At 45.3% G+C, this 57,671-nt stretch carries 54 protein-coding genes (2 of these 54 cut by a window edge); 48 read left to right on the top strand and 6 right to left on the bottom strand.

Going from position 1 to position 57,671, the window contains the following annotated elements:
* From fliF to L3V33_RS15605, 36 genes are all read left to right on the top strand, one after another.
* Window positions 1-1,392, top strand: partial view of a flagellar basal-body MS-ring/collar protein FliF gene (gene fliF, locus L3V33_RS15780; protein ID WP_146457863.1) — the 3' portion only. It extends 351 nt beyond the left edge of the window; only the last 1,392 of its 1,743 coding nucleotides appear in the window; its start codon lies off the left edge, out of view; it ends in the stop codon at window positions 1,390-1,392.
* Window positions 1,385-2,446: a flagellar motor switch protein FliG gene (fliG, locus tag L3V33_RS15775; protein ID WP_004736200.1), complete on the top strand. Its 1,062-nt coding sequence runs from the start codon at window positions 1,385-1,387 to the stop codon at window positions 2,444-2,446. The genes fliF and fliG overlap by 8 nt, the downstream gene beginning before the upstream one ends.
* 125 nt (window positions 2,447-2,571) lie before the next feature.
* The gene (gene fliH / locus L3V33_RS15770) at window positions 2,572-3,372 is read left to right on the top strand and encodes a flagellar assembly protein FliH (protein ID WP_017087928.1); all 801 of its coding nucleotides are present in this window, start codon (window positions 2,572-2,574) and stop codon (window positions 3,370-3,372) included.
* Window positions 3,372-4,691 (top strand): flagellar protein export ATPase FliI, encoded by a 1,320-nt coding sequence (gene fliI / locus L3V33_RS15765; RefSeq protein ID WP_010439337.1) that lies wholly within the window; start codon window positions 3,372-3,374, stop codon window positions 4,689-4,691. The genes fliH and fliI overlap by 1 nt, the downstream gene beginning before the upstream one ends.
* Before the next feature lie 19 nt (window positions 4,692-4,710).
* Window positions 4,711-5,148: a flagellar export protein FliJ gene (fliJ, locus tag L3V33_RS15760; RefSeq protein WP_017076818.1), complete on the top strand. Its 438-nt coding sequence runs from the start codon at window positions 4,711-4,713 to the stop codon at window positions 5,146-5,148.
* A gap of 182 nt (window positions 5,149-5,330) precedes the next feature.
* The gene (locus L3V33_RS15755) at window positions 5,331-7,460 is read left to right on the top strand and encodes a flagellar hook-length control protein FliK (RefSeq protein WP_237290784.1); all 2,130 of its coding nucleotides are present in this window, start codon (window positions 5,331-5,333) and stop codon (window positions 7,458-7,460) included.
* Window positions 7,461-7,577: 117 nt separating this feature from the next.
* The gene (fliL, locus tag L3V33_RS15750) at window positions 7,578-8,066 is read left to right on the top strand and encodes a flagellar basal body-associated protein FliL (protein ID WP_017087926.1); all 489 of its coding nucleotides are present in this window, start codon (window positions 7,578-7,580) and stop codon (window positions 8,064-8,066) included.
* 7 nt (window positions 8,067-8,073) lie between these two features.
* On the top strand, window positions 8,074-9,117 hold the full coding sequence (gene fliM / locus L3V33_RS15745) for a flagellar motor switch protein FliM (RefSeq protein WP_017087925.1): 1,044 nt from the start codon (window positions 8,074-8,076) through the stop codon (window positions 9,115-9,117).
* Window positions 9,118-9,146: 29 nt separating this feature from the next.
* The gene (fliN, locus tag L3V33_RS15740) at window positions 9,147-9,557 is read left to right on the top strand and encodes a flagellar motor switch protein FliN (protein WP_004736208.1); all 411 of its coding nucleotides are present in this window, start codon (window positions 9,147-9,149) and stop codon (window positions 9,555-9,557) included.
* On the top strand, window positions 9,557-10,015 hold the full coding sequence (fliO, locus tag L3V33_RS15735; RefSeq protein ID WP_146457857.1) for a flagellar biosynthetic protein FliO: 459 nt from the start codon (window positions 9,557-9,559) through the stop codon (window positions 10,013-10,015). Before fliN ends, fliO begins: the two co-directional genes overlap by 1 nt.
* Window positions 10,002-10,931, top strand: a complete 930-nt coding sequence (gene fliP / locus L3V33_RS15730; RefSeq protein ID WP_237290783.1) for a flagellar type III secretion system pore protein FliP — start codon at window positions 10,002-10,004, stop codon at window positions 10,929-10,931. The genes fliO and fliP overlap by 14 nt, the downstream gene beginning before the upstream one ends.
* An 11-nt stretch (window positions 10,932-10,942) precedes the next feature.
* Entirely contained in the window at window positions 10,943-11,212 is a 270-nt protein-coding gene (fliQ, locus tag L3V33_RS15725; protein WP_004736211.1) for a flagellar biosynthesis protein FliQ, read from the top strand.
* Between the two features lie 6 nt (window positions 11,213-11,218).
* Window positions 11,219-12,001 (top strand): flagellar biosynthetic protein FliR, encoded by a 783-nt coding sequence (gene fliR, locus L3V33_RS15720; protein WP_004736212.1) that lies wholly within the window; start codon window positions 11,219-11,221, stop codon window positions 11,999-12,001.
* Between the two features lie 9 nt (window positions 12,002-12,010).
* The gene (gene flhB / locus L3V33_RS15715) at window positions 12,011-13,141 is read left to right on the top strand and encodes a flagellar biosynthesis protein FlhB (protein ID WP_004736213.1); all 1,131 of its coding nucleotides are present in this window, start codon (window positions 12,011-12,013) and stop codon (window positions 13,139-13,141) included.
* A gap of 212 nt (window positions 13,142-13,353) precedes the next feature.
* Window positions 13,354-15,453 carry a flagellar biosynthesis protein FlhA gene (gene flhA / locus L3V33_RS15710; protein WP_004736214.1) on the top strand — a complete coding sequence of 700 codons (2,100 nt, stop codon included), beginning with the start codon at window positions 13,354-13,356 and terminating at the stop codon, window positions 15,451-15,453.
* Between the two features lie 27 nt (window positions 15,454-15,480).
* A complete protein-coding gene (flhF, locus tag L3V33_RS15705) occupies window positions 15,481-17,082 on the top strand; it encodes a flagellar biosynthesis protein FlhF (protein WP_237290782.1) in 1,602 nt (533 codons plus the stop codon).
* Between the two features lie 13 nt (window positions 17,083-17,095).
* Window positions 17,096-17,983, top strand: coding sequence for a MinD/ParA family protein (locus tag L3V33_RS15700; RefSeq protein ID WP_004736216.1), 888 nt, complete (start codon window positions 17,096-17,098; stop codon window positions 17,981-17,983).
* On the top strand, window positions 17,976-18,710 hold the full coding sequence (locus L3V33_RS15695) for an RNA polymerase sigma factor FliA (RefSeq protein ID WP_017076812.1): 735 nt from the start codon (window positions 17,976-17,978) through the stop codon (window positions 18,708-18,710). Before L3V33_RS15700 ends, L3V33_RS15695 begins: the two co-directional genes overlap by 8 nt.
* A gap of 42 nt (window positions 18,711-18,752) precedes the next feature.
* A complete protein-coding gene (gene cheY / locus L3V33_RS15690; RefSeq protein ID WP_016767062.1) occupies window positions 18,753-19,121 on the top strand; it encodes a chemotaxis response regulator CheY in 369 nt (122 codons plus the stop codon).
* 106 nt (window positions 19,122-19,227) lie between these two features.
* Window positions 19,228-19,959, top strand: coding sequence for a protein phosphatase CheZ (locus tag L3V33_RS15685; RefSeq protein WP_017076811.1), 732 nt, complete (start codon window positions 19,228-19,230; stop codon window positions 19,957-19,959).
* A 9-nt stretch (window positions 19,960-19,968) separates the two neighbouring features.
* A complete protein-coding gene (locus tag L3V33_RS15680) occupies window positions 19,969-22,149 on the top strand; it encodes a chemotaxis protein CheA (protein WP_065206818.1) in 2,181 nt (726 codons plus the stop codon).
* Window positions 22,150-22,162: 13 nt separating this feature from the next.
* Window positions 22,163-23,284: a chemotaxis response regulator protein-glutamate methylesterase gene (locus L3V33_RS15675; RefSeq protein WP_017076809.1), complete on the top strand. Its 1,122-nt coding sequence runs from the start codon at window positions 22,163-22,165 to the stop codon at window positions 23,282-23,284.
* 10 nt (window positions 23,285-23,294) lie between these two features.
* The gene (locus tag L3V33_RS15670) at window positions 23,295-24,077 is read left to right on the top strand and encodes a ParA family protein (protein WP_017076808.1); all 783 of its coding nucleotides are present in this window, start codon (window positions 23,295-23,297) and stop codon (window positions 24,075-24,077) included.
* Window positions 24,064-25,209 (top strand): chemotaxis protein CheW, encoded by a 1,146-nt coding sequence (locus tag L3V33_RS15665; protein WP_237290781.1) that lies wholly within the window; start codon window positions 24,064-24,066, stop codon window positions 25,207-25,209. The genes L3V33_RS15670 and L3V33_RS15665 overlap by 14 nt, the downstream gene beginning before the upstream one ends.
* A 74-nt stretch (window positions 25,210-25,283) precedes the next feature.
* Complete coding sequence (locus tag L3V33_RS15660; RefSeq protein ID WP_004736225.1) at window positions 25,284-25,778, top strand: chemotaxis protein CheW; 495 nt, start codon at window positions 25,284-25,286, stop codon at window positions 25,776-25,778.
* Window positions 25,778-26,290 (top strand): DUF2802 domain-containing protein, encoded by a 513-nt coding sequence (locus tag L3V33_RS15655; RefSeq protein ID WP_017090989.1) that lies wholly within the window; start codon window positions 25,778-25,780, stop codon window positions 26,288-26,290. The genes L3V33_RS15660 and L3V33_RS15655 overlap by 1 nt, the downstream gene beginning before the upstream one ends.
* 278 nt (window positions 26,291-26,568) lie before the next feature.
* Complete coding sequence (gene ccmA / locus L3V33_RS15650) at window positions 26,569-27,186, top strand: cytochrome c biogenesis heme-transporting ATPase CcmA (protein WP_012603450.1); 618 nt, start codon at window positions 26,569-26,571, stop codon at window positions 27,184-27,186.
* A gap of 1 nt (window position 27,187) precedes the next feature.
* A complete protein-coding gene (ccmB, locus tag L3V33_RS15645; RefSeq protein WP_004736228.1) occupies window positions 27,188-27,856 on the top strand; it encodes a heme exporter protein CcmB in 669 nt (222 codons plus the stop codon).
* A 178-nt stretch (window positions 27,857-28,034) separates the two neighbouring features.
* Complete coding sequence (locus tag L3V33_RS15640) at window positions 28,035-28,775, top strand: heme ABC transporter permease (RefSeq protein WP_004736229.1); 741 nt, start codon at window positions 28,035-28,037, stop codon at window positions 28,773-28,775.
* Window positions 28,776-28,789: 14 nt separating this feature from the next.
* Window positions 28,790-28,996 carry a heme exporter protein CcmD gene (gene ccmD / locus L3V33_RS15635; RefSeq protein WP_004736230.1) on the top strand — a complete coding sequence of 69 codons (207 nt, stop codon included), beginning with the start codon at window positions 28,790-28,792 and terminating at the stop codon, window positions 28,994-28,996.
* On the top strand, window positions 28,993-29,475 hold the full coding sequence (gene ccmE, locus L3V33_RS15630; protein WP_017076805.1) for a cytochrome c maturation protein CcmE: 483 nt from the start codon (window positions 28,993-28,995) through the stop codon (window positions 29,473-29,475). Before ccmD ends, ccmE begins: the two co-directional genes overlap by 4 nt.
* The gene (locus L3V33_RS15625; protein ID WP_237290780.1) at window positions 29,472-31,442 is read left to right on the top strand and encodes a heme lyase CcmF/NrfE family subunit; all 1,971 of its coding nucleotides are present in this window, start codon (window positions 29,472-29,474) and stop codon (window positions 31,440-31,442) included. The genes ccmE and L3V33_RS15625 overlap by 4 nt, the downstream gene beginning before the upstream one ends.
* Before the next feature lie 5 nt (window positions 31,443-31,447).
* Window positions 31,448-31,999, top strand: a complete 552-nt coding sequence (locus L3V33_RS15620) for a DsbE family thiol:disulfide interchange protein (protein ID WP_237290779.1) — start codon at window positions 31,448-31,450, stop codon at window positions 31,997-31,999.
* On the top strand, window positions 31,996-32,484 hold the full coding sequence (locus tag L3V33_RS15615; RefSeq protein ID WP_102447220.1) for a cytochrome c-type biogenesis protein: 489 nt from the start codon (window positions 31,996-31,998) through the stop codon (window positions 32,482-32,484). The genes L3V33_RS15620 and L3V33_RS15615 overlap by 4 nt, the downstream gene beginning before the upstream one ends.
* Window positions 32,484-33,704, top strand: coding sequence for a c-type cytochrome biogenesis protein CcmI (gene ccmI / locus L3V33_RS15610; RefSeq protein ID WP_146456876.1), 1,221 nt, complete (start codon window positions 32,484-32,486; stop codon window positions 33,702-33,704). Before L3V33_RS15615 ends, ccmI begins: the two co-directional genes overlap by 1 nt.
* 119 nt (window positions 33,705-33,823) lie before the next feature.
* Entirely contained in the window at window positions 33,824-34,609 is a 786-nt protein-coding gene (locus tag L3V33_RS15605; RefSeq protein ID WP_016790906.1) for an MlaA family lipoprotein, read from the top strand.
* A 94-nt stretch (window positions 34,610-34,703) separates the two neighbouring features.
* Here the strand turns inward: L3V33_RS15605 and L3V33_RS15600 are convergent, their stop codons facing one another.
* The 4 genes from L3V33_RS15600 to L3V33_RS15585 form a co-directional block, all read right to left on the bottom strand.
* Window positions 34,704-36,002: an outer membrane protein transport protein gene (locus tag L3V33_RS15600; RefSeq protein ID WP_146456874.1), complete on the bottom strand. Its 1,299-nt coding sequence runs from the start codon at window positions 36,000-36,002 to the stop codon at window positions 34,704-34,706.
* Window positions 36,003-36,297: 295 nt separating this feature from the next.
* Window positions 36,298-37,548, bottom strand: a complete 1,251-nt coding sequence (locus L3V33_RS15595) for an outer membrane protein transport protein (RefSeq protein WP_146456872.1) — start codon at window positions 37,546-37,548, stop codon at window positions 36,298-36,300.
* Between the two features lie 297 nt (window positions 37,549-37,845).
* On the bottom strand, window positions 37,846-38,574 hold the full coding sequence (locus L3V33_RS15590) for a DUF3379 domain-containing protein (protein WP_146456870.1): 729 nt from the start codon (window positions 38,572-38,574) through the stop codon (window positions 37,846-37,848).
* Entirely contained in the window at window positions 38,567-39,115 is a 549-nt protein-coding gene (locus L3V33_RS15585; protein WP_029224857.1) for a sigma-70 family RNA polymerase sigma factor, read from the bottom strand. The genes L3V33_RS15590 and L3V33_RS15585 overlap by 8 nt, the downstream gene beginning before the upstream one ends.
* A 564-nt stretch (window positions 39,116-39,679) precedes the next feature.
* Between L3V33_RS15585 and fadI the strand changes: the two genes are divergently transcribed.
* Entirely contained in the window at window positions 39,680-40,987 is a 1,308-nt protein-coding gene (gene fadI / locus L3V33_RS15580) for an acetyl-CoA C-acyltransferase FadI (RefSeq protein ID WP_146456868.1), read from the top strand.
* Window positions 40,987-43,233 carry a fatty acid oxidation complex subunit alpha FadJ gene (gene fadJ, locus L3V33_RS15575; RefSeq protein ID WP_237290778.1) on the top strand — a complete coding sequence of 749 codons (2,247 nt, stop codon included), beginning with the start codon at window positions 40,987-40,989 and terminating at the stop codon, window positions 43,231-43,233. Before fadI ends, fadJ begins: the two co-directional genes overlap by 1 nt.
* A 569-nt stretch (window positions 43,234-43,802) precedes the next feature.
* Here fadJ and L3V33_RS15570 read toward each other — a convergent pair.
* Window positions 43,803-46,580 (bottom strand): insulinase family protein, encoded by a 2,778-nt coding sequence (locus tag L3V33_RS15570; RefSeq protein WP_237290777.1) that lies wholly within the window; start codon window positions 46,578-46,580, stop codon window positions 43,803-43,805.
* A gap of 304 nt (window positions 46,581-46,884) precedes the next feature.
* Here L3V33_RS15570 and sixA point away from each other — a divergent pair, with 304 nt between their 5' ends.
* Window positions 46,885-47,349, top strand: a complete 465-nt coding sequence (gene sixA / locus L3V33_RS15565; RefSeq protein WP_054548175.1) for a phosphohistidine phosphatase SixA — start codon at window positions 46,885-46,887, stop codon at window positions 47,347-47,349.
* A gap of 110 nt (window positions 47,350-47,459) precedes the next feature.
* Here the strand turns inward: sixA and smrB are convergent, their stop codons facing one another.
* On the bottom strand, window positions 47,460-47,990 hold the full coding sequence (gene smrB / locus L3V33_RS15560) for an endonuclease SmrB (protein ID WP_076678070.1): 531 nt from the start codon (window positions 47,988-47,990) through the stop codon (window positions 47,460-47,462).
* A 62-nt stretch (window positions 47,991-48,052) separates the two neighbouring features.
* Between smrB and prmB the strand changes: the two genes are divergently transcribed.
* The 9 genes from prmB to ugpC form a co-directional block, all read left to right on the top strand.
* Window positions 48,053-48,985 (top strand): 50S ribosomal protein L3 N(5)-glutamine methyltransferase, encoded by a 933-nt coding sequence (prmB, locus tag L3V33_RS15555; protein WP_146456864.1) that lies wholly within the window; start codon window positions 48,053-48,055, stop codon window positions 48,983-48,985.
* A 240-nt stretch (window positions 48,986-49,225) separates the two neighbouring features.
* Window positions 49,226-49,867 carry a LysE family translocator gene (locus L3V33_RS15550; protein WP_146456862.1) on the top strand — a complete coding sequence of 214 codons (642 nt, stop codon included), beginning with the start codon at window positions 49,226-49,228 and terminating at the stop codon, window positions 49,865-49,867.
* A 562-nt stretch (window positions 49,868-50,429) separates the two neighbouring features.
* Window positions 50,430-51,887, top strand: a complete 1,458-nt coding sequence (locus L3V33_RS15545; RefSeq protein WP_237290776.1) for a protein adenylyltransferase SelO — start codon at window positions 50,430-50,432, stop codon at window positions 51,885-51,887.
* A gap of 157 nt (window positions 51,888-52,044) precedes the next feature.
* On the top strand, window positions 52,045-52,773 hold the full coding sequence (locus tag L3V33_RS15540; protein WP_102576057.1) for a response regulator transcription factor: 729 nt from the start codon (window positions 52,045-52,047) through the stop codon (window positions 52,771-52,773).
* Between the two features lie 72 nt (window positions 52,774-52,845).
* The gene (locus tag L3V33_RS15535; protein ID WP_237290775.1) at window positions 52,846-54,291 is read left to right on the top strand and encodes an ATP-binding protein; all 1,446 of its coding nucleotides are present in this window, start codon (window positions 52,846-52,848) and stop codon (window positions 54,289-54,291) included.
* A 110-nt stretch (window positions 54,292-54,401) separates the two neighbouring features.
* Window positions 54,402-55,649 (top strand): ABC transporter substrate-binding protein, encoded by a 1,248-nt coding sequence (locus L3V33_RS15530; RefSeq protein ID WP_017073600.1) that lies wholly within the window; start codon window positions 54,402-54,404, stop codon window positions 55,647-55,649.
* A gap of 181 nt (window positions 55,650-55,830) precedes the next feature.
* A complete protein-coding gene (locus L3V33_RS15525) occupies window positions 55,831-56,769 on the top strand; it encodes a sugar ABC transporter permease (RefSeq protein ID WP_135457972.1) in 939 nt (312 codons plus the stop codon).
* Window positions 56,766-57,623 carry a carbohydrate ABC transporter permease gene (locus tag L3V33_RS15520; RefSeq protein WP_004736059.1) on the top strand — a complete coding sequence of 286 codons (858 nt, stop codon included), beginning with the start codon at window positions 56,766-56,768 and terminating at the stop codon, window positions 57,621-57,623. The genes L3V33_RS15525 and L3V33_RS15520 overlap by 4 nt, the downstream gene beginning before the upstream one ends.
* Window positions 57,624-57,629: 6 nt before the next feature.
* Window positions 57,630-57,671: the beginning of a sn-glycerol-3-phosphate ABC transporter ATP-binding protein UgpC gene (gene ugpC, locus L3V33_RS15515; protein ID WP_237290774.1), read on the top strand. It continues 1,071 nt past the right edge of the window; only the first 42 of its 1,113 coding nucleotides appear in the window; its start codon is at window positions 57,630-57,632; its stop codon lies off the right edge, out of view.

Genomic DNA, 57,671 nt, shown 5'->3' with positions numbered 1-57,671 from the left:
AGTGAGTACAACTCATTAAAGCTTAATATGGTACGAGCGGGTTTGAATCAAGAGCGAAACGCAGGTGATGACATCCTCATGCAAGACATGGGTTTTGGTGTATCACAACGTGTCGAGCAAGAGCGCCTTAAATTAAGTCGTGAAAGACAGCTTGCGAAAGCCATTGAGCAGATGAAACAGGTACGTAAAGCTCAGGTTTTATTAGCCTTGCCAAAGCAGAGTGTCTTTGTTCGTCACAATCAAGAAGCCTCAGCTTCCGTATTCCTGACTCTGAAAACGGGCACTAACCTCAAGCAGCAAGAAGTTGACTCTGTTGTCGACATGGTGGCAAGTGCCGTTCCGGGAATGAAAACCTCGCGTATCACGGTGACCGATCAGCATGGCCGACTGTTGAACTCAGGTTCTCAAGATCCGATGTCAGCTGCGCGTCGTAAAGAACATGAGTTAGAGCGTAATCAAGAGCAAGCGCTGCGTGAAAAAATCGACTCTATCCTAATTCCTATTCTTGGGTTTGGTAACTATACCGCTCAGGTTGATATTCAGCTTGATTTTAGTGCTGTGGAACAAACGAGAAAACGTTTTGATCCGAATACGCCAGCGACTCGAAGTGAATACACGTTAGAAGATTACAACAACGGCAACACTGTGGCCGGTATTCCTGGCGCTTTGAGTAACCAGCCCCCTGCAGATGCTTCAATTCCTCAAGATGTCGCTCAGATGAAAGACGGTGCGATGACGGGGCAAGGCTCGGTTCACAAAGAAGCAACCCGAAACTTTGAGCTAGACACAACCATCAGCCATGAACGTAAACAGAGTGGCACGGTTAACCGTCAGACGGTATCGGTAGCGATCAAAGACCGTCAATCACTGAACCCTGATACGGGCGAAGTGGTTCATACGCCAATCCCTGCCAGCGAAATTAATGCGATTCGTCAGGTACTGATTGGTACTGTCGGCTTTGATGAAAGTCGTGGCGATTTACTCAATGTGTTAAGCATGCAGTTCGCACCACAAGTGACGGATGTTGTCGCTGATGTGCCAATTTGGGAGCATCCAAACTTCAATGATTGGGTACGCTGGTTTGCGAGCGCGTTGGTTATTATTGTCGTGGTATTGGTACTTGTTCGCCCTGCAATGAAGAAACTGCTTAACCCAGCAGCTGACGACGATGATCAAATGTACGGCCCTGATGGTATGCCAATTGGTGCCGACGGCGAAACCAGCTTAATTGGTGGTGATATTGAAGGTGGCGAGTTGTTTGAATTTGGTTCAAGCATCGACTTACCAAACCTTCATAAAGACGAAGACGTGCTGAAAGCAGTACGTGCACTTGTAGCGAATGAACCAGAGCTAGCAGCTCAAGTAGTTAAGAATTGGATGGTAGATGGCTAACGAAATAGTTCCACAACAAACGGAAGGCGGTGAAGTGCTTGATGTCTCTAGCGTGGATATCGATTCTATCTCAGGCGACGAACGTGCTGCGATCTTGTTGCTAAGTTTAAATGAAGAAGATGCTGCTGGTATTATTCGTCACCTAGAGCCAAAGCAGGTTCAGCGTGTGGGTAGTGCAATGGCGCGAGCGACTGATCTATCCCAAGAAAAAGTGGGAGCGGTTCACCGTGCTTTCTTAGATGATATTCAGAAGTACACCAACATTGGTATGGGCAGTGAAGACTTCATGCGTAATGCGCTGGTCGCTGCCTTGGGTGAAGACAAGGCGAATAACCTTGTTGACCAAATTCTTCTTGGTACTGGCTCGAAAGGTTTGGACTCACTGAAGTGGATGGATCCTCGTCAGGTGGCGAGTATCATCATCAACGAGCACCCTCAGATTCAAACCATTGTGTTGTCGTACCTCGATTCTGATCAGTCGGCTGAGATTCTGTCTCAATTCCCAGAAAGAGTTCGTCTGGATCTGATGATGCGTATTGCTAACCTTGAAGAAGTTCAACCTTCGGCTCTTGCTGAATTGAATGAAATCATGGAGAAACAGTTTGCGGGTCAAGCGGGTGCTCAAGCTGCCAAAATTGGTGGCCTGAAAGCCGCGGCTGAGATCATGAACTACATGGACAATAATGTGGAAGGCGTCTTGATGGATCAAATCCGTGATCAAGACGAAGATATGGCAACGCAGATTCAAGATCTTATGTTTGTCTTTGAAAACCTTATTGAAGTTGATGACCAAGGTGTTCAACGACTGCTGCGTGATGTTCCACAAGACGTTCTACAAAAAGCGCTTAAAGGTGCTGATGACGGTCTACGTGAGAAGATCTTCAAGAACATGTCTAAACGAGCTGCCGATATGATGAGAGACGACATTGAGGCGATGCCGCCGGTAAAAGTCTCCGACGTGGAAGCGGCTCAAAAAGAAATATTGGGTATTGCGAGGAAGATGGCAGACAGTGGCGAGATTATGCTGTCTGGTGGCGCCGACGAGTTCCTTTAAAACAGAAACCTCAAGAGCCCCACACTGTTGGGGCTTTTCTTTATCCAATCTCGAACCCAAGTTTAACTCCGTTCAACGGCTTGAATTTACAATGCAGCTGGACGCATTTATAGATAGGTACTGATATGTCAGGTGATAGAAAACGCGGCTTCCTTCGCCCTGAAGAAGATAATACGGTTGCCCAACCTCAGAAATGGGGGTTGCCTGACTACACCTCTGATGTGAATAAACAAGCCAAAGAAACGGCCTTTAATTACGATCCTAGTTGGATGCCGACGGTTGAAGAAGCCATTGAAGACGAAGAGCTTGTTCTGACTGAAGAGCAAATCGAACTGATTAAGCAAGGTGCTTATCAGGAAGGGCTTCATCAAGGCCAAGAGGCTGGCTTTAAACAGGGTTACGAAAAAGGTAAAGAAGAAGGGTTTGCTGCAGGCCACGAAGAAGGCAACCAAGCCGGCAAGCTTGAAGGCGTGACTGCTGGTCAAGAGTACATTCAGCAGCAAGTTGCCATCTTTATGGGACTAGCCAACCAGTTTGCTCAACCTTTAGAGCTGATGAACGCTCAGGTAGAGAAGCAATTGGTGGACATGGTACTTACCATGGTCAAAGAAGTGGTTCATGTTGAAGTGCAAACCAACCCACAAATTATATTAGATACCGTCAAAGAGTCGGTCGAGTCGTTGCCGATCTCAGGTCATGCGATCACATTGAAGCTTAATCCCGAAGACGTCGCGATTATTCGTTCTGCGTATGGCGAAACTGAATTGGATTGCCGCAATTGGACGTTAGTTGCAGAGCCGGCACTCAATCGTGGTGACGTACAAATAGAAGCGGGTGAATCGAGCGTTAACTACCGCATGGAAGACCGTGTGAAAAACGTCATTCAAAACTTCTGTGGCACAAATCGCCATCAGGGCCATGAGTAATGCTTGAATTAGCAAATCGTCTTAGCCAATACAAAGTCGAAGGGCTAAAATCGCGACCAATTGCCTCCGGTAAGTTAGTACGCGTTGTTGGCTTAACGCTTGAAGCGACCGGCTGTAAAGCACCCATCGGCAGCCTGTGTTTAGTAGAAACCATGTCTGGTCAGATGGAAGCCGAAGTCGTCGGCTTCTCTGGCGATAACTTATTTTTGATGCCGAGTGAACAAATCACAGGGATATTACCTGGCGCTCGTGTGACCCCCGTGACCACTGAAAGCGGCATCCCTGTCGGAATGGAATTGCTCGGCCGAGTGATCGACGGTGTGGGTAATCCACTTGATGGGCTAGGTCCCATCTATACCGAACAACGCGCTTCATTTAATGCCGAGCCAATCAACCCGTTAGCTCGAAAACCGATTTCTGAACCACTCGATGTCGGCTTGAAGGCCATAAACGGTTTGCTGACGGTAGGTAAAGGTCAGCGTATTGGTCTATTTGCTGGTTCCGGTGTGGGCAAGTCGGTCACGCTCGGCATGATGACTCGAGGCACAACCGCGCAAGTAGTGGTGGTAGGTCTAATCGGTGAGCGTGGACGAGAAGTTAAAGAATTTATTGAAGAGATTCTTGGCGAAGATGGACGCAAACGATCTGTGGTGGTCGCTGCTCCTGCGGATTCATCGCCACTGATGCGATTGAAAGGTTGCCAAACTGCACTGGCTGTCGCTGAGTACTTCCGCGACCAAGGTTTAGATGTTCTTTTATTAATGGATTCATTAACCCGTTTTGCTCAAGCTCAGCGTGAAATTGCTCTATCTGTGGGTGAGCCGCCAGCAACCAAAGGTTATCCGCCATCAGTATTCGCCAAGCTTCCTGCGCTGGTGGAACGTGCGGGTAACGGCAACGATGAACAAGGTTCTATCACGGCTTTCTTTACCGTTTTAACTGAAGGTGATGATTTACAAGATCCCATTGCCGATGCGTCGCGAGCGATTCTTGATGGTCACATTGTTTTATCGCGTGAGATGGCCGATGCCGGACATTATCCTGCGATTGATGTTGAGAAATCCGTCAGTCGTGTTATGCCGCAAATCACCACCGAAGAACATGTATTGATGTCGAAAGCGGTGCGCCAAGTACTGTCTATCTGTCGTAAAAACCAAGATTTGGTATCGATTGGTGCTTACAAACCGGGGACTGATCCTGCCATTGATAGTGCCTTCACCTTGAAACCGAGGTTGGACGAGTACTTACAGCAAAAAATGAAAGAAACGGTTCCCTATGACATGTGTGTCAACATGTTGAAACATGTATTGGGTGGCTAACGAGTGAATAAGGTTAGTCATGGATAACGCATTAGAATTTTTGCTCGATCAAGCCAAGGATCAAGAGAACCAAGCCGTACTCGCGCTCAACAAAGCGAATTCAGAGCTTCAAGGTTACTATGAACAGGTCGCTCAGATTGAAAAGTACCGACTTGATTACTGTCAGCAACTTATTGACCGCGGAAAAGCTGGACTCACAGCGAGTCAGTATGGTCACTTGAACCGTTTCTTAACTCAACTAGATGAAACATTATCTAAACAGAGAGAGGCGGAGCACCATTTTAAAAACCAAGTCGACAACTGCCAAAACTACTGGATGGAGCTACGTAAAAAGCGTAAATCCTATGAGTGGTTGATGGAGAAAAAACAGAAAGAGAAGGCAAAGCTGCAAGATCAAAGAGAACAAAAGCAAATGGATGAGTTCTCGACACTGATGTATGGCCGAAAGAAGATGTGATCCTAAGCCCTGAATGACGCAGGTGTTGCCGTTCAGATTGTGAGAACAGAACTAATAGGCATGTTTCTTGCTCCGTTTTATATAAAATTGCGCGTTATGCCCAGCAAAGGCATGAAAAGCACCCGACTTTCTTTTTGTTGTCTGATTTATGGCAGCAAAGCTAGTAAATAGAGCTTGTATATATGAATGTTAGCCTTTCCTCAAATTCAGCTACCAACAAAACGTCATCGTTGTTGGATACCGGTTCTGCCTCTTCAAAGGTAGAAGAGACCGGAGACTCTAAAGGGTTCTTAGAGTCTTTTAAAGAAGCGCTAGGCTTTGAAGAAAGTGACAGTAAAGCGGCAGTAAAAGACACTGATGGCGCCTCAAAATTAGACGAAAAACAGACCTCTGCGAAAGACGAAGTATTGGCTGAAAAGACTAAAGGTGATTCAACTGAGTCTAAGAACGCTGATGAGGTTAGCGAAGCTCAAACCAAGCAAGCTACAGCAACGACGGATGTTGAAAAAACGGCTACTAGCAACACCGCCACTGAACGTACGTCTGAACTAAATTCACAGTCGAGCGATAAAGCCTCGTCGAAACCGTCTGATGACGATACCTTGGCTGCGGCTCAGCCCAAAGGTGACCAGTCCCAGAAAGCTCTGGTCAATAATGATTCTGATTCACAATCCGCAGAGCTGAATGCTCAAGGGGCATCTCAAGCTAGTGCTGCGATGAGTGAAGGCAACAAATTGCTTGGTCAGTTGGACGAGGCAAACAAAACACTGAATCAGCCTGACAACGGCAAAGGCTTGCCTCAGCAAGTGAAGGTTGATGAAGCACAAGGCAAGATTGTCGGTGCAACTGCTGTGGGGGTTCTTGCGACTGACACGGTGGGTAAATCGGTACAACAAACCAATACAGCAAACCAAGAAAACAGTCTTGAGGTCGATTCTGAAATTGCCGCACTTACCGGAGGTAAGGGTGTTTCACAGCTGACTGATGATGAAATTCGACAGTTGATGGATAAAGGCGTCACCCCAGAACAAATTGAAGCGAGTATGAGCCGAGAGTTGCGCCAAAAGAACGCGGCCAGTGCGGTTGCTGCCGATCAGAGTCAAGCACTCTCAGCAGCGGATATGGAACTTGCAAAACAGGTTGATGCCCATACCAAAGCGTTAAAGCAATTGAATGGACAAATCGAATCAGAACAGTCTGTTGTCGATGGTCTGGTTCAAAAGCAACAAAGTGGCGCTAAGTTGACGGTCGATGAGCAAGCTGCGCTGGCTCAAGCAACCTCTAACTTAGAAGTATTGAATCAACAGCTAACCAATGTTCAACAGCAAGCAACGGCTTTACTAAGCCAAGCTCCGAACGTGAACAGCACTCCCGGTGAACCCGCCGCTATTGATTGGGACAACACTGATTCAAATGAAGCCAAAGCCTTAGCCGCGGTGGCATCAACAACGGCAGTAGCGACGGCTGCACAACAAGTATCAGCGCAGGCCGCTTCTCAATCAGCAAATAATGCTCTTACGGATAAGGCGGCAATGCTGAACGCCAATAATGCGCATGCGGCTCAACAGGCAGCGGCTCAACAATTACAACAAGGGAATGCAGCTCCAATGCAGCAGCAAGCGGCCTTAGATCCTAGCTTAACGGCACAAAGCCTAGCGATGAATGCAACGCCAGCGGCCACAAAAGCAGGCTCGACTGACGCGCTTCTTAAAGCGGGCGCTGGTGCCGCTGCATTGTCTGGTTTGGGTAAAGCGGGTGCTAAAGAAGATTCTAAAGACTCGACCTTGGCCCAGCAGATTGCTTCTGCGGCTGGCGCACAAGGCACAGCAACGGTTGGTTCAGCACCTACACGAGCTGAAATTCAAGCTGCTCAACAAGCGCCTTTACAGCTCACCAAAGAGCTAGCCAATGAGCAGGTCGCGGAAAAAGTTCAAATGATGATGTCTAAGAACCTCAAGAACTTGGACATTCGCCTCGACCCACCAGAATTGGGTCAGATGAAAATCCGCATGACCATGAATAATGATGTGGCGAACGTGCATTTTACGGTTAGTAATCAACAGGCAAGAGATGTGATTGAACAAACCTTACCTCGCCTGAGGGAGATGCTTGCTCAACAAGGTCTACAACTAGCCGATTCGTCAGTTCAGCAACAGAGCTCTGGTCAGGGGCAGGATAGATACAACAATGGTGAGCAACAATCCGGCACTAACCGCACAAATGATGGCCAAGGGGATGAAAACCTTGATAGTGGCAGCAATCTTGAATTGAATGTCGCATCAAAGCGTGATGGAATTAGTTATTATGCCTAATATCAGGCTAAGAAAGAACGCTTGGTTAATAGAAAGAGCCATCAGTTAAGAGAAAGTACTGTTAGTTAATAGAAAAACCCGTCAGTTAATCGAAAGAACAGGAAGTTAGAGTAAAGTATGGCAGAAGAACAAGATGCACCTAAAGGGAAGAGCAAGCTCCTTATCATCATTATTGCCGTAGTCGTGTTACTGCTTGGTGTAGGTGGTGCGCTGCTCTTTTTCTTAGGCTCTGATGATAGCGCCTCTGAATCTCCGTCTCAGCCAGCAACTGCTGTGGTCGCTGCAGAGCCAGTTATGTATGTTAATATCCCTCAGCCTTTTTTGTTCAATGTGACAGGTGATAAAAAAGATCGCCTAGTTCAGATAAAAGCACAGATGATGGTTCGGGGCAGTAAGAATGAAGACCTGGCTCGTTACCACTCGCCACTTGTGGAAAGTACGCTCTTGGCGACGTTCGCCTCGGCAACAGTCGATCAATTGCGTTCACCCACTGGGCGAGTTGAACTGCGTAACAAGGCAACGGAAGATATCAAAGCAAGTCTGACTCAAGCTGTTGGCCAGCCTGTTATTGAAAAAGTGCTATTCACTGATTTTGTGATTCAGTAGGTAATTTGTGACCGATTTATTAAGCCAAGACGAAATTGACGCGCTATTACATGGCGTAGATGATGTTGAAGAAGTTGAAGATAGCGTAGAAGCTGATAACGACAGTGCGGTTAATTTCGACTTTTCTTCACAAGATCGAATTGTTCGTGGTCGAATGCCGACCCTTGAACTTATTAACGAGCGCTTTGCGCGTCATTTGCGTATCAGTTTGTTTAACATGTTGCGCAAAACGGCTGAAGTGTCGATCAATGGTGTCCAAATGATGAAGTTTGGTGAGTACCAAAACACATTGTATGTACCCACCAGTTTAAACATGGTTCGCTTCCGTCCATTAAAAGGCACAGCGCTGATCACTATGGAAGCGCGCCTTGTATTTATTCTTGTAGAAAACTTTTTTGGTGGCGATGGACGATTTCACGCCAAGATTGAAGGCCGTGAATTCACGCCGACTGAAAGACGAATTATCCAGCTGCTGCTGAAAATTGTTTTTGAAGATTACAAAGAAGCTTGGTCTCCAGTAATGGGGGTTGAGTTTGAATACTTGGATTCTGAAGTGAACCCAAGTATGGCGAACATTGTGAGCCCAACAGAAGTGATTGTTGTTAGTTCATTCCACATTGAAGTGGATGGCGGTGGCGGTGACTTCCACGTCGTGATGCCTTATTCCATGGTTGAGCCGATTCGTGAATTGTTGGACGCTGGTGTTCAATCAGACAAAATGGAAACTGACGTTCGTTGGAGTTCGGCATTGCGTGATGAAATCATGGATGTACCAGTTAACTTTCGTGTGAACTTGTTAGAGCAAGATATTTCTCTGCGTGATCTGATGGAGCTGCGCCCAGGGGATGTCATTCCCATGAACATGCCTGAACACGCGACGATGTTTGTAGAAGAACTACCAACGTATCGTGTGAAAATGGGACGTGCGGGTGAAAAACTCGCGGTCCAGATTTCGGAAAAAATTCGAAGACCAAGTGTGGTCAAAACTGATCTCGCTTTTCTAGGCAAAGACCTAATGTCTGAGCTCGAAAACAGCGATGATGACGAATAGCAAAATAGATAAAAGTATAGGAATTGGTAATGGAACCTAGTGAAGATCAAAAGCTAGCAGACGAATGGGCTGCTGCACTTGGTGAAGACCCTTTAGCACCGTCAATTGATGTTGATGATGTGCTTGCGGCACCACTTGATGAACTAACCGATTCATCGTCTCCGATTTCTGAAGATGAGCGTCGTAAACTGGATACCATCATGGATATCCCAGTGACTATCTCGATGGAAGTTGGCCGTTCTCAGATCAGTATCCGTAACTTACTTCAATTGAACCAAGGTTCGGTTGTAGAGCTCGATAGAATTGCTGGTGAGTCACTAGACGTGATGGTTAACGGTACTCTGATTGCTCACGGAGAAGTGGTTGTGGTGAACGATAAATTTGGTATTCGTCTGACTGACGTAATTAGCCAAACAGAACGAATTAAGAAGCTACGTTAATGCGCTTTTCGCTAAAAAGATTGGTGGGCTCGTCTCGCGGAATGACTGGCTTGTTTCGTGAAATTACAAGCTTGTCCCGTGGAATATTGGGAATAGGGCTGTTGTCTATGCCTTCTATTGCCTTTGCCGCGCCTCCTTCTCTTGATTTAGCGACCACTTTTGGGTCGCTAATTTTCGTTATCGCCTTCATTTTATTTATTGCTTGGTTACTCAAGCGAATGCAAGTGCCTGCGATGTCGAATCAACAAGGTTTGGCTATTGTTAGGCAAATTCCTGTTGGTACTAAAGAACGTATTGCGATTGTGCAAGCAGGCGATGAACAGTTCTTAGTAGGTATTACCACACAGTCGATTCAGCTGATCTCTAAGCTCGATAAACCTCTTACTCAGGAGATGCTGGAAAAAAGTACATTTTCAAGTCAGCTTTCCCAGCTAATTAAAAAAGATGCAAACAAGTAACGGACTTTTTACCTCATCTTACCTTTGCCAAATCGGATCTTTTCGAGTGGTAAAAGCGTTGTTGGTTCAGCTCATCCTCCTCTGTTCTTTAGTGTTCAGTGTGTCGGTATTTGCACAGGCTGAAGATGGCACCGTCATTCCAGCGAATACAGCAGGCTCAGAGTCGGTTACCATCAGCACGATGGAACAAGACCAAGCTAAATCGCAAACCATGACGACTGGTAGTTTAACGGGTAATGGTGGTGGCATCCCTGCCTTTACCATGACAACCAACGCCAATGGCGGTGAAGACTACTCGATCAATTTACAGATATTGGCCCTAATGACCATGCTTGGCTTCTTGCCGGCAATGGTAATTTTGATGACGTCGTTCACCCGTATTGTGGTGGTGATGTCTATTTTGCGTCAGGCAATGGGTCTCCAACAAACGCCTTCAAACCAAGTGATTATTGGGATCGCGATATTTTTGACCTTTTTCATCATGTCACCAGTGATCAATCAAGTGAATGAGCAAGCGGTTCAGCCTTATCTCAATGAACAAATATCGGCACGACAGGCGTTCGACGTTGCTCAAGGCCCGATCAAGTCTTTCATGCTCAAACAAACCCGAATCAAAGATCTAGAAACCTTTGTTGAGATATCGGGTGCGGAAGTGAATAACCCTGAAGATGTTTCTATGGCGGTTCTGATTCCAGCGTTTATCACATCGGAGTTGAAAACGGCTTTCCAAATTGGCTTTATGCTGTTCTTACCTTTCTTAATCATCGACTTGGTGGTCGCCTCGGTATTGATGGCTATGGGTATGATGATGTTGTCACCGATGATTGTATCGTTACCATTTAAGTTGATGCTGTTCGTTCTTGTTGATGGTTGGAACTTGATACTCTCCACTCTCGCCGGCAGTTTTGCCTTGTAGCTGGGGGAATAATGAATCCTGAAATATTCGTAGAGTTGTTCCGAGATGCACTTTGGATGGTACTGATAATGGTATGTGCCATTATTATTCCTAGCCTATTGATTGGTTTAGTCGTAGCGGTTTTCCAAGCTGCGACGTCTATCAACGAACAAACATTGAGTTTCCTACCGCGTTTGATCGTGACGTTATTGGCGTTGATGATGTTTGCTCACTGGATGACTCAGATGATGATGGAGTTTTTTTTCGAACTCATCGAACGCTTGCCGCAAGTTCTGTATTAAACCAATATGGAATACCCAACGAGCCTTGTATTAGAGTGGTTAGCCAATTATTTTTGGCCATACACTCGCATTTCAGCCATGCTGATGGTGATGACGGTAACAGGGGCACGCTTTGTGTCGCCGCGTATCCGTCTGTATTTAGGTTTGGCGATCACCTTTGCTGTGATGCCCGCAATCCCAGCAGTTCCTAAAGAGATTGAGCTGCTGTCCTTCCAAGGATTCTTGACGGTATTTGAACAAATCGTGATTGGTGTCGCCATGGGGTTCGTTACTCAGTTTTTGATTCAAACTTTTGTTATGCTCGGTCAGATTCTAGGTATGCAATCGAGTTTGGGCTTTGCCTCTATGGTTGACCCTGCGAACGGTCAGAACACGCCAGTACTTGGCCAACTGTTCATGCTGTTGGCGACCATGTTTTTCTTGGCGACCGATGGCCACTTGAAAATGCTGCAATTGGTGGTGTTCAGTTTTAAAACCTTGCCGATTGGCAGTGGCTCTTTAACCGCCGTCGATTTCAGAGAGCTGGCATTGTGGCTTGGAATCATGTTCAAAACAGCATTAGCGATGTCGTTATCGGGTATTATTGCGCTGCTGACGATTAACCTTTCATTTGGTGTAATGACACGTGCGGCACCTCAGCTAAACATATTTTCTTTGGGTTTTGCATTTGCGCTACTCGTGGGTCTGTTACTTTGTTGGTACATCCTTGGCGGATTGTTTAGCCACTATGAGCTATTTTGGATACAAGGCGAGCAACAGATATGTCGTCTAATCCGGTTAGATTGCTAGGAGACTGAAATGGCAGAGTCAGACGGTCAAGAACGCACAGAAGACGCCACGCCCAAACGCTTGCAACAGGCCAAAGAGAAAGGGCAGGTTGCAAGGTCAAAAGAGCTGGCGTCAGCATCGGTATTGATAGTCGGTGCGATTTCTTTAATGTGGTTTGGCGAATCGATGGCGAAGGCTTTGTTCGAGGCTATGCAACGCCTGTTTTCACTCAGTCGTGACGAGATTTTTGATACTAACAAGCTACTGGAAATAGCGGGTGGCGCATTAGTAAACTTGTTGTTTCCACTGTTCTTGATTCTAATCACTTTGTTCGTTGCTGCTGTGATTGGTGCTGCGGGTGTTGGTGGGGTCAATTTCTCAATGCAAGCGGCTATGCCAAAGGCATCTAAGCTCAATCCTTTGAGTGGTATCAAGCGTATGTTTGGCTTACAAAGCTGGGTTGAACTGCTCAAATCTATCTTGAAAGTGGCTTTGGTATCGGGCATGGCCATTTATCTGATTCAAGCTTCTCAACACGATTTGATGCAGTTGAGTATGGATGTGTACCCACAGAATATATTCCATGCCTTAGATATTTTGCTTAACTTCATTCTGTTGATCAGTTGTTCTCTACTCATCGTGGTCGCCATTGATATCCCATTCCAGATCTGGCAACACGCCGATCAGCTGAAGATGACCAAGCAAGAAGTCAAAGACGAATTCAAAGACACTGAAGGTAAGCCCGAAGTGAAAGGGCGCATTCGTATGTTGCAGAGAGAAGCGGCTCAGAGACGTATGATGGCTGATGTCCCTCAAGCGGATGTGATTGTGACCAACCCGGAACACTTTTCAGTGGCGCTGCGCTATAAGCAGAATCAAGATAAGGCACCAATTGTGGTTGCTAAAGGTGTCGATCACATGGCGATGAAGATCCGTGAAATCGCACGAGAAAATGACATCTATATTATTCCAGCACCGCCATTGGCTAGGGCGCTTTATCACACCACAGAGCTAGAACAACAAATTCCTGACGGTCTGTTTGCGGCAGTTGCACAAGTGCTTGCATATGTTTTCCAGCTTAAGCAATACCGAAAAAAAGGTGGAGAGAGGCCAAAACTGCAAGATTCTAATATGCCGATCCCACCTGATTTACGACATTAGATCAATTGCTTGAGCTCAGCTTGATGAACCCTGATAATAGCAACTTAGCTACCCCTCTTATTTCCGAGGTGATGGCGATAATTTGACGTGAGATGTTGGTACAGTGTTTGCTATATCAATTCCGAACATATTAGCCCATAGCAACATAGCTTAGACCTAGGCCTCAATCTGCTTAGTGAGATAGCTACAACATAGCGAAACTGCCTAGATTTATGAAATTCACCCTGCCTTTTGCGGACAAGCTACCTAAAATTCCTAACCGTGCCATGCCTGCGATTGGCGCGCCTGTTATGGTGCTTGCAACGCTAGCTATGGTGGTGTTGCCCATTCCAGCTTTCTTGTTGGATATGTTCTTCACCTTCAATATTGCACTGTCTATGGTTGTGCTATTGGTTTCGGTTTATACCCGTAGGCCTTTAGACTTCGCTGCATTCCCGACCGTACTCCTGATTGCGACTCTGCTCCGCTTGGCCTTGAACGTTGCTTCGACACGTGTGGTATTGCTCCATGGTCATGAGGGTGGTGACGCTGCCGGTAACGTTATCGAAGCCTTTGGTAACGTGGTTATCGGTGGTAACTATGCGGTTGGTTTGGTGGTGTTCTTGATCCTGATGATCATCAACTTCATGGTTGTCACCAAAGGTGCGGGTCGTATCTCGGAAGTAAGTGCACGTTTTACCCTTGATGCTTTACCGGGTAAGCAGATGGCAATCGATGCCGATTTAAATGCAGGTTTGATCGACCAAGATCAGGCTCGTACTCGACGTTTTGAAGTGACCAAAGAAGCCGATTTCTACGGTTCAATGGACGGTGCATCTAAGTTTGTTAAAGGTGATGCGATCGCTGGTATCTTGATCTTGTTCATCAACATTATTGGTGGCTTGAGTATTGGTATGGTTCAGTTTGACCTTGGTTTTGGTGAAGCAATCGAAATCTACACGCTACTGACTATCGGTGATGGTCTGGTTGCTCAAATTCCGTCTCTACTGCTTTCTATCGCTGCTGCGATGATGGTAACGCGTCAAAATACTGATGAAGATATGGGGCAACAGCTCTTCTTCCAATTGTTCGACAATCCTAAGTCCTTGATGATCACCGCCGCTATCCTTGGCATCATGGGTATTGTGCCGGGTATGCCGCATTTCTCGTTCTTGAGCCTTGCTGTCGTTGCAGGTGCAGGTGCCTATTACATTGATAAAAAGAACAAGAAAAAAGCTGAACAACCCAACCTTCCAGCTACGGTTGAAGCGAGTGGGGAGACGGGTTCTCAGAAAGAACTTTCGTGGGATGATGTTCAGCCTGTTGATATTATTGGCTTAGAAGTTGGCTACCGCTTGATTCCTCTAGTTGACAGAGACCAAGGTGGCGAACTGCTTGAACGCGTTAAAGGGGTGCGTAAGAAGCTGTCTCAAGATTTTGGTTTCTTGATCCCAGCAGTACACATCCGCGATAACCTAGAATTGACGCCAAACAGTTACCGACTCACCTTAATGGGGGTTGCGGTTGGTGAGGCTGAGATTAAGCCGGATATGGAATTAGCCATTAACCCAGGCCAAGTGTATGGAATGATCGATGGTGAGCCGACGATTGACCCTGCCTTTGGTCTAGAAGCCGTGTGGATTCGTGAAGAGCAGCGTGAACATGCGCAAGCCTTAGGTTACACGGTTGTTGATTCATCAACCGTGTTGGCCACTCACCTCAGTCAACAGCTAACGAATAACGCATCACAACTGATTGGTCACGAAGAAGTACAAAACTTACTTGAGATGCTTAGCCGTTCAACGCCTAAGCTGGTAGAAGGCTTTGTACCGGACCAATTACAGCTTGGCGTCGTTGTGAAAGTGCTACAGAACCTATTGAATGAAGCCATTCCAATTCGTGATATTCGAACAATAGTCCAAACTTTGTCGGAGTACTCAAGTAAGAGTCAAGAACCTGACATACTTACGGCGGCTGTTCGTATCTCTTTGAAACGACTAATTGTTCAAGAAATCAATGGCATAGAGCCAGAGTTGCCCGTGATAACCTTGATCCCAGAGCTGGAACAAATCTTGCATCAAACCATGCAGGCATCCGGCGGAGAATCTGCTGGTATTGAACCTGGTTTAGCCGAACGTTTACAGACCTCACTCAGCCATGCCACACAAGAGCAAGAGCTGAAAGGTGAGCCAGCAGTGCTACTGACCTCTGGTGTATTGCGTTCAACTCTGGCTAAGTTCGTGAAGAACACGATCCCAAGCTTGAGAGTGTTATCTTACCAAGAGATACCGGACGAAAAGCAGATACGTATAGTACAAGCTGTTGGTAATTAAGCCGCCTAATTAGAACGGACGATCGAATTGAAAATTAAACGATTTTTTGCAAAAGATATGCGAACCGCACTGCTCCAAGTTAAAGAAGAACTTGGCTCAGAAGCGGTGATCATGTCTAACAAAAAGGTCGCAGGTGGCGTGGAAATTGTTGCCGCTATTGATGGCGAATCTAGCCCGTCGACAGCGAGCCAGAGATTAAATAAACCTCAGCAGCCTGCGCAAAGCCAATATACGCAAATGGCCGCGCCCGCAGCACCGGCAGGGCGTCGTCAATTAGACGATGACAAGGTTAGCCTACAGGCAAGTGCTGAAGGTGGACGCTCAATGACCAAACGCTTTGCGAATATGCTAAAGCAATACAGTCATGGTGCCGATGATGAGCCACAACACCGTGCAGAAAACGAAGACTCGTTGTCAGCATTGCTTAATCGCCAATCCAGCACGGGTCATAAGCCACATAGCAATCAGCAGCCGCATAGTAATCGTCAGTCTCTCGGCAACCAGCCGTCTCTTGGCAGTCAACAATCTTCCGGTAATCAGCAGTCTTCCGGTAACCAACAAACTCACGGGAGCCTCGATTCAGCATTTGCTCGTGAAACAGGCTTATCTAAATTGATTGCCGAAGACCGCAGAGTAGAGCGTCCAGCACCTCGTTTGGATCCTACCCGTTATGATCGTGGTCGTGAGAACCCTCAGTCGAAAGGTACAGATGCAGAAATGGAGACGATGCGTGAAGAGATGACCTCAATTCGTCGTCTATTAGAGCATCAAGTATCAGGGCTAATGTGGCAAGAAGTTGAGCGTCGTGAACCGCTCAGAGCAATGCTTATCAAACGCCTTGAGCGTATGGGTGTATCTGCCGAACTTGCCGATCAAATGGCTTGCTACATCCCTGAAGATACCAAGCCTGCACGTGCATGGAAGGCCTTGTTAGCACTGGTTGCTGACCAGATCTCGGTAACGCAAAAAGATATTTTAAAACGCGGTGGTATTGTGGCCTTATTGGGCCCGACTGGCGTAGGTAAAACAACGACGGTTGCTAAGCTAGCAGCACGCGCAGCCATGGAATATGGCGCCGACAACGTCGCACTAGTGACAACGGACACATATCGTATAGGTGCACATGAGCAGTTATCGATTTATGGTCGAATTATGGGTTGTCCTGTAAGAGTTGCTAAAGATTCTAGTGAATTGGCCGATGTAATATATCAGTTACGTAATCGTCGCCTGATTCTGGTCGATACTGCAGGCATGGGACAACGAGATGTTCGCCTATCTGAGCAGTTAGACACATTGATGCAAGAGAGTGGTTCCGTTATCAATAGTTACCTTGTGTTGCCTGCAACTGCACAACGCAAAGTACTACAAGAAACCATTGAACACTTTAGAAGAATCCCGTTGTCGGGATGTATCCTGACTAAGCTGGATGAATCCCTTAGCTTGGGTGAGTTCATCAGTGTGGTAATACAAAATGCATTACCAGTTGCTTACATAGCAAATGGTCAACGAGTTCCTGAAGATATCGTCATAGCTCAGCCAAAGTATATGATTGCTAAGGCTAATGAGTTATTAGAAAAATCTACAGAGAATGAACCTCATTACTGGAATAGCGATTCTGAAGGGCTCTAGGCGGCGGATAAATATGAATGAGAATATGATACACGATCAAGCTAGCGGCCTCCGTCGCTTAACCAAGCCTTCACTCACAAAAGTTATCGCTGTAACCGGTGGTAAGGGAGGCGTTGGTAAATCGAATGTGACGTTAGGTATGGCTATTTGTATGGCTCGCCAAGGCAAGAAAGTCATGGTACTGGATGCCGACTTAGGGCTGGCTAACGTAGACATCATGCTGGGCATTCGTTCTAAACGAAACCTGGGTCATGTGTTGGCTGGCGAATGTGAACTTAAGGATGCGATTGTCGAAGGGCCGCACGGAATTAGAATTATTCCAGCGACATCTGGCACACAAAGCATGACTGAACTTTCACACGCTCAACACGCTGGGTTGATTCGTGCATTTGGTTCGCTTGAAGATGAGATGGATATCTTGTTGGTTGATACCGCTGCGGGTATTTCAGACATGGTAATTAGCTTCTCAAGAGCGGCGCAAGACGTGGTTGTTGTGGTTTGTGATGAGCCTACCTCAATCACAGATGCATATGCACTGATCAAGCTTTTGAGCCGAGAGCACCAAGTTCAGCGATTCAAAATTGTTGCAAATATGGTCAGAAGCTACCGCGAAGGCCGAGAATTATTTGCAAAGTTGACTTTGGTCACAGAGCGCTTCTTGAATGTGAGCCTCGAACTCGTAGCATGTATTCCTTTAGATGATAAAGTACGTCAATCAGTCAAGAGACAGAAAATCGTAGTAGATGCGTACCCTCGCTCTCCAGCTGCATTGGCAATCAGCTCTTTGGCTAATAAAGCATTGACCTGGCCAATACCAAAAACGCCAAGTGGACACTTGGAGTTCTTTGTTGAAAGGCTGCTGAATCGTACTGAATTTATAGAGGAACCATTTGGTGAATAAAGCGCTTACTTACGATCAACATGCTAATCACAATAGCCAACAGGCTTTTTTTGAGAAGTATTCTGTGTTGGTTAAACGTATCGCTCATCACTTGTTGGGGCGATTACCGCCTAATGTCTTGGTTGATGACTTAATTCAAGCTGGCATGATTGGCTTGATTGAAGCGCAACAAAACTATGATGGTACCAAAGGCGCAAGCTTTGAGACGTATGCAGGTATTCGGATTCGCGGAGCTATGTTGGATGACATTCGCCGTGGTGACTGGGTACCGAGATCGGTTCATAAAAACAATCGAGAAATCAGCAGTGCAATCGCGGAATTAGAGGGTACCCTCAATCGCGACCCAAGTGATGCCGAAGTGGCAAAGCACATGGGGCTGAGTTTAGACCAGTACCACAACGCTTTAACTGATATTAATTGCTCAAGACTTGTCGGGATCGAAGATTTAGGCGTCTCAGATGATGTAATATCTCCGAATGAAGACTCTCAAGATAATACGCCCTTTCAAGGGGTTGCTGATGAGTCATTCCGTCAAGCTTTGATCGATTCGATAAAACAACTTCCGGAAAGGGAAGGCCTTGTGCTTTCGCTTTATTACGACGAAGAACTCAATTTAAAAGAGATTGGGGAAGTACTAGGTGTCAGCGAATCTCGTGTCAGCCAAATACTGAGCCAATCTATGCAGCGTTTACGCACTAAGTTAAGTGCTTGGACACAGAACGACTAACAACACTGATTCTATTCAGTGGAGGCTAATTTGAACAAAAACATGAAAATTCTCATTGTTGATGATTTTTCAACGATGCGCCGAATTGTTAAAAACCTACTTCGCGATTTAGGTTTCAACAACACTCAAGAAGCAGACGATGGCTTAACCGCGTTACCTATGCTGAAAAAAGGCGAATTTGATTTCGTGGTAACTGACTGGAACATGCCAGGCATGCAAGGTATTGACCTGCTTAAACACATTCGCGCAGATGCAGAACTTAAGCACCTTCCAGTGCTTATGATCACTGCGGAAGCGAAGCGTGAGCAGATCATCGAAGCAGCGCAAGCGGGTGTTAATGGTTACATTGTGAAGCCTTTCACTGCTGCAACGCTGAAAGAGAAACTTGATAAGATTTTTGATCGCTTATAAGCATCAATAAGTTTTAGGCACTTCTAGGCAAACACTGACCGATAAGTTCTCTGTTTATCTCGATAGCCTAAGCGCACAAAGTATGCGGAGTAAGGCCGAACTCAGGATGATTTCATTAGAACAAGCAAAAAAATTAGTAGAGCTGCTTGAGAACGATGAGCAGCAAGATGCTGATTCTCTTGTTAGAAGCATTTATGAAGACAATTTTAGTCTTCAAGACAATCCAATGCTTCAAGAAATAGGAAGTTTGACTCGCGACCTCCATGACTCTTTGACTCAATTCAATTTCGATGAGCGCATCAGCGTTATCGCAAATGATGAAATCCCTGACGCAAGGGATCGCCTTCAGTATGTCATTGATAAAACGGAAGTTGCGGCAAATAAGACGATGGACGCTGTCGATCGTTGTATGCCAATTGCAGACAACCTACACGAGTGTTTACTTCAAGTAAGGCCTCAATGGAATGAACTGATGCATGGCCGCATTGAGCTGGCACAATTTAAAGCTTTATGTCACCGCATTGATGGATTGCTTGTCCAAGTAGAAGGCGATAGTACTGAACTACGTGGACAATTGACTGAAATCTTGATGGCTCAGGATTTCCAAGATTTAACTGGGCAGATAATTAGCAAAGTTATTACCTTGGTGAATGAGGTTGAAGGACGTTTGGTCGAGATTCTCACCGTATTCGGTGCGAATCAAACAGAGCCAACTCCAGAGTCAGAGAAGAAAGCATCTATTGCGCCTGAAGGTCCAATTCTGAACCCAGAAGAGCGTGAAGATGCTGTTGCATCTCAAGATGAAGTCGACGATTTGTTATCCAGTCTTGGATTTTAAAGGTAACGTATGAGCTACGATTTAGACGAAGATATTCTTCAGGACTTTTTAGTCGAAGCAGGAGAGATCCTTGAACTCCTATCAGAACAACTGGTAGAGCTTGAGAATAACCCTGACGACAAAGACCTATTAAATGCTATTTTCCGTGGTTTCCATACAGTAAAAGGTGGTGCTGGTTTCCTAGCATTGACTGAGCTGGTGGATACTTGTCATGGTGCTGAGAATGTGTTCGACATTCTACGAAACGGCCAGCGCAGCGTAACATCAGGTTTGATGGATACGATGCTGCAGGCTCTAGATACAGTTAATGTACAGTTTCAAGCCGTGCAAGATCAGGAACCTTTAGTGCCAGCTGATCAAGCTTTATTGGATGAACTTCACCGCCTCTGTAAACCACAGTCGACCGATGAAGCTGCTCCAGTAGAAGCCCCAGCACCAGTAATCGCTGAACCCGCTTTTGAAGCGCCTGCTGAACCGATCGTCGAAAGCGCAAGCATTAGTGCATCTTCAGTGGATGATATCTCTGAAGATGAGTTTGAGCGTCTGCTTGATGAGCTTCATGGTAAAGGTGGTTCACCAACAGCATCTTCTGTATCAACACCGCCGCCAGCTCCTGTTGCTCCTCAGTCAGTTGCTGAGAGTGGTGATATTACGGATGACGAATTCGAAAAGTTATTAGATGAACTGCATGGTGCGGGCAAGAGCCCGACGGCAGTAGGTTCAGCGCCTCCTCCTCCGCCAGCACCTTCTTCCGCACCCGTTTCGGCGATGTCTGAAGGTGATGACCTGATGAGCGACGAAGAGTTTGAGAAGCTACTAGACCAGTTACATGGTTCAGGTAATGGACCAACTATTGAAGAGCTAGATGCAGCAACTAAACCTGCTGCAGCGAAGCCTATTGCACCAGTGCCTGCTCCACAAGTCGCTCCTAAGCCTAAGCCATCTGCACCAGTCGCTGTTAAAGAAGCACCAGCGAAAGCTGAAGTTAAAGTGCCAGCGAAGAAACAACAAGCCGACGCTACAGTTCGTGTCGACACGTCAACACTGGATACCATCATGAATATGGTGGGTGAGCTGGTGTTGGTTCGTAATCGACTTGTAAGCCTTGGCTTAAACAGTAACGATGAAGAGATGGCAAAAGCTGTCTCGAATTTAGATGTTGTTACCGCAGACCTCCAAGGTGCGGTAATGAAGACTCGTATGCAGCCGATCAAGAAAGTTTTTGGTCGTTTCCCACGAGTTGTCCGCGACCTTGCTCGTAGTTTGAAGAAAGACATTGTTCTTGAAATGCGCGGGGAAGAAACGGATCTTGATAAGAATTTAGTTGAAGCACTTGCCGATCCTCTGATTCACTTAGTGAGAAACTCTGTGGATCACGGTATTGAAATGCCTGAAGCCCGTATTGCGGCTGGCAAATCACAAACGGGTAAAGTGATTCTTTCCGCCTCGCAAGAAGGTGACCACATTGAACTGGCTATCGTTGATGATGGCGGCGGCATGGACCCTGATACGTTGCGTGCTATTGCGGTTAAACGTGGTCTGATGGACGAAGATGCCGCATCTCGTTTATCAAACAAAGAATGTTTCAATCTTATCTTTGCTCCTGGCTTCTCAAGTAAAGAAAAAATCTCGGATATCTCAGGTCGTGGTGTAGGCATGGACGTTGTGAAAACAGCGATCAACACACTGAATGGCTCGATTGATATCGATTCAGAGATGGGGCAAGGCACCAAGATTACGATCAAGGTTCCATTGACGCTAGCGATTCTACCAACCTTGATGGTCGGTGTTGCAGGTCACCCATTCGCATTGCCATTGGCATCTGTGAACGAGATTTTCCACTTAGACCTCAGCCGCACTAACGTGGTTGATGGCCAACTGACCATCATCGTCCGCGATAAGTCTATTCCGTTGTTCTACTTGCAAAACTGGCTAGCACCCAAAGCGGGTATTGTGGAATTGCGCAAAGGGCACGGACATGTTGTTATCGTACAACTTGGTAGCCAACGTGTTGGTTTCGTTGTCGATACGCTTATTGGCCAAGAAGAAGTGGTTATCAAACCACTTGATAAACTACTACAGGGCACGCCAGGAATGGCAGGCGCGACAATTACAAGTGATGGACACATTGCGTTGATTCTAGATGTGCCGGACTTGTTGAAGCAGTACGCAGCTGCGTCAAGAATTTAATTTAAGGATAAATATGGCGATTAAAGTATTAGTCGTTGATGATTCGAGTTTTTTTCGTCGTCGCGTTAGCGAGATCATCAACTCAGAGGCTCGCCTAGAAGTCATTGATGTAGCAGTAAACGGTAAAGAAGCGGTTGAGAAAGCGAAACAGCTGAGACCTGACGTAATCACGATGGACATCGAAATGCCTGTCATGGACGGCATCACCGCCGTTCGTGAAATCATGGCTGCGTCGCCAACGCCTATTTTAATGTTTTCATCGCTAACGCATGATGGTGCGAGAGCAACATTAGATGCGTTAGACGCTGGTGCTCTAGACTTCCTACCTAAGAAGTTTGAAGACATCGCACGTAACCGCGATGATGCTGTCGCATTGCTTCAACAACGTGTGATTCAGATTGCAGCAAAGCGTGCATTTATGCGCCGTGCTCCTATTGCGCCACGAGCTACAGCCACACCGGCAACAACTTCAACACCATTGCGCCAACCGATTTCAGCCGCAGCTTCAGCAGTGAAACCAGCGGTTGCATCAACGGCGAAATTCAGAGCTTCGGGTAAAAAGTATCAATTAACTGCAATTGGTACTTCTACTGGTGGCCCTGTTGCACTACAGAAAATTTTGACGCGCATCCCTGCACACTACCCACATCCGATTGTGTTAGTTCAGCATATGCCAGCAACGTTCACTGCCGCTTTTGCTAGCCGACTGAATACCTTATGTAAGATTGAGGTTCGCGAAGCACAGGACGGAGATGTGTTGAAACCTGGAGTGGCTTATCTTGCTCCTGGTGGTAAACAGATGATGGTTGACGGCCGTGCAGGATCTGCTCGCTTAAGAATTATCGATGGCGGCGACCGAATGAATTACAAACCTTGTGTGGATGTAACCTTCGGCTCTGCAGCGAAGATCTACGGCGACAAAGTCTTGTCTATGATACTGACCGGCATGGGCGCTGATGGTCGAGAAGGTTCGCGTATGTTAAAAACTGCGGGCTCGACAATCTGGGCGCAAGATGAAGATAGCTGTGTTGTATATGGTATGCCTCAAGCTGTAGCAAAAGCTGGCATTTCTACTGAAGACCTCCCTCTAGACCGCATTGCGGAAAGGATTTTGGTTGAAGTTGGGTTAGCTTAGGTAAATCGAAATGATTGTTTGGAGTGTTGCAAACCAAAAAGGTGGTGTTGGTAAAACGACCTCGACCGTGACCCTGGCAGGTTTACTTGCATTGAAGGGGCACCGTGTTCTGTTGGTTGATACTGACCCGCATGCATCACTAACCACCTATCTGGGTTACGACTCAGATACGGTGGAATCGAGTCTGTTTGATCTATTTCAGTTGCGTGAGTTTAATGCGCCGACAGTAAGACCTTTGATTTTACAAACGGAAGTCGAAGGTATCGATATTATTCCCGCGCACATGTCTTTGGCAACATTAGACCGTGTTATGGGAAATCGAAGCGGTATGGGGTTGATCTTGAAGCGTGCTTTGGCCGCTTTGAAAGACGACTATGACTATGTGCTTATCGATTGTCCGCCGATCTTGGGTGTGATGATGGTCAACGCATTGGCTGCCAGTGACCGTATTTTGATTCCGGTACAGACTGAGTTTTTGGCAATGAAAGGCTTAGAGCGCATGATTCGCACTTTGGCTATAATGCAGAAGTCTCGCAAAACACCGTTTAAGGTGACGATTGTCCCGACGATGTACGACAAGCGAACTAAAGCATCACTGCAAACATTAACTCAGCTAAAAGAAGATTATCCAAATCAAGTTTGGACATCCGCTGTACCGATAGACACTAAGTTTCGAGATGCTAGCCTAAAGCGCTTACCAGCATCTCATTTTGCATCGGGTAGTCGTGGTGTATTTGCTTACAAACAGCTGCTTATTTATCTCGAAAGGCTGGCGATAAATGAGCGCGAATAAAGAATCAACAATGGCGCGATCAAGTTTATCAAGTGAACAAGCACTTGATGATTACTTTACTGCGCTGTTAGGTGATGAAATGCTGGATTCTGACGAATTTTTTGTTGACGAGACCAGCGATGAGTCATCATCTGCAGAGCCAGAGCCAGAGCCAGAGCCAGAGCCAGAGCCAGAGCCAGAGCCAGAGCCAGAGCCAGAGCCAGAGCCAGAGCCAGAGCCAGAGCCAGAGCCAAAATATTCGAGTTACTCGACCTATGCCGAGTTGCGAGAAGCTGAATTTGAAGTGCCTAATCTGGAAGACGTTCAAAAATTACTGAGCCGCTTAGAAGCGACGAACGTGGTTGATGAACTGAATCTTGATGAATTAATGGATCAGAACACGCAGAAAATCGCTCAGCAAGCAGACATGCAAATGTTTGATGCTGCGGTGGAATCCGTTCAGCTTTCTGTAGAGCCTGAGATTCAAGATTGGAACCTCCCTGAGCCTGATTTATCGATGGCTGTTGAACAAGCCGTTGAGCCGACAATTGAGTCACCAATAGCTGAAGCGTTGAACGTCGAAGATCAGCAAGATGGAATTCACACTGAAGAGTCAGAAATTGAATCTATCAGTGAGCCCGAGGTTGAGGTTGAAACTCAATCTGGCGGTATTGAACGGTTTACATCTTGGGAAACTACGGCTCGAAAAGAAGATTTTCAGGTACTGTATTTTGATGTCAACGGGGTAACATTTGCTGTTCCTCTTGATGAGCTTGGTGGTATTCATCGCCTTGAAGAGCTAAGCCATTTGATTGGTAAGCCTGCTTGGTATTTAGGTTTGCAAACAAACCGAGAGAGTCAGTTAGATGTGGTCGACACCGCAAAGTGGGTGATGCCTGAAAAACTAACGAATGATGAATACAAAGAAAACTATCAATATATAGTGATGCTTGGCGAAAGCTTATGGGGGCTTGCGGGTACTGAACTGAAAGGTACCGAGCTTCTTAATACAGATAAAGTTCGTTGGCGAGAAATGGCAGGTAAACGCCCATGGCTCGCTGGTATGGTAAAAGAAAAAATGTGTGCTTTGATTCATGTTGAAGCATTGATCGCCATGCTAAACGCAGGGCTAGATGTAAAAGCATTAAGCTAGTAATAAGCATTAGGCTAACAATAAACGCATCAAGTTAATAATAGTGGTCGGTAACGACGGCAAGAGGATTAAATATGTCTCATATGAGTGAAATTGAAGTAAGAAAAGACCCAACCAATGATGAAGTACTTCAATGGGTGACATTCCAGCTAGAAGAAGAAACTTACGGCATTAATGTTATGCAGGTACGTGAAGTACTTCGCTACAGTGAAATTGCTCCAGTACCGGGTGCTCCAGATTACGTTCTAGGTATTATTAACCTGCGTGGTAACGTTGTTACTGTTATCGACACTCGTTCTCGCTTTGGTTTGATGCAAGGTGAAATCACAGACAACACTCGTATCATCGTTATTGAATCTGAGCGTCAAGTCATTGGCATTCTAGTAGACAGCGTTGCTGAAGTGGTTTACCTACGTTCTTCTGAAATCGACACAACTCCAAGTGTTGGTACTGATGAAAGTGCTAAGTTCATCCAAGGTGTTAGTAATCGTGATGGCAAGCTGCTTATCTTGGTAGATCTAAACAAACTACTAAGCGAAGACGAATGGGATGAGATGGCTCACCTGTAATGTTTGAAGCGCTTCCTTTAAGCCCTGTTGCTCTGATTGCCGGAGTCGGGGTTTTTACGTTATTCATCGTGATTTTGATTAGCAAAGTAAAACGTGCGATTCAAAAGCAGCTCGATCAGTCACGCCTGCAAGTTCGTAACTTGGACAAAGAGCTTCAAAAATCGAGCAAGCAATTGCTTGAGGTTCGCTCTGTCGTGGTTGGCCTTGGTCAGAAAGTGACGGAACAGCAAGATCTAATCAAGCACTTGAATGAACGCATTGTAGAGCTGGAACATGTTGATACCGATGGGCGCTTGTACACGCGTGCAACGAAAATGGTTCAGCTTGGTGCAGGGATAAACGAACTGATCGAAGAGTGTGAATTACCTAAAGCTGAAGCTGAGCTGATGATGTCTCTGCAGAATAAGCTCGCGGGTAAGGAAAAAATTCCTTCGCTAAGAAGTAACCCTTCATCGTACGATGAACAACCAGATGCATCTCATAAGCGCAGAGACCCAACTCGACGTCGTTAAATTGAGCGCTCACTGCGTATTGAGTAATTGATGTTTATCGTGCACTCCTCTTAAAAGAAGCTTCGGCTTCTTTTTTTATGCCTCACAGCTCTATATAGAACGATGTTTATAAGTGCTTGTATCTAAGGCAGTATCTTGTTTGTTGATGAAAATGTGTAAATTGTGATGCGGTGGTAACAGTTTCTTACGGAGTTTGTTCTATCGAAAACGCCTAGTCCTGTTTTGTCACCATATTGGTGTGCTACTATAGCCCTTTCATTACTCGACTAAATTTACCTATGCTTGAAGTCTCAAATTTAACTGCTATTCGTGACGACAGGGTTCTATTTGAATCTTTGTCTTTTCAATTGAAACCCGGTGAGCTGGTTCAAGTTGAAGGTCGTAACGGTACTGGGAAAACGACACTCCTTAGGATTATCACCGGCTTAGGTGATCGTGATGAAGGCACTATCTCTTGGGATGGTGAGTCCATTGAAACGAGTCGAGATGTGTATCACCAAAATTTGCTTTTTCTTGGTCACCAAACTGGCGTAAAACGCGAGCTTAGTGCCTATGAAAACTTGAGCTTCTATCAATCGATTCACAGCAGTGGAACGAGTAAGGAAGAACTTTACAATGCTTTGGCTCAAGTCGGCCTTGCTGGACGAGAAGACGTGCCTGCAGGTCAACTTTCGGCGGGTCAACAGCGCCGTGTAGCATTGGCTCGTCTGTGGTTAAGTAAGCAAATGTTGTGGATTCTAGATGAACCGCTGACTGCCATTGATAAGCAGGGTGTTAAAGTTCTAGAGTCTCTTTTTTCTCAGCATGCAGACAACGGTGGCATTGTGTTATTAACCACACACCAAGACATGTTTGCTGATAGCCCGAAACTAAGAAAAATAAAGTTGGGTGAGTAATATGATTTCTTCAATGACAACGATCATTCGACGTGAGCTGTTGATCGCATTTCGTCGCCAAGCCGATATCTTTAACCCTCTGTGGTTTTTTATCATTGTCATCACCCTTTTCCCATTGAGTATCGGCCCTGAGCCAAACCTACTTGCGCGTATCGCAGCGGGCATTGTTTGGGTTGCTGCTTTACTTTCTGCATTACTCTCTCTCGAACGATTATTCCGAGATGATTTTCAAGATGGCGCGCTCGAGCAGATGATGCTGATGCCCATCCCGTTGCAGTTGGTAGTCTTGTCCAAGGTCATAGCGCACTGGTTATTGACAGGGTTACCATTAATATTGATCAGTCCGTTGTTAGCGGTACTGCTGTCCTTGGATTTCGATACTTGGTTATCGGTGGTCTTAACGTTATTGGTTGGTACGCCTGCATTAAGCTTTATTGGTGCGATTGGTGTCGCTTTAACGGTTGGATTACAAAAAGGCGGTGTGCTGTTAAGTCTGCTTATTTTGCCGTTGTATATCCCAATTCTTATATTTGCTACATCCGCGATTGATGCGGCAGCACTAGGCGTTGCGTATAACGGACAATTAGCTGTGTTAGGGGCAATGCTAATGGGCGCAATGACGCTCACCCCATTTGCCATAAGCGCAGCGCTGAGAGTGAGTGTTAACTAGTTAATTATCTGATTAAAACTAGCTAACCAAGCGCTCACTTCCACTTTGTTTGTTCAGAGTGAACTAATTGAAGCTTTTAAACTCATAGAGTCACTGAAAGAGACAGTAAGCCAAATAAATTATAATAATTATAGCTGTGATAGCTGTAAGCAATATGAAGTAAGAGTGAGATTACAACATGTGGAAATGGCTCCATCCCTATGCCAAAGCAGAAACCTCTTATCAGCTTGCTGGTAAACTTCTGCCATGGTTCTCTATCCTAGCGCTATTGTGTCTATCAGTCGGTACTGTGTGGGGGCTTGCATTTGCGCCTTCTGATTACCAACAAGGCGATAGCTTCCGTATCATCTATATCCATGTTCCGTCTGCAATTTGGTCGATGGGCGTATACATGTCGATGGCAATTGCGGCATTTATCGGCTTGGTATGGCAGGTGAGATTATCAGACATGGCGGCATTGGCTATGGCGCCTATTGGTGCTGTCTTTACCTTCATAGCGCTGCTAACCGGTGCTGTTTGGGGTAAACCAATGTGGGGTGCTTGGTGGGTTTGGGATGCACGTTTGACCTCAGAGCTGATTCTTCTATTCCTATACTTGGGTGTGATTGCACTACACCACGCGTTTGACGACCAAAAAACCGCAGCGAAAGCAGCAGGTATTTTGGCGATCGTTGGTGTCATCAATCTACCTATCATTCACTTTTCAGTAGAGTGGTGGAATACACTTCACCAAGGCGCGACGATTACTAAGTTCGATCAGCCTTCTATTTCAAGTGACATGCTATGGCCGCTTCTTCTCAACATCTTCGGCTTCGCCTTTTTCTTTGGTGCTGTGACTATGGTTCGTTTTAGAAACGAAATCATCAGTAAAGAAAGTCACCGTCCGTGGGTTCGTAAACTCGCGGCTGATAAAGCGTAGTAGGGTAGGTAATTATGTATTTTGAATCTCTGAGTGATTTCTTTGCCATGGGTGGCTACGCCTCATATGTATGGAGTGCATTTGGAATCACATTCCTCGCGATGATCATTTTACTGGTCTTAAGCGTTCGTCGTGGTAAGCAATTACTAAATGAAGTACAAGCTAAGATTGATCGTCAAGCTCGTATCGATGCAGCAAAAAATATGGAGAACACTCTATGAACCCAAGACGTAAAAAGAGGCTGGGCATTGTCTTAGCGATCTTTTTTGGTATCAGTGCAACTGTTGGATTAATGGTTTATGCGCTTAACCAGAACATGGATCTGTTCTACACGCCAACTGAGCTTGTTAACGGCAAAGACGGCAAGAAACCTGAGGTTGGCCAACGTCTGCGTATTGGTGGCATGGTTGTAGTCGGTTCTGTAAGCCGTGACAACGAATCACTACGTGTAAGCTTTGACTTGAAAGATGTTGGTCCTAAAGTAACGATTTTATACGATGGCATTCTTCCTGATCTTTTCCGTGAAGGGCAAGGTATTGTTGCTCAAGGCGTTCTGAAAGATGCGACAACAATTGAAGCTTTCGAAGTCTTAGCGAAACACGATGAAGAGTACATGCCTTCTGAAGTTGCTGAAGCAATGAAGAAAACCCATGAGCCAATGCAGTACTCGACAGAACAAAAAGAAGGAAGTGCTCAATGATAGCCGAGATCGGCCACTTTGCCATGATCCTGTCCCTAGGGCTGGGATTGCTATTGAGTGTGCTCCCGCTGTATGGGGCAGCTCGAAATAACACATTATTAATGAATAGTGCACGACCGCTATCATGGGGTATGTTCGGATTCTTAGCGATTTCGTTTTTTATCTTGTGCTACGCGTTCTACACCAATGATTTTACGGTTCAATACGTAGCAAGTAACTCGAATAGCCAACTTCCTTGGTACTACCGAATCACAGCGGTTTGGGGTGCTCATGAAGGTTCATTACTGCTTTGGGTTCTTATCCAAGCGGGTTGGACGGTTGCAGTAGCGACGTTTAGCCGTGGTATGCCTCAAGAGTCAGTGGCTCGCGTACTGGCTATCATGGGTTTGATTACTGTCGGCTTCTTGCTGTTCATTATCGTAACGTCTAACCCGTTCTTACGTACACTGCCTTACTTTCCTGTCGATGGCCGTGACTTGAATCCACTACTGCAAGACCCGGGTTTGATTATTCACCCGCCTATGCTTTACATGGGTTATGTAGGTTTCTCGGTTGCGTTCTCCTTCGCTATTGCATCTCTAATGAGTGGTCGTCTAGATACGGCGTGGGCTCGTTGGTCTCGTCCTTGGACAATTGCTGCTTGGTTATTCCTAACGGTAGGTATCGCACTTGGTTCATGGTGGGCTTACTACGAACTTGGCTGGGGTGGCTGGTGGTTCTGGGATCCAGTAGAAAACGCTTCATTCATGCCTTGGTTGGCTGGTACAGCGCTGATGCACTCGCTTGCGGTAACAGAAAAGCGTGGCACATTTAAAGCATGGACAGTATTGCTGGCTATCTCTGCATTCTCTTTAAGCTTACTAGGTACATTCTTAGTTCGTTCGGGCATCTTGGTATCGGTTCACGCATTCGCGTCAGATCCTGCTCGTGGTATGTTTATTTTAGGTTTCCTAGTATTCGTTATCGGTGGTTCACTGCTGTTGTTTGCTGTTAAAGGCGCATCGGTTCGTGTCCGTGGTAACTTTGATTTGGTTTCTCGTGAAAACGCACTGCTCGGCAACAATATCCTATTGATTGCAGCGTTAGTGGTTGTGTTAGTGGGTACATTGTTACCACTTGTTCATAAGCAGCTAGGTCTGGGCTCGGTTTCAATCGGTGCACCATTCTTTGATATGTTGTTCTTCTGGTTAATGATCCCGTTCTCGTTCCTATTGGGTATCGGTCCACTGATCCGTTGGAAGCGTGACAACCTGTCTAAGCTTATTAAGCCAATGTTAGTTTCGGGTATCTTCTCGTTAGGTTTAAGTGCGCTAATGGTGACCATGCTAGCCGATCGCTTTAGTGGTACTGCTTTTGCTGGTTGGGTGATGGCGTTCTGGATCTTCTTCATGCACGGCTTTGAGCTGCATGAGCGTGCAACACACCGTCATACCTTCATGAAAGGCCTAACTAAGCTGCCTCGTAGCCATTGGGCAATGATCTGTGGTCACATGGGTTTAGCCGTAACAGTGATCGGTATCGCGATGGTGCAAAACTACAGCATCGAACGTGATGTGCGTTTAGCGCCAGGCGAAAGCTACCAACTTGAAGAATACAGCTTCCTGTTTACAGGGGTTCGTGACAAAGATGGCCCTAACTACGATGGTTACATCGCTGACTTTGAAATTACTAAAGAAGGCAAGTACATCAACACGCTTCACGCTGAAAAACGTTTCTACACCACAGCTAAGTCTATGATGACTGAAGCTGCGATTGATCGTGGCGTAACGCGCGACCTTTATATCGCAATGGGTGAGCGTTTAGACGACAACAAATCTTGGGCTGTACGTATTTACTACAAACCATTTGTACGTTGGATCTGGGCGGGTTCTTTGATCATGTCGATTGGTGGTGTGATTGCTATCAGTGACCGTCGTTACCGTTTCCGTAAGCCAACGAAAAAGTCGGTTCAAGAGCAGGAGGCTTAATTCGAATGAACAAGAAGATTTTATTCATTCCATTGATTGCGTTCATGATTCTAGCTGGAATCTTTGCAACTCAATTGATGCGTAACCAGTCGGGTGATGACCCGACTAAACTTGAATCGGTATTGATTGGTAAGCAGGTTCCTGAATTTGGCCTAGAGGATTTGGAACAGCCGGGTAAGTTTCATGATCAAGCTATCTTTAAAGGTGAGCCGCTGCTTCTTAATGTGTGGGCGACTTGGTGTCCTACTTGTTATGCAGAGCACTCTTACCTGAATAAGTTAGCGGATCAAGGCGTTAAGATCATTGGTCTTAACTACAAAGATGATCGCAATAAAGCGGTTGGTTGGTTAAAAGAACTGGGCAACCCGTACTTAATCAGCTTGTTCGATGGCAACGGTATGTTAGGTCTTGACCTTGGCGTATATGGCGCTCCTGAAACCTTCCTCATTGATGCCAGCGGCGTGGTTCGTTACCGCCATGTTGGTGACGTGAACCCGACTAACTGGGCATCGACGCTTCAGCCGATGTACCAAGAGTTATTGGAGGAGGCGAAATGATTAAACAAACACTTGTAGCAATGTTCGCCACGTTCGCTATCTCTGCGTCGGTAACGGCGGCGCCTATCGAATTTCATGAGTTTGATACGGTCGATCAAGAGCAGCAATTTAAAGATTTGAGCAATACGCTTCGTTGCCCAAAATGTCAGAACAATACGATTGGTGATTCGAACGCGGAACTTGCGGTCGACTTGCGTCAAAAAGTGTATGAGATGACAAAAGAAGGCAAGTCTGAGCAAGAAATTATTGATTATATGATTGCTCGTTACGGTAACTTTGTAACGTACAACCCGCCACTGACCTTGGCGACATCGATCCTATGGGTTGGTCCGTTTTCGGTTGTTGTATTGGGTTTTGGTTTGATTGTTTTACGAAGCAGAAAGTCAAAATCAAAAGCAGTAGAGTCCAATAAAGACTGGGATGCAGACAAAGAAGCACGTTTAAAAGCGTTACTCGACGAAGAGAACGACGGAGATAAACAGTAATGACTCTATTTTGGATTTCTACAATTGTCCTTTCGCTAGCAGCTATTTTAATGATTGTTCTGCCTTTTTTGAACAAGAAGGAAAACAACGATGAAGTGCTTCGTGATGAGTTGAATAAAGCCTTCTATAAAGATCGCTTAGTTGAATTAGAAGTAGAAGCTGAAGAAGGCCTTGTTGATAACCAGCAAGAACTGATCGCTGACTTAAAACAGTCGCTACTTGATGACGTTCCAACGCAAGAAAAAATCAAGAGAACACAGATATCTACGCTGGGTGTCGTTGTACCGTCAGTGATTCTGGTTCTGGTTGTGACTTATGGTATGTACTTCCAGTTTGGTGCATTAGATAAGGTTCAACACTGGCAAGAAGTGAGTTCGAACCTTCCTGAGTTGTCTAAAAAGTTAATGTCATCAGAAGGTGGAACGCTTACCGATGATGAACTTGAAGATTTGACTCTAGCGCTTCGTACTCGTCTTCACTATCAACCAAAAGATTCAACGGGTTGGTTATTGCTTGGCCGTATTGCATTAGCAAACCGTGACGCTGAAACAGCGAAAGATTCTATGGAAAGAGCTTACAAACTTGAGCCTAAGAATGAAGATGTTCAGCTAGGTTTTGCTCAAGCACTGATGCTTTCACCTGATGAAGCCGATCAAAACCAAGCGCGTTTGATTTTGAGCCGTTTGATCCAAAACGATTATGTCGACCTTCGAGTGTTCTCACTGCTAGCGTTTGATTCTTTTGAACGTCAAGATTACCCGGGTGCAGTGAAGTATTGGAGCATCATGCAACAGATGATTGGTCCACAAGACAGTCGCTACGAGATGTTGTCACGCAGTATTGAAAGTGCTCAGAAGAAAATGGGCGACACTATGGGTGTTGACCAAGGTAAGAGTGTTGCAGTAACGCTTGAGCTGTCTGGCGATGTGAATGCCGATCCTAAGTCTGTGTTGGTTGTTTCGGTACATAGAGCTGATGGTTCGCCAATGCCGGTCGCTGCAGCCCGTTACCCATTGGGTTCTTTCCCACGTACTGTTGTTCTCGATGATGGTAACAGCATGATGGAAGGTTCAAAGTTGTCTAGCCTTGAAACTCTGATGGTTAGAGCCAGGCTTGATACAGATGGTAACGTTTCAACTCGCGATGGTGATTGGTACGGTGAAAGTGAAGTGGTTGAACTGGGTGCTCCAGTGACCATTAATATCAATAAGCAATATTAATCATCATTTTGCATAGGTGTTAGCTATTCCGATTTTGCAACAAACGGTATAGACTTACGCAAACAATTGAGGCCAGCGATTGCTGGCCTTTTTTTATTATTCCTTATGGAAAAGGTGATATGTCTGTCAGTGTTTTAAGACTCTCGAGTTTACTTTTTATCGCAAGCTTAACGGTGGGCTGTTCTAGCGCGCCAGATGAAAGCACGAACGATAATAATCTCGAAACCTCTGAATACGTCGAAGAGTCCCACCCGAATGACCCTTTCGAAGGGTTCAACCGAGCGATGTGGGATATCAACTACGAATATCTTGATCCTTATTTAGTTCGTCCTGTTTCACTCGCTTATGTTGGCTATACCCCTGTTCCAGTTCGCTCTGGTATCTCAAATTTTTTAGCCAACTTAGACGAACCTGCGAGCATGGTGAACAACATATTCATGGGTAATGGCGAGAAAGCACTCGACCATTTCAACCGTTTTTGGATTAACTCAACCTTTGGTCTGTTGGGCCTAATTGATATTGCCAGTGAAGCGGGTATCACCAAATATGACGACAAGTCGTTTTCTGATGCGATTGGTCATTATGGAGTAGGGAATGGGCCGTACTTTATGGTGCCGGGTTATGGTCCTATTACGACTCGTGAAGTGACGGAGCAAGTGGATAGTCTGTATGTACCTTTGTCATTAATTAGCTTCTGGGCGAGCCTCGGAAAGTGGGCGTTCGAAGGCATGGAAACTCGTGCTCAGTTAGTTTCTCAAGAAGCTCTGTTGGATGACTCGCCAGATCCATATGCTCTGACTCGTGAAGTTTACATTCAGCGTCGTGATTTTAAAGCCGAAATCGAACCGGAAGAAGTCGATCTTGAAGAAGAAGATTTCATTGACGGATACCTAGAAGATTACTAGATATTAGGTTTTGAATATCAGATAAAAGAAAGGCTCGATGTTGATAAGAACATTGAGCCTTTTTAATGTTTATTACTTTGATTCAGTAAATAGATTAGAAGCGGTAGTTAGCTTGGATACCCACTAACCAGATGCTACCTGTCACTTCACCTTCGAAGTCGCCACCAAATGGTGCTGATGCTGCATCGTCTTCAAGCATTTTAGCGTCTTTCGCTAGAATGTAAGTGAAACCTGCGTCTAGAGTTAGTTGCTCAGACCATTGGTAGCCAGCACCAATACTTAACCAAGTGCGATCTGTTTCTGGAATCGTCGCAGTACGGTGCTCTTCGCTTACTGCTGAAGTGTCGTATGCGATACCAGAACGTAGAGCCAGTTTAGGTGTCATTTGATAAGTCGTACCGATCGCAAAGCGGTAGTTGTCTTCCCAGTTCTCTGCCTTTATATCTTGAGTTCGATCTGAGCCAAACTCAGGAATGTCCGCTACCAGTTTTTTGAAGCTGCTCCAGTTTGTCCAGTTAATGCTCGCGTGAACTGCAACAGTATCTGTTAGCTGATGGAAACTTGCTAGTTCTGCTGTTGCAGGAAGTGCTAACTCCATAGAGCCGCTATATTGTGGTTTTATAGCACCTAATCCTCCGTGTGCAGCTGCGGCCTTATCGAAAGCTGCGCCTTTAGCATGTCCTTCTAGTGTCAGATCTACCTCTGATTTATAAGTAAAACCTAAGCGGTTGTTTTCATTGATTTGCCAAGCAGTACCCACTTGCCAACCCCATGCAGTATCATCACCTTCCATGTACTTTAAAGTAGTACCTGCTAGAGGATATTGAGGGCTAGCAACAGCACCAAAGCTACCTTCTGCCATGATGTAGCGAATACCACCACCAACAGATACGCTTTCAAGTACTTGATATGCTGCGTTTAGGTTTAGCTCCATTGTGGTAACACTTGCTTCGTTACCGTGGTTCGCACCACCGAAGTCTGTGCCTAGGTCTGTTTCCATACCGTAGTTGGTACCAGCTGCAAAACCTAATGCAAACTTGTCATTGTACTTATGAGAAACGTAAAAGTTTGGAATCACTGCACTATGAGCGAAATCGCTAGAATTTGAAGGTGTAGATGTGCTACCTGATGTTGAAGTACCGTCGATATCAATATTTGGATCAACATAGATAGCGCCAACAGAAACCTGTGTGCCTTCTAGATAAGTAAGAAGGGCTGGGTTGCGCCATTGTGAACCAGCGTTGTCTGCGATTGCAGCTTCACCAGCGTAAGCACGGCCAAGACCTGTTGCTGAGTATTCTGCTAGTTGAAAACCGGCCGCGTGAGTTACGGTAGAAGTCGATAGTAGTCCAAATGCCACTGCAGCAGATAGAAGAGTCTTATTCATTTTCATTATTATGTTCGCTGAATCATAAGTATTTAGTAGCGTGATTCTACGTTTAGAGTTATTACTTTAAAAATGAAATTCGAATAAAACAGTGTTTTAGCGATTTAATTATTAAATGGGTCTGTTTTCTAGATAAATGAACTGAATGTTTCGGGCATGTTGCGGAATTTGAGCGTACACCTGTAGTGTCATATGACCTCTGTGGAGTACACCTGTAAGCCTAAATGTTTAGTTTTGATTTATTTTGGGCAAAGAAAAGGGCCGCAATGCGACCCTTAAATTTTTCTAACTGAAGCTTATATTAGAAGCTACGGCTGTACTGCAGACCTAGAAGGATTGCATCAGCACGAGTAGTTGCTGAAACAGATGTGCCTAGAGGTGTACTTTCACTTACGTTTTTAACGTCTTCACCCAGTAAGTAAGTGAAGCCGAAATCTACGTTAGATGCAGTATCTATGTGGTATGTGAAACCTGCAGAGAACCATTGGCGGTCTGAATCTGGTACAGAAACTGATTTTAGGTCATCTTGAGCTGCGATGTCATACATGTAACCAGCACGTAGATCCCAATCGTTGTTTAGGTAGTAAGTAGTACCAACTGAGATGTGACCGGCATTTTTCCATTCGTATGCTGCATCAGGTGTCGTAGCTGTGCCACCGAACTCAATTTTATCAAATGCTTTCCAACCAACCCACTGTAGAGAGTAGTGAACCGCAAACTTGGTATCTTCAAGTTTGTGGTAACCAGAGAATTCAGCCATGTCTGGTAGCGGAAGTTTGATCTCCTGACCTTTACTATCTTCGGCAGTGATTTCAGGACTGTAGCGGTAAGATAGTCCGAAACGGTTGTTTTCGTCTAGCTCATAAACCGTACCTACGTTGAAGCCAACGCCCCAGCCATCAGCTCCGTCGATATCAACTAAGCTCAACCCATTAAATGGGCTGCTTGGATCTGCTGATAAGTTACTACTCGTCGTACGTTTAAGCGTACCTTTACCGTAGATAATATCAAGACCAGCACCGAAGCTCCATTGGTCGTTCAAGCGGTATGAACCTGCAAGACCGAAGTTAAGGCTCATGATATCCGTTTCGCCACCAAATTCTGAAGCAGCGAAATCGCTACCAAAGTCTGTAGATGTACCGAAATTAGAGTAAGCATTCACACCCCAAGCAAACTTTTCATTTACTGGAACGATAAGGTGGATGTTCGGTGCAACTGATGTACCGCCTGCGTCATCGTAGTTTGATGAGGTTGGAGTACTAATTGGGTTCATTGCTGAAGTGTAAGTAGCGTCAGAAACCTTAATGTCAGTTGTGATAGTTTCGAAACCAAGAGATAACTCAGTTTTATCAAACAGTGCCATTGCTGCAGGGTTACGAGCCATTACTGACGCGTTATCTGCAATTACGGCGTCACCAGCGAAAGCACGGCCAAGACCGGTTGCTGATTGTGCGTTAAGTTGGAAACCTGCTGCCATCGCTTGCGAGGACGCCAGTGTAATGGTTACTGCTAAAAGAGACTTTTTAAACAGACGCGTGTTGTTGGTAGTCATTCATTTATTCCTTTATATATCCGCCTCTACAGGGCGATTAATTTGAGCAATTGCTCAATGGTGGCTGATCCTATTCGCAAGTATACGATATACAAATCCGACCATTGGAAATTTTGAGGGTAAAATTATGGAAATGACGCCTATCTGGCACGAAAATGGTGTGAAATGCTGTTTTTTAGAGTTTTAACTCTAGAGGTATTGGTGTGGTGAATGATTTTGCGGTTTATTGATAAGTAAAGCCCAGCAATATCAGTGATATACTTGCTGGGCTTTTTGTGACGGGGCTTTGAGAGCGAATTAGCTCATCGGTTTAATCATTTCGGTTAGCTTTTCGGCGATTTTAGAGACATCCTCGCCATCTTCGCCGACAAGGATCAAACTGCTGCCATCGATCGGTGTTACTGAGCCTGACATGCCTTTTTCATCAAAGTCGATAGACTTGTCAGTCGGAATTCCAGTTAAAAACAGAGTGACCTTGCCTTTTTCGCCTTGAAAAACCATGTGCATTGCGTTGGACTTACCAAAACCGCAATGGTTTAGGTAATACACATGATAAGGGAAGGCTTCATCAAACTGGTAAGCAAATGGATTCATTTTTGCGTTGATCTGTTGTGATGTAACTTGTTCGTCGATTGAACTAACAAAACTTTTCTCATCAACAACATGTTTCATCGCGGTATCGACCAAACTTGCTTGAGCTGGAGCAACCAGTGCGTTTCCCCAATTAACCTGTCCGACCAATAAGCCTGCAACGAACGCAACTGAAGCGGCCATCGCCATTGCTCGTCGAGCAAAAGTAGGTCTTACGACTTTGCTTTCTTCGCTCGATGTTTGATTGAACAGAATGCGATCAGCAAGATCGTCGGGCACATCAACATTCATTGCTGAATGGATATGCTTATCAAGCGATAGTACATCGTCTAAGAAGTGACTATTGGCTTCACTGCTTGCTACAGCATCGATAATATCTGGTGTTCGTTGTTTAGGTTCCGACAAAACACGACGACGAAATTCTAAATCATCCATTATGTTGCCCCCTCTCTGCCTCTTCTGTATCCAGCATCTCTTTCAACTGATTTCGAGCTCTGAATAAACGTGTCATTACTGTGTTTTTGTTGAGATTGAGGATATCTGCAATCTCTTCACCACTAAATCCACCAATCACTTGTAGGAAGAGTGGTTCACGGTAATCGACTTCAAGTTTCATGATCTGAGCTTGCAACCACAAATGTTGATGGTGCGGGTCATCACTGACACTAGCATCATTACCATGATCGTCGATATCAACTAGATCAAACTGTTTGCGTTCAAAGCGACGTGCGTTCTCGCGCCTCAAGATAGTAATAAGCCAAGACTTAGCGGCTTTTTCATCTTGAAGGCTATCTAATGACTTCCATGCACGAAGGCAAGTTTCTTGCACTAAGTCTTCGGCAATGGTTTTGTCTTTGCATAACCAATAAGCGTAGCGAAAGAGGTCACGATGATAAGCACGCACGAGTGCTTCGTATTTTCTTTGTTTGTCCATATCAGAGTTGACCGGACGCTTGGCAGTTTTCTTTCCAAACATTTTTATTATCGACACACGAGCCTCCATAATTGCTCTGTGTATAGCTGTCTTCTATACGTTGTGCTTTGTTTTTATATTGTGTTTCGTTTTTAGAGCTACCGATTTGCAGGAAATCGTAAAATCACAATGAAAATTGATCTACTTCAAAATCTAAGGCTTCGAACAAGCTATAGTACACCTTGTCGTCTAGTTAGTCATTCGTGGCTAGCATGTTGAGCAAGACGACACTTCCTTTTGAAGGCTGACTTTACTTTCTCCTAATCAGGAAACTGATTATTTCAATTGGCGTTAAGTTAATTGCTTTATATACATTCCGACCACACAGCTTTGTGTGGTTTTTTTTTGCCTCAAGAAAACAATCCTCACACACTGCAATAACAGCGCCTACTCATAATAGTTTAGTCTCTTACGACAACCTTTCCCCCCAAAAGGTTCGCCTGAAGGTGCAGTTAAATTTTCAAACAGTGAGATACTCGTATCACGTTTATTTAAACGCTCGTTTGATTTTATTAACAACTTCTTTACAATGCTTCAGGTCAGACCTCTTAACATTAAGGAGAAACCATGGGCAAACAGGAAGTCAAAACCCGTTCTGGAGAACGTGTTGCCGTTGTCGCTGGATTACGAACCCCATTCGCTCGTCAGAGCACTGAATTTAGTCAAGTGCCTGCGGTTGATCTAGGCAAAATGGTCGTGAGTGAAATGCTTGCGCGAACAGATATCGATCCTGCGCTTATTGAACAAGTCGTGTTCGGTCAAGTAGTACAGATGCCAGAAGCGCCAAACATTGCACGTGAAATTGTGCTTGGTACTGGTATGGATATTAATACCGATGCGTACAGCGTGACACGAGCTTGTGCAACTAGCTTTCAAGCCGCGGTTAACGTGGCCGAGAGTATTATGGCTGGCTCGATTGATGTTGGTATTGCTGGTGGGGCGGATTCTTCTTCTGTATTGCCTATCGGTGTTTCCAAAAAATTGGCTGCAAATTTATTGGCGCTGAGTAAAACGAAAACCATGGGTCAGAAGCTGAAGATTCTTAAAACACTTTCAGTCAAAGATCTGATGCCAGTGCCACCGGCCGTCGCAGAATACTCGACCGGTTTATCCATGGGACAAACGGCTGAGCAGATGGCGAAGACGCATGGTATTACTCGCGAAGCTCAAGACGCACTTGCTCACCGTTCTCACTCTTTGGCTTCTCAAGCATGGAAAGAAGGCAAGATTAAAGACGAAGTGATGACGGCATTCCCAGCGCCTTATAAAAAGTACCTCGCGGAAGACAACAACGTTCGCCACGACTCAACGGTTGAAGGCTACGCGAAACTGCGCCCGGCATTCGATAGAAAGTACGGCAGTGTAACGGCAGCCAATGCAACTCCTCTTACCGATGGCGGCGCTGCGGTGATGTTGATGCGCGAAGGTAAAGCTAAAGAGCTAGGCTTAGAAGTGCTTGGCTATATTCGTGGCTATGCATTCTCAGCGATTGGTGTTGAAACGGATATGTTGATGGGGCCGACTTACGCGACCTCTCAAGTATTGAAGAATACCGGTCTAGAATTATCAGATCTAACGCTTATCGAGATGCACGAAGCATTTGCAGCCCAAGTTCTGGCTAACGTTAAAATGTTTGCAAGCGATGAATTTGCTCAGAAAAATCTTGGCCGTGAAAAAGCGCTTGGCGAGATTGATATGGAGAAGTTCAACGTTCTGGGTAGCTCAATTGCTTACGGACACCCGTTTGCAGCGACTGGCGCACGCATGATGACCCAAACACTACGTGAACTGAAACGTCGCGGCGGCGGCTTAGCACTGAATACAGCTTGTGCGGCTGGTGGCTTAGGTGCAGCAATGATCTTGGAGGTGGAATAATGTCTACGACTCTTGATGTGAAAAAAGAAAAGAAAGCAGTCAAAAAAACGGATTCAACTCCAGTGGCTGCATCCAAAAGTGACAAGACAGTTACAAACGATGAAGCCGTAAAACAGGCGACCGCATTTTCTTTAACTATCGATGACCAAGATATTGCATGGCTTGCGATCGATGTGCCAAACGAAAAAATGAACACGCTACAAGCGGCGTTTGCCGAAGAAATGAAAGCCATCTTCGAGCAGTTGAAGGAAAAGCAAAGCCGCGTAAAAGGCTTGATCGTTCACTCACTGAAACCAGATAACTTTATCGCTGGTGCTGATGTGCGAATGCTTGATGCGTGTAAAACCGCTGACGAAGCACAATCTTTGGCTCGCCAAGGGCAGGAGATGTTCCAAACATTGTCTGATTTGCCTTATCCAGTCGTAGCTGCGATCCATGGCCCTTGTTTAGGTGGTGGTTTAGAGCTAGCTCTTGCCTGTGATTATCGCGTATGCACCGATTCAGACAAGACTCGCCTTGGTTTGCCAGAAGTCCAACTAGGTTTGTTGCCCGGATCGGGCGGGACACAACGTCTTCCTCGCCTTATCGGTTTGCTGCCTTCTCTTGACCTTATTCTTACGGGTAAGCAACTGCGCGCTAAGAAAGCGAAATCTTTAGGTGTAGTCGATGCTTGTGTTCCGGAAACTATCTTGCTCGAAGTGGCTAAAAGCTTTGTTGAAAAGAATGCTGGTAGCAAAAAAGGCAAACGTCTAGCGTCTCAAAATCAGGCTTCAACTAAAGAAAAGCTGATTTCACGTAATAGCCTTGGTCGTAAAGTGATTTTCGAACAAGCTTCTAAGAAAACTAAACAGAAAACACGCGGCAATTACCCTGCAGCCGATGCAATTCTAGATGTAATTCGCTATGGCCTAGAGAATGGTTTTGATAAAGGCCTTCAGTATGAAGCGAAGCGTTTCTCTGAGCTGGTAATGACTACGGAATCCAAAGCCCTTCGTTCGATTTTCTTCGCCACCACTGAAATGAAAAAAGAACACGGTGCAGACGCAGAACCTAAAGCCGTTAAGCGTGTTGGTGTATTGGGTGGCGGTCTAATGGGGGCGGGTATTAGCCATGTTAGCGTTGCTAAAGCTAAAGTGCCGGTTCGCATTAAAGACGTATCCAATGAAGGTGTTCTGAACGCACTTAACTACAACTTTAAGTTGTTCGACAAGCAGCGTAAACGTCGCATTTTGAGTAAAGCTGAACTTGAAAGTAAAATGCTGCAGCTTTCTGGTGGTATCGACTTTACGAGCTTTAATCACACCGATGTCGTGATTGAAGCAGTATTTGAAGACCTCGATCTTAAGCAATCGATGATTGCCGACATTGAGGCGAATGCGAAACCTGAGACTATTTTTGCGACCAACACTTCTTCATTGCCAATCCACAAGATTGCAGAGAAGGCACAGCGACCAGAAAACGTTGTCGGTCTTCACTACTTCAGTCCTGCAGATAAAATGCCATTGGTTGAAGTTATTCCTCATGAAACAACGTCAGAAGAGACGATTTCGACAGTTGTTGCATTAGCGAAGAAGCAAGGCAAAACGCCAATTGTTGTTAAAGACACGGCGGGTTTCTACGTGAACCGTATTCTTGCTCCGTACATGAATGAAGCCGCGCACTTATTATTGGCAAATGAGCCGATTGAAAAGCTCGATAGCACGTTATTGGACTTCGGCTTCCCGGTTGGCCCTATCACCTTATTAGATGAGGTGGGTGTTGATATCGGCGCGAAGATTATTCCAATTCTAGTGAATGAGCTTGGCGATCGTTTCCAAGGCCCTGATGTGTTCGATATTCTTTTGAATGACAACCGTAAAGGCCGTAAGAGTGGCAAAGGTTTCTACACTTACAAAGGTAAGAAGAAGGAAGTCGATAAGTCAGTTTACAAGCTGCTTAAGCTGCAACCAGATCCTAAGTTGAGCGATAACGATATCGCGATGCGCTGTGTGTTACCTATGCTAAACGAAGCGGTTCGTTGTTTGGATGACGGTATTATCCGCAGCCCACGTGATGGCGATATTGGTGCTATTTTCGGTATCGGTTTCCCTCCATTCTTAGGAGGTCCGTTCCGCTATATGGATCAAATCGGTGTTAAGTCATTAGTTGAGATGATGAACGACTTCGCTAAAAAGTACGGTGACCGTTTCGCACCATGTGATGGCCTACTGACACGTGCTGGTTTGGATGAGTCTTTTTATAAGTAACTCTCTCTACAAGTAATGTTCTAGTAAATTGATTATCAAGCCCGTATCAAGCGATTGATGCGGGCTTTTTTATTTTTTTGAGTGTGCGAAAGGAAGGAGATTCCCGACTCAGTCGTTCCTCCTTCTCGGGAATGACGAGGAGTGGTGTGTTCTGTCAGGTAGCGTTGGCTTGGGGTCGGAAATTCCCGACTCAGTCATTCTTCCTTCTCGGGAATGACGTGGGAGAGTGATGTGTTTTGTCTGGTAGCGTTGGCTTGGTGTGGGAGATTCCTGACTCAGTCGTTCCTCCTTCTCGGGAATGACGAGGTGAGGGATGTGTTCTGCCAGATATTATCGGTGTGTCGGGAGATTCCCAACTCGGTCGTTCCTCCCTCTTGGGAATGACAAAAGAGAGGTGAGAGTAAGTTATTAGTGTTACTAGGGGAGAGTTGGCTAAACGCATCGCAATCAAAACTACCGTCATCTCCTAAAGCGACGAAGGAGCGTAATAGGAGATCTGATTTTGTGCTTCATCCAAGAAAAAAGGTTGATGCTTTCACATCAACCTTATGATTTTCATTTCAGCTTTATCAGCCAAGCTCACAGTCTTTAGGGCGTAACTGAAATTCATCAATTGAGCCAATCTCCACACCTGCCGACAACTTCTCTTCCTCATTATGAGCATTGCCGTGTGCATGCATAATCAGACGATTTGCCGTACGAGGTTTAAGCTGGCTGACCACAAAACGCATCATGTCTGAGCGTGTTAGACCTTTGAGGTCTTCTAAGACACGCTCTCTCTGATTGAATTCCAAGTCCTTATTGCCTATCGCAACCCATAAACGTTGGGCGCGACCGCGCAAGGTGGTATCTGGCGTTGAAATCTGATTCCAGAGCCCGCGTTTACTGCTGTGCCATTGATAGTCGTTAAGCTCCAGCAGCACCATGTAAAAGGCATTGAGGAACTCATCTATAGAGGCTAATAAGTCTGCCGGGGCAGCATTCGGTGATTGCACATACAACACAATACCTGGGTGTCGGTTCAACGGCATATTGCCAGTGCCGACCATATAGCCTAGCTGCTGCTTGGTACGAATCTCATGGAAGAAGGTAGCTGACATCAAATGGTTCGCCAATGAATACAGCGCAATATTTTTAGGTGAAATATCAGCACATTGGTAGTAAACCACGATGGCTGAATCATCTTGATTACATACGACTTCGCGTTGGAAGCTGCCGTTTTCACCCAACATGATTAATGGGCGTAGTGACTCTTCGTAAGCTTGGTCTTGAACACGTAATGCATCTTTTAGCGTTTCAGCCATCTTGTGTGCATCGGCTTTTTTCCAATCACCATACACAAACATTTCGACATGCAATTCTGCCAAGATAGCTTGAACAAAAGAAGAGAGTTCATCGACCTCAATCGTTTCCAATGCTTCAATTAATACGGAATAAGGCGGGTTATTTGGCTGAAGTATGCCGGTCATCGCATTAAACAGTTGCGAAATAGGACGATCTTGCGACGCATTATTCCAGTTTCTGAGCAATTGATGCTTAATAGTTTCAAAGCGTGTTGGACTAAAGTCGCGTGCTTGGAAGCGCTCAAGGATCATATTGAGCAGCTGTGGTTGCTTTTCGCTGAATCCCGAAAGCGTGAGTGTTACACCGCCCTGATGGGTATACATGTTGTAGCCCATACCCGCAATCTCAGCCTGGTACGTATCTTTTTCAAGCGAGTCCAAGAACATCTCTACACACAAGCGCGTTTTAACGATGTTTCTCGGGGTAGCGACTGAATGCGGGCTGTCGATAGCGATATACACCACACCTTTAGGTACTCGAAATTGATGGTCTTGGAGGTGCCATAACTTAAAGCCATCCAGTTCTTCTAACAGTTGTGGGTGCTTAGCATCACCTTCGAGTTCAGCAGGGTCTAAGTCGTAGCAAATAAATGGGTTTTTACTTGGCAGCTCAAACATCCAGCCGGGGTTGATGCAGGTAAAGCACTGGGTCTGCTCTGAGCTAAAAGGCGTGACGGAGTAGGGCGTAAAGTACCACTTCGCTTCTCTATCATACTCGAAGCCTTGAGCTACGATGGTGACCCGCATGTTGTCGACAGATAAGTAGGGAAGCAAAGAGCGTTGTAATTCTTCGTCAAAGTGCGACATCTTATAATCGCCATACACTACGTCTTGCTCTTGATAGTGCTGCATGTTGATAACAAGATGACTGACGACATCGAGCGGTCTGGAGGGCTCTTGAAAGCGGAAAGCGGACTCTAAAACGGCGCGCTTTTCAAGATAACGCCACTCTTCGATGCCTTGTTGTTCAATGAGTTTGATGTACTGAAATATTGCTTGAACGACGTTATCGGTTTTGGTTAAGCCTTCGATGGTCATTGAACAACTGATCGTGAAATCACGATAGTTACTGCCACTTGCGCCGCCACCTGCCGAGAGGGAAGTAATCCAACCTTTCTCTTTCAGCTGCATCATCAAACTGCCTTCGCCTTCGTAACCGATAAGGTGTGCAAAGAATGATAATGGCTTAATCCCATAGTGCTCGTCCATGCTTGGCATAGGGAAGGTTAAGATAAGTTTGCGCACTTCTTTTATCGGTTTAACGTGTACTTGTACGCCAGTGCTTAACTCGCCAACAATCGGAACTGCAACCTTCTTGCCTTGTAGATGATGGTTGGTAATAGAACTGAAGCGCTCCTCAACCCAATTCTGCATATCATCAAGCGATTGGTTTCCAGATAACGTCAGTGTCATCAGGTCGGCTGAATATTGTTGCTGGTGGAACGATAAGATCTCTTGGCGAATCGTGTCACCGTTTCTGTCACCTAACGTCTCGATATTACCGACAGAAAACTTCGAGAATGGGTGATTGTGATTCACCAGTTCTTTGGTAACTTGGTACAAGCGTCGCGAGTCGTCGTTGAGTTTCATTTTATATTCGGAATCAACGGCTTGGCGTTCTTTGTCTAGTGCTTCTTCGTTAAAAAGTGGCGCTGTGAAAAATTGGCTGAAGCGATCGAGGGCGGTTTCAAAGGCATTCAATTCAACATCAAAAAAGAAGCAGGTGTGTTCGGTTCCGGTCCAAGCATTGTTGCTACCGCCATGTTGGCTGATAAAACTTTGGAACTCTCCGACCTTTGGATACTTTTCAGTTCCCAAAAATAGCATATGCTCTAAGTAGTGCGCTAAACCCTCTCGGTCGGTAGGGTCATCAAAATGCCCGACATTAACGGCGAGTGCGGCTGCAGCTTTTTGAGCGTTCTGATCGTGAACTAACAGTACTCGCAATCCGTTATCCAAGGTTACGTAACGGTATTGATGTTCATCATTAGGGCTTAAATGCACAGAAGCATCTCCAGAGAAGGTGGTTTTTAAATTATGTACGCGATGATTTGAGGTGCAAACCTTGCGATCACATTTTGGGATATGAAGAGCTTTTTGGCGACTTCTAAATCATTTTTATCGATTTTTATCAGTGATTTATTTTCTTTTAATAAGATTGTTAAGAAAGTCGAACTCTTTAGCAAGTGACTTGATATAATTATTTATATAGACTGCGGCTTCTCTAGTTTGAGAGCCAAACGCTAAGTAGCGTATCGCTGATATGGGATATATCGACTTTCGAAATGTTACGTAGACAGGACTGAACATGAAAATATTCATAATGCGCCACGGTGAAGCAGAACATTTTGCGGACTCGGATGCAGAACGAGCGTTAACCAAGCGCGGGAAAATGGCATCTCTTGCAGTGGCTCAAGCTGCAAATGAGCAGGGGATTAGTCAATTCGATAAAGTGCTTGTGAGCCCATATTTAAGGGCACAAGAAACGTGGTTAGAAATATCTCAGGCGTTTTCCGGAAAGAAAGTAGAAACCTGTGATGATATTACGCCTTATGGAATGTCTGACGACGTGTTTGATTTGACTTTAGCGATGGCTGAAGTAGAAAAACTAGAGACCATTTTGTTTGTTTCTCATTTACCTCTAGTTGGCTACTTAACCGCTGAGTTCGCGACAGGCATGGCACCACCAATGTTTCCGACGTCAGGTTTGGCTTGCATTGAATTCGACCTTGAGACACAAAAAGGCGAGTTACTTTGGAACATCAATCCATAGTCGAGGTTTTATCTAACCTGTAGGCTGAAAGATAACAAAGAAAAGGGCACCTCAATGATTTGAGGTGCCCTTTTCTGTTTTTGACGTTGGGGGGAAATAGTGAGTCGGAGTTATTTATCTGGAATAGCAAGCAAAACCAACAATGCCCCGTTACCACCGAACTCTAAAGGTGCTTGGTGAAAAGCCATTACATCCGGGTGCTGTGCTAACCACAAAGGCACTTTCTGTTTTAGAATGTGCTTACCGATACCATGTTGAACACAAGCACACGCGACACTTTCTTTAATGCAATGAGCAATCATTGCACCTAACTCGCGTTTCGCTTCTTGTTGAGTCATACCGTGCATGTCAAGATACACATCAGGTACGTAGACACCACGACGTAAGCGCTTCACCTCATACTTAGAGACATCATCACGCGCATAACGTGTTGGGCCTTCTTCGCTAAGATGCGGAATGAACTCATCCGAGAAATAAAACTCGCTATCACTGGCTTGTCTTGCCGTGCGAGTAATTTCTTTTTGCTTGGCATTTCTTTTTGGCTGCTGGACTATGGTATCCTGTTGCAACTTTTTAACGCCCTTTACTGCATCGTTGAATAGGGCGAAATCGTCATCGAAGTCGGTGTCTTTTTTGCTCATCAGGTTATGAATTCTAATTAGAAACGTAATTAGCAGTATTGTAGCGCTTTTCGGAGACAATTTTGGATAAGATTTTTGTAGAAGAAGCGGTATCAGAACTACACACGCTTCAAGATGTGATTCGTTGGACTGTTAGTCGCTTTAACGCAGCGGGCCTTTTTTATGGTCACGGCACTGATAACGCGTGGGATGAGGCGGTACAACTTATTTTACCTACTCTTTATCTGCCGATTGATGTTCCTTCGCATGTGATGAACTCTCGTCTAACGAGCAGCGAACGTCTGCGTATTGTTGAGCGCGTAATCAAGCGTATCAATGATCGTACACCAACGGCTTACCTAACCAACAAAGCTTGGTTCTGTGGTCTAGAGTTCTTCGTTGATGAACGTGTTCTTGTGCCTCGTTCGCCAATTGGTGAGCTGATCGAAGCTCAATTCCAACCTTGGTTAACTGAAGAGCCAACGCGCATCATGGATATGTGTACGGGTAGTGGTTGTATTGCTATCGCTTGTGCTCACGCTTTCCCTGATGCAGAAGTAGATGCGATCGATATCTCGACTGATGCACTGCAAGTTGCCGAGCAAAACGTTCAAGATCACGGCATGGAGCAACAAGTGTTCCCAATCCGTTCAGACCTTTTCCGTGATTTGCCAAAAGAGAAATACAACCTGATCGTATCGAACCCACCGTACGTGGACGAAGAAGATATGAACAGCCTGCCAGAAGAGTTTACTCATGAGCCGGAACTTGGCCTAGCAGCGGGTACTGATGGCCTTAAACTGGTTCGCCGTATTCTTTCTAACGCACCAGATTACCTAACTGATGATGGTATCTTGATCTGTGAAGTGGGTAACTCAATGGTTCACATGATGGACCAATATCCAGAAATTCCATTTACTTGGATTGAGTTCTCGAATGGCGGTCATGGCGTATTCATGATCACTCGCGAGCAGTTAGTGGCTTGTGCAGATGAGTTCTCTATCTACAAAGACTAAGTTTCTTTGAGTGCTTTTGGTTTCTGTAGTCGATAAAATTATCTCGACGAACAAAAGAAACTTTAGCCGTATTAATTTAAACGCCATGCAGTAATGCATGGCGTTTTTTTATATCTGTGATTAATGCTTTGTCATTATGATTGAGTGAATATTGTTTAATATTTAGTTGATTAATGTGAATAGCTATTACATATTGATGTTCAAAAGTTGTACGTTTTAGTGAGTTAAGGAGAATTCGCGATGAGCTTTGATACATGGATTTATTATTTACTAGCGGTGCTGATACTGACGGCTTCACCCGGGCCGAGTTCTTTGTTGTGCATGACTAAGGGAGTGCAGTCTGGCTTTAAATTATCGATATTTACCGCGCTGGGTAGCTTAACTGCGATTACTGGAATTCTAACGTTATCGTTTACTGGGCTGGGTGTGATTATCGCTTCGTCTGAGGTGGTGTTTAATGTCATTAAATGGACAGGTGCTGCCTATCTTATCTACCTCGGTTTGAAGTCATTGCGATCTAACCAACAAGATTATGACAAGTTATCAAATCAACAAGCCGGTTCTAAATCTGTTAAAGAAAGTGCTGCGCAGCATTACCTCAGTGGCTTTATTGTTGGCGCGAGCAACCCGAAAGCAATCTTGTTTTTTACGGCGTTGTTCCCACAGTTTATTGACCCTTCAATAGCACTTCTTCCTCAGTTTTCGGTGTTTGCTTTGACCTTCGCTGTGATGGAGCTGTCTTGGCTCTTGGTTTACGCATATTTAGGTGCTAAATCATCAAATTGGTTGTTCGCTAAAGGTCGAGCTAAGATATTTAATCGTGTAACAGGTGGTGTATTTATTGGTGCTGGAGCACTGCTTTCGACGACAACCCGAGCATAATTGATGAAGTGATTGATGGCTTGAATAGTTACAGAATATTCTTGATGCTGTAATAAAAGGTTAATATTAATGTGCTTGCTGATATCGGTGTAAAGTCGATATATTGGTGTTACACCATCACGTTCTCAGGAGAGACATATGCAGCATCAAGAAATGATTCAACACAGTAATTTTGGCGTAATCAGTCGTACTTGGATTTTCTCTACCCTTTCTCTTGTGGGTATTCTTGCTCTAATGTAGTCATTTTATGGCTCTATATTTTTAGTTTTTATTATGAATACACTTTTCAAAAAGTCTTCAAAGTTAGAACTCTTCCTCTCGTAAATGTGGCTTTTCTCATCAGGCTAGCCACTTAGCTTTTTCCTAGGAACTATTTTTCTTAGCATCCACTTCCTCTTAAATAGCCACTTTCTAGTTAGTAGCGATTTTCTCTGAGTAAACTTCTTCTTTTAGTAAAGCAACCAAGTCGCCTTCTCTTAACTGGCTAGACATGTAACCTGCTCTGAAGTTGTTACCAAACTGTGATAATCTTAAGTTATCTTTTATCTACAGTGTACCTCTCATGTCTGTCTGGGATTCTATTTCATTTAACAATCGATTTACTGCATTACCTCGATTGTTCTATACCCCAATTCAACCTACACCGCTCAGCAATGTTCAATGGCTTGCATGGAACCATAACCTTGCGAGTGAGCTCGGCTTTCTGTCATTTGAAGATGCTTCTGAGGAATTGCTTGAGACGTTATCTGGCAATGTTGAACCTGAGCAATTCTCACCGGTAGCAATGAAATACGCAGGCCATCAGTTTGGCTCTTATAACCCTGATTTAGGTGATGGAAGAGGGCTGTTATTAGCGCAAATTGTCGCTAAAAATGGCGAAACGTTCGATTTACACCTGAAAGGTGCGGGTAAAACGCCATATTCACGTATGGGCGATGGCCGCGCAGTTATTCGCTCGACGGTTCGTGAGTATCTATGTAGCGAAGCAATGGCGGGGCTTAATATCCCAACCACACGTGCGCTGGCTATGATGACCAGTGACACGCCGGTTTACCGTGAGAAGCAAGAGTGGGGGGCATTATTGGTGCGCGCTGCTGAATCGCATATTCGTTTCGGTCACTTTGAACACCTGTTTTATACCAATCAGTTGGCAGAACATAAATTATTGGCCGACAAAGTCATCGAATGGCACTTCCCAGAATGCCTCGATGAAGAAAAACCCTACGCTGCCATGTTTAATGAGATTGTTGATCGTACTGCTGAGATGGTCGCATTGTGGCAAGCCAATGGGTTTGCTCATGGGGTGATGAACACAGATAACATGTCAATTATCGGGCAAACCTTCGATTATGGCCCATTCGCGTTCCTTGATGAATACGACCCAAGATTGATCTGTAATCACTCGGATTACCAAGGTCGTTATGCCTTTAATCAGCAACCAAGAATAGGGCTTTGGAATCTGTCGGCACTGGCGCACTCACTTTCGCCGCTGGTGGATAAAGCCGAACTTGAGGCTGCACTCGAACAATACGAACCTCAAATGAACGGTTATTTCAGTCAACTGATGCGTCGTAAGTTGGGGCTACTTTCCAAACAGGAAGGTGACACTCGCTTGTTTGAATCTATGTTCGAGCTGATGTCGCAAAACAAAGTCGATTATCCAAGGTTCTTTAGAACGCTGTCGAACCTAGATACCTTGTTGCCGCAGGAAGTGATTGATCTGATTATTGATCGAGACGCAGCAAAATTGTGGGTAGATAACTATTTGCAACGCTGCGAACTTGAAGACAGTTCAGTGACAGAGCGCTGCGAAAAAATGCGACAAATAAACCCTAAATTTATCCTCAGAAACTACCTTGCTCAGCTTGCAATAGATAAAGCGGAACGCGGTGATAGCAGTGATATTGAAGCATTAATGGTGGTACTGGCTGACCCATACGCAGAACACCCTGACTACGAACACCTTGCTGCGTTGCCTCCAGAGTGGGGTAAAGCGATGGAAATCAGCTGTTCCTCTTAGCCTTCGATGATTCTTTGAGTCGCTAAGTACAGGTAGAGGTCACTAAGATGTGATCTTTATCTGTTCGTTCTTCTAACTTTACAAACATGTCAATAATCAAATAATCGGCCAGCCTATACACTATGTGAATAAGTTGTAAATTTAATAGGTTTGGGCGATGCCAACAAATACTCGAATTCTCGTGGTGGATGATGATCAAGAAATCCGCGAGCTGCTGGAAGAGTACCTAACAAAATCTGGTTTCGATGTGTCTTCTGTGGGAGACGGTGTTGAACTAGAGACCCACCTGCAAAACCAAGGTTATCCCGATCTGATTCTGCTTGATGTGATGCTACCCGGTGATGATGGTTTTACCTTGTGCCAACGAGTACGTAAGCAATCGAATGTGCCTATCATCATGCTGACTGCAGTATCGGATGAAACCGACCAGATCATCGGCTTAGAAATTGGTGCCGATGACTACATTGCCAAGCCGTTTAGTCCTCGTCAATTAATGGCTCGAATCAAAGCGTTATTACGACGTGTTCAAGTGGTGGATGACAAGCCGAGTGATGCACTACCAAAGCAGATTATTTTTGGTGATTGGACGCTTGATACCCTAGCGCATCGGATCTCCCATAATGAAAACGCAGAAGAGATGGACTTGTCAGGCAGTGACTTTTCTTTGTTAATGCTGTTCTTAACTCGTCCTAACGAAGTTCTCGACCGAGATACTATCTCTTTCGCAACCAGAGGCCGAGAAGCGCTGCCTTTTGAGCGAGGCATTGATGTGCAGCTTAGTCGCCTGAGAAGTCGACTGGGCGACAGTGGTAAATACCCTCATTACATCAAAACTATGCGTGGCAATGGCTACATTCTTGCTGTGCCTGTTCAGTATGAACACTAAGCATGACCTATTGTTAATGAAGTAATGCTAATTAAGTATTTCCAATGAAGTATTCTGTATGAAGTGTCTCGTATGAACTGGTTGAGCAGGTTAAAGCCAAACTCCTTGGTCGCAAGAACCTTGTTGTTAACCTTGCTAGCGGTGGTGATCGCTCAGGGTATCGCAACGTCTATTTGGTATAGTGAATCCAAGCACAAAGAACTGGAGGGGATTCGTTCTGCCTCTTCGAGCATGGCGAACATGTTTGCCTCAACGGTGACTTTCTTCCAATCTCTGCCTGTTAAATATCGCCATATCGTGCTGGATCAGATCCGCAATATGGGCGGTACGCGTTTCTTTGTTTCTTTCAATAAAGAGGCTTTGATTGTCGAACCGATCCCCGATACCCGCTTAAAAACCGCCTCGATTGAAGCCATAGAAAGTGTTTTGAGTAGCAAACTCAATAAAGTGGCGTCAGTGCGGGTTGATTTCTCTCGACCTGAACACCTTCGCTTGCTTAAAAACGACATCTACTTAAGCGATCTCCCACGATCATGGGCGCATCATACGCTAACGCTAGAGCCTCTTAATCCACCTATTTTGGTTGTTCAGATAGAATTGACCAGTCATGAATGGGTGTACATTGCGGCATTGTTGCCAGCGCCATATGTGAAACTCGACGATACGATTCTTGGCAGAGAGCAGGTGATCTTCTTAGTTTCTTCAACGCTTATTCTGCTGGTTTTAACTTACTTGATGATTCGTCGCCAAGTGCGACCTCTCAAAAAATTAGCAAGAGCAGCTAATGAAATGAGTATGGATATTCAGCAACCCCAATTGAAAGAAGAGGGGGCGACTGAACTGGTCACCGCAACCCGAGCCTTTAATCGCATGCAGCAGCGGATTCGTCGTTATGTTGTTGACCGAGAGCATTTGTTCTCTGCTATCTCTCATGACTTGAAGACACCAATCACCCGACTCAGGCTGCGTGCTGAGTTGTTGGAAAGCGAAGTAAAAAAAGACAAGTTTAACAAAGATCTGGATGAGCTTGAGATGATGGTGAAGGGTGCATTACAAGCGGTCAGAGACACCGACCTTCATGAAAACAATGCCATTATCGATCTGAACGAGATGATGCTCTCTGTGATTGAACTACACAATCAATACCAAACTCAGGTCGAGTTTGAACCTGCAGTGATTGAGCCTTTGGTTGCCAAACCGCTAGCGATCAAACGCGTGCTTACTAATCTTATCGATAATGCTGTGAAATATGGACAATCAGCTGAGGTGGATATCAGCAGTGATTCTGTGTGGGTCATTGTGACGATTCAAGACCACGGCAAAGGTATTCCTGAAGACAAGTTAGAGTTGGTTTTCGAACCCTACTTTAGGTTGGCTACGGATGACCAAGGACACGGTTTAGGGCTCGGGATCTGTCGCAATATTCTGCATGGACACGGCGGAGATCTCATTATTCGCAACTCCTCTCCAGGTGGCTTAGAAGCCAAAGTCTATATACCAAGAGGCTTAGAAGTGTAATGTAACAATTGTGTTACATAAGTCTTACCTTTTGTTTCAATCCTAAAAATCAAAATAAGTAGACTCTTTATTGAACCGGACGTCGAGTCCGCTAAACATGGAAGATTATAATGAAAATCAATAAAACCCTACTTACTCTATCTCTTCTTGCAGCCTCAACATTTTCTCAAGCCGGTGAAGTGGAAGTGCTTCACTGGTGGACTGCCGGTGGCGAAGCGAAATCTGCTGCGGTACTGAAAGAGATGATTGAAGAACAAGGCCATACTTGGAAAGATTTTGCTGTTGCTGGTGGCGGCGGTGAAAGTGCGATGACCGTTTTGAAAACGCGAGCAGTATCGGGCAATCCTCCATCTGCGGCGCAGATTAAAGGTCATGATATTCAAGAGTGGGGTGGTTTAGGTTTTCTAACATCTCTCGATGCAACTGCGAAACAAGAACAGTGGGATGAACTACTACCAGAAGTCGTCACTAAAGTGATGAAGTGGGATGGAGAATATGTCGCGGTTCCTGTCAACGTTCACCGTGTTAACTGGCTTTGGGCTAACCCTGTTGTTTTAGAAAAATCAGGCGTTACGGTTCCGACTACATTAGATGAGTTCTTTGTTGCTGCAGACAAGATTAAAGCAGCTGGCTTTATTCCACTGGCTCACGGTGGTCAACCTTGGCAAGACGCGACGGTATTCGAAGCAGTAGCACTTGATGTATTAGGCAGTGAAGATTACAACAAAGCGTTCGTCGATCTTGATATGGATGTGTTATCTGGTGACAAGATGGTGGAAGTATTCACCAAGTTCAAAAAGATGCGTGACTACATCGACAGCAACTCTCCCGGTCGTGATTGGAACGTCGCAACGTCAATGGTTATCAATGGCGAAGCCGCGATGCAGATCATGGGTGACTGGGCGAAAGGTGAATTTACTGCAGCAGGCAAAGTGCCGGGTAAAGATTACATCTGTGCACCAGCTCCGGGTACTGACGGCCAATTTACCTTCAATATCGATAGCTTTGCGTTCTTTGAGTTAAGTGACAAAGAGAACCAAAAAGCGCAGCAAGACCTAGCGAAAACCATTCTTACCAAAGATTTCCAAGAAGTCTTCAACCTTAACAAAGGTTCAATCCCTGTACGTCTCGATATGGACATGTCTAAATTCGACCAATGTGCGTTGGACTCAATGGCTACCTTCAAAGCGAGTGCTGAATCTGGCGATCTTGTTCCGAGTATGGCTCACGGCCTAGCGACAACAAGCTACGCTCAAGGCGCTATCTATGACGTAGTGACCAACTTCTTCAATGATAAAGATGCCGATCCTAAACAAGCGGCAGCTAAGTTAGCTAAAGCAGTGAAAGCCGCTATCTAATCTAACTTGATAAGCAACGCACAACGCACGTGAGTGACGGGATGTGTTGCTTTATCGAACCCCCAGGGTGGGTAGGCTCGTAGGGAGTCTATCTGCTCTTCACTTCTAATTCTGATATGCGTGATGCTGATGTGGTGCCGAAAGGTAAGCCATTGGCTCGATTGTGCAACAAGGATAAGTTATGGAGCATGTTTTGACTGAGTCGACTCCAAAATCCACAAGGAGCCAGCCTGCGCCAAAACCAAGTTTTGCTGACAGGTTACAACATTGGTTACCTAAAATTGTACTGGCGCCAACTGCGTTAGTGACCGTGGTGTGCATCTACGGCTATATATTTTGGACGGCAGCCTTGTCGTTCACCAACTCTCGATTTCTGCCTAGCTTTAACTTCGTTGGTTTAACCCAATATGAAAAGCTGATGGACAACGATCGTTGGATAACCTCAATCACCAATCTTGGTGTGTTTGGTTTTCTATTCATGGCGATTGCTATCTTGCTAGGTGTTGGCTTAGCAGTATTACTTGACCAGAACATCCGCCAAGAAGGCGCGATTCGTACCATCTATTTATACCCAATGGCGTTGTCGTTCATCGTGACGGGTACGGCGTGGAAATGGATTCTTAATCCGGGCCTTGGTATTGAAAAACTGATGCATGACTGGGGTTTTACTGACTTCAGGTTCGATTGGCTCGTCAATTCTGAAATGTCGGTCTACACCTTAGTGATAGCGGCACTTTGGCAGTCTTCAGGGTTCGTGATGGCAATGTTCTTAGCGGGGCTGCGCGGTATCGATTCTTCAATCATTAAAGCCGCTCAAATTGATGGGGCAAGCTTACCCACTATCTATCTTAAAATCATTTTACCTTGCTTGCGCCCTGTGGTTTTCAGTGCGGTGATCATTACTTCTCACATTGCAATTAAGAGCTTTGACCTTGTGACGGCAATGACGGCAGGCGGCCCGGGTTATTCATCGGATCTTCCTGCTCTATTCATGTACGCGCACTCCTTTACTCGTGGGCAAATCGGCCTTGGTGCTGCCAGCGCCATGATGATGCTTGCCGGTATCTTAGCGATTCTCGTGCCTTATCTGTACTCTGAGCTTAGGGAGAAAAAGTCATGATGAACAACATAAACTTTGCTCGAATCTTTATTTATTCAGCACTGCTTTTCTTCTGTTTAGTGTACCTAATGCCACTGTTCGTGATGGCGCTGACGTCATTCAAAACTCTGCCTGATATCAAGGCGGGCAACCTGATGAGCTTGCCGAAAGAGTGGGTGTTCGATGCTTGGTATAAAGCGTGGGATACCGCCTGTACGGGCGTGAAATGTGAAGGCATCAAAGGCTACTTCTGGAACTCATTCCAAATGGTGATTCCTGCGGTTGCGATTTCAACATTGCTCGGTGCATTCAATGGTTATGTTGTGACGAAATGGCAATTCAGAGGTTCAAACCTGTTCTTTAGTTTGTTGTTATTTGGCTGCTTCATCCCATTCCAAGTGGTGCTGCTGCCAATGGCAACCATGCTTGGCAAGATGGGGTTAGCGAACACAACCATCGGCTTGGTGATTGTGCACGTTATCTACGGTATGGCATTTACCACACTGTTTTTCCGTAACTTTTATATCTCGATTCCTGATGAATTGATCAAAGCGGCAAAGTTGGATGGCGCTGGCTTCTTTACCATCTTCTTCAAGATTTTATTACCGATCTCAACGCCAATCATCATGGTGACGGTGATCTGGCAGTTTACCGCGATTTGGAATGACTTCTTGTTCGGAGTGGTCTATTCCGGCTCAGATACTCAGCCGATTACCGTGGCATTAAATAACTTGGTCAATACCAGCACTGGCGTTAAGGAATATAACGTCGACATGGCCGCCGCGATCATCGCCGCACTGCCAACACTGTTGGTGTATGTCTTCGCAGGAAAATATTTTGTTCGTGGCCTGACGGCAGGATCAGTAAAAGGATAATTACCCATGGCAACATTAGATTTAAAACAGATCCGTAAAACCTATCGC

It is taken from the genome of Vibrio sp. A2-1, from assembly GCF_021728355.1.
Lineage (GTDB): Bacteria > Pseudomonadota > Gammaproteobacteria > Enterobacterales > Vibrionaceae > Vibrio > Vibrio splendidus_K.
This window is presented reverse-complemented; position numbering and strand designations above follow the sequence as displayed.

Bases quoted from the DNA above. Each gene is read 5' to 3' on its own strand.
- L3V33_RS15590 (WP_146456870.1), bottom strand. From the start codon at position 38,574: ATGGATGATTTAGAATTTCGTCGTCGTGTTTTGTCGGAACCTAAACAA.
- fliO (WP_146457857.1), top strand. From the start codon at position 9,557: ATGCGCTTTTCGCTAAAAAGATTGGTGGGCTCGTCTCGCGGAATGACT.
- L3V33_RS15700 (WP_004736216.1), top strand. From the start codon at position 17,096: ATGAATGAGAATATGATACACGATCAAGCTAGCGGCCTCCGTCGCTTA.
- fliJ (WP_017076818.1), top strand. From the start codon at position 4,711: ATGGATAACGCATTAGAATTTTTGCTCGATCAAGCCAAGGATCAAGAG.
- L3V33_RS15670 (WP_017076808.1), top strand. From the start codon at position 23,295: ATGATTGTTTGGAGTGTTGCAAACCAAAAAGGTGGTGTTGGTAAAACG.
- L3V33_RS15640 (WP_004736229.1), top strand. From the start codon at position 28,035: ATGTGGAAATGGCTCCATCCCTATGCCAAAGCAGAAACCTCTTATCAG.
- ccmD (WP_004736230.1), top strand. From the start codon at position 28,790: ATGTATTTTGAATCTCTGAGTGATTTCTTTGCCATGGGTGGCTACGCC.
- L3V33_RS15605 (WP_016790906.1), top strand. From the start codon at position 33,824: ATGTCTGTCAGTGTTTTAAGACTCTCGAGTTTACTTTTTATCGCAAGC.
- fliP (WP_237290783.1), top strand. From the start codon at position 10,002: ATGCAAACAAGTAACGGACTTTTTACCTCATCTTACCTTTGCCAAATC.
- L3V33_RS15525 (WP_135457972.1), top strand. From the start codon at position 55,831: ATGGAGCATGTTTTGACTGAGTCGACTCCAAAATCCACAAGGAGCCAG.
- flhA (WP_004736214.1), top strand. From the start codon at position 13,354: ATGAAATTCACCCTGCCTTTTGCGGACAAGCTACCTAAAATTCCTAAC.
- L3V33_RS15660 (WP_004736225.1), top strand. From the start codon at position 25,284: ATGTCTCATATGAGTGAAATTGAAGTAAGAAAAGACCCAACCAATGAT.
- ccmB (WP_004736228.1), top strand. From the start codon at position 27,188: ATGATTTCTTCAATGACAACGATCATTCGACGTGAGCTGTTGATCGCA.
- fliI (WP_010439337.1), top strand. From the start codon at position 3,372: ATGCTTGAATTAGCAAATCGTCTTAGCCAATACAAAGTCGAAGGGCTA.
- sixA (WP_054548175.1), top strand. From the start codon at position 46,885: ATGAAAATATTCATAATGCGCCACGGTGAAGCAGAACATTTTGCGGAC.
- fliH (WP_017087928.1), top strand. From the start codon at position 2,572: ATGTCAGGTGATAGAAAACGCGGCTTCCTTCGCCCTGAAGAAGATAAT.
- L3V33_RS15755 (WP_237290784.1), top strand. From the start codon at position 5,331: ATGAATGTTAGCCTTTCCTCAAATTCAGCTACCAACAAAACGTCATCG.
- L3V33_RS15680 (WP_065206818.1), top strand. From the start codon at position 19,969: ATGAGCTACGATTTAGACGAAGATATTCTTCAGGACTTTTTAGTCGAA.
- L3V33_RS15530 (WP_017073600.1), top strand. From the start codon at position 54,402: ATGAAAATCAATAAAACCCTACTTACTCTATCTCTTCTTGCAGCCTCA.
- L3V33_RS15615 (WP_102447220.1), top strand. From the start codon at position 31,996: ATGATTAAACAAACACTTGTAGCAATGTTCGCCACGTTCGCTATCTCT.
- L3V33_RS15600 (WP_146456874.1), bottom strand. From the start codon at position 36,002: ATGAAAATGAATAAGACTCTTCTATCTGCTGCAGTGGCATTTGGACTA.
- fadJ (WP_237290778.1), top strand. From the start codon at position 40,987: ATGTCTACGACTCTTGATGTGAAAAAAGAAAAGAAAGCAGTCAAAAAA.
- L3V33_RS15595 (WP_146456872.1), bottom strand. From the start codon at position 37,548: ATGACTACCAACAACACGCGTCTGTTTAAAAAGTCTCTTTTAGCAGTA.
- fliQ (WP_004736211.1), top strand. From the start codon at position 10,943: ATGAATCCTGAAATATTCGTAGAGTTGTTCCGAGATGCACTTTGGATG.
- fliL (WP_017087926.1), top strand. From the start codon at position 7,578: ATGGCAGAAGAACAAGATGCACCTAAAGGGAAGAGCAAGCTCCTTATC.
- L3V33_RS15620 (WP_237290779.1), top strand. From the start codon at position 31,448: ATGAACAAGAAGATTTTATTCATTCCATTGATTGCGTTCATGATTCTA.
- L3V33_RS15545 (WP_237290776.1), top strand. From the start codon at position 50,430: ATGTCTGTCTGGGATTCTATTTCATTTAACAATCGATTTACTGCATTA.
- L3V33_RS15520 (WP_004736059.1), top strand. From the start codon at position 56,766: ATGATGAACAACATAAACTTTGCTCGAATCTTTATTTATTCAGCACTG.
- L3V33_RS15550 (WP_146456862.1), top strand. From the start codon at position 49,226: ATGAGCTTTGATACATGGATTTATTATTTACTAGCGGTGCTGATACTG.
- ccmA (WP_012603450.1), top strand. From the start codon at position 26,569: ATGCTTGAAGTCTCAAATTTAACTGCTATTCGTGACGACAGGGTTCTA.
- L3V33_RS15585 (WP_029224857.1), bottom strand. From the start codon at position 39,115: ATGTTTGGAAAGAAAACTGCCAAGCGTCCGGTCAACTCTGATATGGAC.
- cheY (WP_016767062.1), top strand. From the start codon at position 18,753: ATGAAAATTCTCATTGTTGATGATTTTTCAACGATGCGCCGAATTGTT.
- L3V33_RS15535 (WP_237290775.1), top strand. From the start codon at position 52,846: ATGAACTGGTTGAGCAGGTTAAAGCCAAACTCCTTGGTCGCAAGAACC.
- smrB (WP_076678070.1), bottom strand. From the start codon at position 47,990: ATGAGCAAAAAAGACACCGACTTCGATGACGATTTCGCCCTATTCAAC.
- L3V33_RS15685 (WP_017076811.1), top strand. From the start codon at position 19,228: ATGATTTCATTAGAACAAGCAAAAAAATTAGTAGAGCTGCTTGAGAAC.
- fliG (WP_004736200.1), top strand. From the start codon at position 1,385: ATGGCTAACGAAATAGTTCCACAACAAACGGAAGGCGGTGAAGTGCTT.
- L3V33_RS15675 (WP_017076809.1), top strand. From the start codon at position 22,163: ATGGCGATTAAAGTATTAGTCGTTGATGATTCGAGTTTTTTTCGTCGT.
- fadI (WP_146456868.1), top strand. From the start codon at position 39,680: ATGGGCAAACAGGAAGTCAAAACCCGTTCTGGAGAACGTGTTGCCGTT.
- ccmI (WP_146456876.1), top strand. From the start codon at position 32,484: ATGACTCTATTTTGGATTTCTACAATTGTCCTTTCGCTAGCAGCTATT.
- fliN (WP_004736208.1), top strand. From the start codon at position 9,147: ATGGAACCTAGTGAAGATCAAAAGCTAGCAGACGAATGGGCTGCTGCA.
- L3V33_RS15625 (WP_237290780.1), top strand. From the start codon at position 29,472: ATGATAGCCGAGATCGGCCACTTTGCCATGATCCTGTCCCTAGGGCTG.
- L3V33_RS15665 (WP_237290781.1), top strand. From the start codon at position 24,064: ATGAGCGCGAATAAAGAATCAACAATGGCGCGATCAAGTTTATCAAGT.
- fliR (WP_004736212.1), top strand. From the start codon at position 11,219: ATGGAATACCCAACGAGCCTTGTATTAGAGTGGTTAGCCAATTATTTT.
- ccmE (WP_017076805.1), top strand. From the start codon at position 28,993: ATGAACCCAAGACGTAAAAAGAGGCTGGGCATTGTCTTAGCGATCTTT.
- L3V33_RS15655 (WP_017090989.1), top strand. From the start codon at position 25,778: ATGTTTGAAGCGCTTCCTTTAAGCCCTGTTGCTCTGATTGCCGGAGTC.
- flhB (WP_004736213.1), top strand. From the start codon at position 12,011: ATGGCAGAGTCAGACGGTCAAGAACGCACAGAAGACGCCACGCCCAAA.
- L3V33_RS15540 (WP_102576057.1), top strand. From the start codon at position 52,045: ATGCCAACAAATACTCGAATTCTCGTGGTGGATGATGATCAAGAAATC.